A 57671-nucleotide genomic window follows, 5' to 3' on the forward strand; every position below is an offset into this window, starting at 1 on the left:
TCTGGCAGACCCATTGGAAAACCCCAGAACCTCATGGCCCAGACTATGATAGTGATGGAAAGGATAGACGCCATTCCTCCATCTCGCAGGCCACCCGTTCTGACCGAACAGGTGTTCATAGACATCTTCACGGCCCACGCCGCTCTCGAGCACATTCCGATAGAGAATGACGGGTAGATGCTGGTTGTTGGGCACCCATCCATTGGAGCGGAGCATGAAGGTCTCAACCCGTGCGGAAGACGCAGCGGCCTTCCGGATGCGGCCACTCCCCAGAGTCAGCCCGACCCCCGTCAGCATGGCGTTGAAATCTCGCCTGTCCATGATCACCCCCAGTGGAAATACTGAAGACAGGATAGGGAACGCATCGTTGGTGCAGGAAATCACACACGCTTGAAAAACCGGGTTTTTCTTCATGTAACGGCCTTGTGACACTTAAAGGCAACACATTGCAAAAGAGTGACACACTTTATGGTCGAACGATGCGGATGGCCCGTGCCGCATGACCATGATATGAGAGCCGCATGACCATCCGTACGCGCTTTGCACCCTCCCCTACGGGCCTGCTGCATGTTGGTAATGCCAGGGCTGCTCTGTTCAATTTCCTCTTCGCACGCCATCACGGTGGCGAATTCCTGTTGCGGATTGAGGACACTGACAAGGAACGTTCCACGCAACGTGCCGTGGACGTCATCTTTGACGGCCTTGCCTGGATGGGAATTACGGCCGATGCCGAGCCCGTTTTCCAGTCAGCCCGTCAGGACCGCCATACGGAAGTCGCTCTTGAGCTTCTGGCCAAAGGCGAAGCCTACAAGTGCTATTGCACGCCAGAAGAACTGACGGCCATGCGCGAGAAGGCCATGGCTGAGAAGCGTCCGCCCCGTTACGACGGCACCTGGCGTGACCGTGATCCGTCCGAAGCGCCGGAAGGTGCGCCTTATGTGATTCGCCTGAAGGCACCGCGTGAGGGCGAGACCGTCATCAAGGATCTGGTGCAGGGCGAAGTCCGCGTTGCGAACGTGGAAATGGATGACCTGATCATCCTGCGCTCCGACGGTACGCCGACCTACCTGCACGCCGTGGTCTGTGATGACCATGACATGGAGATCACCCATGTCATGCGCGGTGATGACCATCTGACGAACACCTTCCGTCAGGCCATGATCTACCGCGCAATGGGCTGGGATCTGCCGCACTTCGCTCACCTGCCGCTCATTCATGGCCCGGATGGCGCCAAGCTGTCCAAGCGTCACGGCGCACAGTCCGTCGTGGACTTCCGCGAGGAAGGGTATCTGCCGGAAGCCCTGTGCAACTACCTGCTCCGTCTGGGCTGGGGCCATGGTGATGCTGAGGTTCTGTCCCGTGAAGAGCAGATCAAGCTGTTCGATCTGGATGGCGTCGGTCGTTCCCCGTCCCGTATGGATTATGTGAAGCTGGCACATCTCAATGGTGTCTGGATGCGTCAGGCTGACGATGAGCGCCTGACCAACGATGTTCTGGAGCGTCTGCAAGGCCGTGAAGGCGTTGTTGCGGATGACCGCACGCGTGCCCGTGTTCTGGCCATGATGTCCGGCCTCAAGGAACGCGCCAAGACGCTGGTCGAGCTGACGGATAACGCAGCCTTCGCAGGCTTCACCCTGCCCCTGACCTTCACGCCCAAGGCTGAGAAGCTGCTGGACGAGAACGGTCGCAAAGTTCTTGAAGGCGTCGGGCATGATCTGGCAGCTCTGCCGGATTTCACAGCGGAAGCCATCGACGGTGCCCTCCGCGCCTATGCCGAAAAAAATGAGCTGAAACTCGGCTCTGTGGCCCAGCCACTACGTGCTGCCATGACGGGGTCCACGACATCTCCGGGCATTGACCTGACGCTGGCGGCTCTTGGCCGTGACGAGGTTCTGGCCCGCATTGCGAGCGTGCTCAGTGCCTGAGCGGCCATCCGTCCCCCGGCATCTGCTGGGAATCGAGGGGCTAACAGCGGGGCAAATTGCTCCGTTCCTCGATCTGGCGGAGAGCTATGCACTCCTGAGCCGTTCCCGTTCCGCACCACGTGATGCGCTGCGGGGCCGGACAGTCATCAATCTGTTCTTTGAGGACAGCACCCGTACCCGCACCAGTTTTGAGCTGGCGGGCAAACGCCTTGGCGCAGACGTCATCAACATGACGGTCGCAACCAGCTCGGTGAACAAGGGTGAAACACTGCTGGATACGGCATCCACGCTGAATGCCATGCGCTGCGATCTTCTGGTCGTGCGTCATGGTCAATCCGGTGCACCGGCCCTGCTGTCCCAGAAGGTCGAAGCCAGTGTGGTGAATGCTGGCGATGGTACACACGAGCATCCTACGCAGGCCCTGCTGGATGCTCTAACTATTCGTCGTCATTTTGGACGTCTGGAAGGTCTGACGATCGCGATCTGCGGCGACGTTGGCCATAGCCGTGTAGCACGGTCCAACATCCATCTTCTGACGGCGCTGGGGAACAGTATCCGTCTGGTCGGGCCGCCCACTCTTCTGCCGTCTGCCATGGCAGAACTTGGGAATGTCACACTGTATTCGGACATGGATGAGGCCCTGAAGGGCACGGATGTCGTGATGTCCCTGCGCCTTCAGAAAGAGCGCATGGGTGCTGGTCTTGTCCCGAGTTCCCGCGAGTATTTCCGGTTCTTTGGCTTGGACAGACGCCGTCTGGCACTGGCAAATCCCGGTGCTCTGGTCATGCATCCCGGCCCCATGAACCGTGGCGTCGAGATTGCGTCCGATGTTGCGGATTCAGACCAGAGCGTGATTGCAGAACAGGTGGAAATGGGTGTGGCGGTGCGTATGGCCGTTCTTGATCGCCTGTCACGCGCACGGATGCCCTCATGACAATTACTGTTTTTGAAAATGTCCGTCTGGTCGATCCAGCATCTGGCCGAGATGGCATCGGACGCCTGACGGTTGAAGACGGCCGCATCGCCGCTATCGACAGCCCCGAGACGCCAGAAGGCGCGCGCGTGATTGATGGTCAGGGTGCAGTTCTGTGCCCTGGGCTTGTGGATATGCGTGTTGCCTTGGGTGAACCAGGCTTCGAATATCGTGAAAGCGTCAAGTCAGGTGCACGGGCTGCCGTAGCAGGTGGGATTACCACCATGGCCGTTCTGCCCAACACGTCTCCGGCAATCGACAATCCGGCTCTGGTGCATCTTCTGAAGGTGCGCGGCGAAGAGACGGGTATGGTCTCTATTCACCCTTACGGCGCGCTGACGCGTGGCTGCGAGGGCGGAGAGATGGCGGAGCTGGGTCTGTTGCAGGACGCAGGCGCCGTGGCGTTCACCGATGGCACGCGTGCCATCACAGACGCCAAGCAGATGCGCAATCTGCTGTCCTATTCCCGCTTCCTTGACGCGCTGGTTGTGCAGCATCCAGAAGAGCCTTCGCTCGCCAAAGGCGCCTGCGCGACGGCAAGTGCGCTGGCGGTCCGTTTGGGTCTACCGCAGGTTCCGGCCGCGGCTGAGGCGATCATGATTGCCCGCGATCTTCGTTTGGCCGAGATGACTGGGGCGAGACTGCATTTCGCGCACGTCTCTACGGCCGAAGGGCTGGATCTGATCCGAACAGCCAAAACACGTGGCGTCAAAGTAACATGTGACACAGCGCCCCCTTATTTCGCCATGACTGAAGAAGACATTGGGGACTTCCGTACCTACGCGAAGTTCTCCCCACCGCTCCGTGCGGAATCAGACAGGGCAGCAGTTTGTGCGGCCCTTGCTGATGGCACGATTGATGCCGTGGCATCTGATCACGCCCCGGCAGATGCGGACGACAAACGTCTTCCATTCGCGCAGGCGCGTGCAGGTGGGACAGGTCTTGTCACGCTTCTGGGTGTGACACTGGGCGCAGGGCTGCCTCTGATGGATGCCCTGCGTCTTGTCACCTGTGCTCCTGCCGCTCTTCTGGGCATTTCGGCGGGAACGCTGGCAATTGGTCAGGATGCCGATCTCTGCCTGTTCGACCCTGATGCTGTTTGGGAAGTGACGGCTGGCGAACTGCCGGGCCGGGCCCAAAATACGCCATTTGATGGTCAGAAGCTGACAGGACGGGTCCTGCGGACCTTCCGACGAGGCCGCGAGGTCTTCACGGCTGAGGGCTTGGCATGACGCTGTCTCACCCCAACCTGCTGCTTGTCGCCACAGTCGCGTATGTTATCGGGAGCATCCCGTTCGGGCTGATTTTAACGGCTCTAGGCGGCGGCGGAGACATTCGCCAGATTGGTTCCGGGAATATCGGCGCCACCAATGTCCTGCGGACTGGTCGCAAGGGCTTGGCCGCGGCCACCCTTCTTTTAGATGCTCTCAAAGGGGCGCTGGCAGTCTTTCTGGCGCTTCGGTTCGGTGGTGGCCCGCCGTCACTCGCCATGGCCGTAGCGGCAGTCTCGGTGGTGGTCGGGCACTGTTTCCCCGTCTGGCTGGGATTCAGGGGCGGTAAGGGCGTTGCCACGGGACTCGGGACAATCTGGGTTTTGTGCTGGCCTGTTGGTGTGGCGTGCTGCGTGGTCTGGCTCGCCGTAGCGCGGATAAGCCGGATCTCGTCGGCTGGAGCGCTTTCAGCATTTCTTGTTGCGCCGATTTTGATGGTTGTCGTGCTGAGCCGGGGTGCCAGTTCTCCCATTCCTGTCGCGACTTTTCTCATCGCCCTCCTGATTTGGGTACGACACTATAGCAATATAGTCCGTCTGCTGACGGGCAACGAACCTCGGGTGAACGCCAAGACAAAATCATCCTGATTTTAAGCAACCGTTAATGAAATTCGGATAGGAGCGAGAACATGACGACGTTTTCTGCTCCACCGTTCCGGTTGTCTGATCAAGAGCGACTCGACGCGATGCGTCTTGCTCGCACGCCGGGCGTGGGTCCGATCAATTTTTCCAGACTACTCTGCCAATATGGCGGCCCCACTGCGGCTCTTTCCGCACTTCCTGGACGGATGCGTCAGGCTGGCCGTCTGGATCTTCCGGTTATTCCATCGGCTAATCAGATGGCCGATGAAGTTGAAACCCTCCGGAAAATGGGCGGAAATGTTTTGATCCGGGGGGACGCCAATTATCCCCTGATGCTGTCCTTCATCAAAGACGCTCCACCTGTGCTTTTTGTTCAGGGAGATCCAGCTAAACTCTCTCTGCGCTCTGTCGGCATTGTGGGAGCACGCAATGCTTCTGCTGCGGGCATTCGCATGGCCGAAAGCCTCTCTGCCGAGCTGGCAGACTCGAAAATCTGTGTTGTTTCAGGTCTGGCTCGTGGGATCGATTCGGCGGCTCATGAGGCAGCCCTTTATCCCGGCCTGACGGCGGCGGCTGTCGCTGGAGGACTGGATCATGTGTACCCACCAGAAAATGCAAAGTTGCAGGCCAGTATTGCCGAACGCGGGTGCCTGGTGACAGAGGCGCCATTGAGTACCGTTCCCCAAGCGCGACACTTTCCTCGCCGCAATCGGCTGATTGCCGGGATCTCTCTCGGATGCGTTGTTGTGGAAGCCGCACTGCATTCCGGAACGCTGATTACGGCCAGTCTGGCGATCTCATAGGACAGAGAAGTCTATGCCGTTCCCGGCTCGCCACTCGATCCCCGGTCTCGCGGCGGCAATGAGCTTTTAAGGCGCGGAGCGACGCTCACGGAAAATGTGCAGGATATTCTTTCTTGCCTCCCTTCCGAGCTCCCGGCTCCCCTTTCACCTCCATGGGTAAAGCAGCCGCACCAACCTGGTATTTTGCAAGGCTTTTCAGAACCTTACACAGCATGGAATGTGAGTACGGAGGATCACTGGGAAGACCCCGATCTTGTACTGTCTGAGGTGCTTCCGCTTCTCTCCATGACACCGGTAACAGTTGACGAGGTGATGCGCCGCTGCCAGTTCTCCGTTTCGGCAGTACTGTCGACACTGACCGAGCTTGAGCTTGGGGGTGTCGTGGAGTTCGTGCCCGGCGGGCGCGTGGCGTTACAGCCGAACAGGAAGTGACGCGGAAGACCGGAGTGGCAATGACAGACGTTGTGGTAGTCGAGAGCCCATCAAAGGCCAAGACGATCAACAAGTATCTGGGAAGCGGGTTTACCGTTCTTGCTTCCTTCGGCCATGTGCGGGATCTACCGCCCAAGGACGGGAGCGTACGCCCGGACGAGAACTTTGCCATGAGCTGGCAGACGGACGACCGGGGCGCCAAACAGATTGCGGCCATTGCCAAGGCTCTCAAGGGAGCAAAGAACCTCTATCTGGCCACTGACCCGGATCGCGAAGGTGAAGCAATCTCGTGGCATGTGCGCAGTGTCCTTGAAGAAAAGAATCTCCTGAAGGGAATCGACGTTCATCGCGTCACCTTCAACGAAATTACGAAATCTGCCGTCACTGCCGCGATGGCTGGCCCACGTGAGCTGGATCAGCCCCTGATTGACGCTTATCTGGCCCGTCGTGCGCTGGACTATCTGGTGGGCTTTACGCTGTCGCCAGTGCTTTGGCGCAAGCTACCGGGCAGCAAGAGTGCCGGTCGCGTGCAGTCCGTAGCGCTCCGCCTCATTTGTGAGCGTGAAGCCGAGATCGAGGTTTTCAAGCCGAAGGAATACTGGACCGTTACTGGCGGGTTCAATACTCCGGCGAAAGCAGCTTTTCAGGCGCGCCTTACCCATCTGCGTGGTGACAAACTCGACCAGTTCGATCTCAATAACGAACAGCTGGCCTTTGAGGCTCGTGACATCGTACAGGCCGGTCAGTTCACCGTTCGCTCTGTCGAGCGCAAACGGACGAAACGTAACCCACCGCCGCCATTCACGACCTCTACGCTTCAGCAGGAAGCCTCCCGCAAGCTTGGCATGAGCGCGCAGACAACGATGCGCACGGCCCAGCAGCTTTATGAGGGCGTGGATCTCGGTGGTGAGACGATCGGTCTGATCACCTACATGCGAACCGATGGCGTCACGATGGCCAAAGAGGCAATCGGCGCGATTCGCGGGCATATCGGCAAGGCGTTTGGGGACGAGTACGTGCCGGATTATCCGCGTGCCTATTCGACCAAAGCCAAGAATGCGCAGGAAGCGCATGAAGCCGTGCGCCCCACGGATGTGTTCCGCACACCTCAACAGGTCGCTCATGCGCTGTCTCCTGAACAGCGGCGGCTGTATGAACTGGTCTGGAAGCGCGCGGTTGCGTCACAGATGCAGTCTGCCGAGCTTGATCAGGTTGCAGTCACCCTGGCGGATGCCAGCGGACAAACACTGCTTCGGGCAACGGGTTCGACGATTGCGTTCGACGGCTTCCTGAAGCTTTACATCGAAGGCAAGGACGATTCGAAGGCGGAAGACGACGACGGCAAGCTGCTTCCTGCCATGAAGGAAGGGGACCGCGTCGCGACGACGGCTGTTGATGCTGAACAGCACTTCACCCAGCCGCCGCCGCGCTATTCCGAAGCGTCTCTGGTCAAGAAAATGGAAGAGATCGGCATTGGTCGTCCTTCCACCTATGCCTCTGTTCTGGGCGTTCTGCGGGACCGTAACTACGTTCGACTGGAAGCCAAGCGCTTCCTGCCGGAAGACCGCGGACGCCTTGTCACAGCGTTCCTGACGTCCTTTTTCGAGCGTTATGTCGATACCGGCTTCACAGCGTCTCTTGAAGAACAGTTGGATGACATTTCCGGTGGCCGGGCTGACTGGCACGATGTCATGGCAGCCTTCTGGCATGACTTCTCGGCAGCCGTAGATCAGACAAAAGATCTGAAAATCTCGGACGTTATTGACGCTCTGGATGAAGATCTGGGCGACCACTTCTTCCCGCCCAAGGAAGACGGTACTGATCCACGGGTCTGCACATCCTGCGGAACAGGCCGTCTGGGGCTGCGTCTTGGCAAGTTTGGCGCCTTCATCGGCTGCTCCAACTATCCAACCTGCCAGTTCACGCGACGTCTGGTCGCTGATGACGGTGCGGATGAGGGGCTCAAGGACGGTATCAAGGTTCTGGGCCAGCATCCGGACACCAGTGAGGATATCACCATTCGTCGTGGGCCCTATGGACTGTATGTCCAGCAGGGGGAACCCAACCCGGAAGACAAGAAGGCCAAGCCCAAACGTACAACCATCCCCAAGGGGCTGGACGGCAACACCATGACCATGGAGCAGGCTCTGGGACTTCTGTCCCTGCCCCGACTGGTTGGCATGCATCCGGAAACAGGGGAAAAGATCGAAGCCGGCCTTGGACGGTTTGGGCCCTATGTGAAGATGGGTGCGATCTACGGCACGCTGGACAAGGACGATGACGTCCTGACGGTTGGGCTGAACCGGGCAGTCGACAGCCTGGCGAAGAAGCTCGCCTCCATCCGTAACCTGGGAGCGCATCCCAAGGACGGTGAGCCGGTCATGATCCGCAAGGGTCGTTTTGGTCCGTATGCGCAGCATGGCCAGTTGATTGCCAATCTGCCCAAAGATCAGGACATGAATGACATCACGCTCGACGCTGCGGTGGCGCTTTTGGCTGAGAAGGGCAAACCTCTGAAGGGTGCAGCCAAGAAGACCACTGCGAAGAAGGCTCCAGCCAAAACGGCAAAAAGCAAAAAAACTTCGGATGTGGATGCAACTTCTGGCGAAGAAGCTCCAAAGAAAAAGACGACCCGCGCCACAACAAAAACTTCGACGGCGCGGAAAACAGCCGGATCCGCAACGAAAAAGCGGAAAACGGCAGCAGACTCTTCCTCGGAAGCCTGAAGCGTTACTCTGGAGGGGGTGTGACCTGGTTGCACTCCTTCCAACAATGTCATTGGTGTGTCTTTACCGGGGCCGAAGTTTGTGGCGTGGTCAAAAGATGGATGGGGTAACCACTTCCTTCTTTCCGCCTCTCCTCAAGGACCCCTCTTTGCGCCATGCCGCACGTCCCATGATCCTGTTTCTGTCGCATATTCGCGAGACGGCGTGCCGCCCGGTTCTTATCCTCAGCCTTCTCACACTGGCGCTGGGAGGAAGTGTCCAGCCTGCTTTGGCCCAGACGCAGGCCACGCCATCAAGCAGCACGCCTACAGCACCTGAAGCCGCTCCGGCCTTTGCTGGTGGAATGACCAGGGACGTTCTTGTCGCCGCCCTTGGGTTTCTGGCGCCGCGCACCCTTGATGCCCATTCCGCAAGGGAATTCTGTATCTGGGGACTGGACGGGCTAACGGCGATCGATCCCACAATTATCGTGACAACGAACCCTGCTGAGGATCGTGACGGTCAGCATATTCCTGAAACCGTGACAATCACGCGGGGGCAGAAGGCTTTCTTCAAGCATCCCCTCCCCGCTGATACCAGCCGAACCGGATGGGCCGATCTTGTAACTGCCGCCATGGACGCTGCCTGGTCCCACTCATCCACGATCCGGGATGCGGGTGATGATGCCCTGCTTCAAGGGTTCTTTGATGAACTGTTCAACCACATGGACCCGTATTCACGGTATCTGGGACCGACCCCGGCGGTTGCAGACCGAACACGACGTACCGGCCAAAGCGGCACTGTAGGCCTGACGCTAGGACAAAAAGGTCATTCGATCGTTGTGACGGCTGTCAATGCCAATGGACCGGCTTGGGAGGCTGGGGTGGACATGGGACAGCGTCTTGTCTCGGTGAATGGAAAATCTACGCACGGACAGTCTCCTGATACCGTCCAGAGCTGGCTGGACGGAGATGAGCGCACAGCCGTATCTCTGGCCCTGGCCTCTAAGGGCAAACGTCCGGCGACCTTGAAGCTGATGAGAGCGCAGGTCCCGCCCGAGACTGTTTTTGCATCTACGGTGGATGCCTACACGCTTCTGAGGATCTCTTCCTTTTCGACTCAGACGGCTGAGGAAATCAGCCAGTATCTCGATCAGGTGGTGGAAGATGACACACCTGATGACTCTGGTGCCACGCAGGCGGCAGGCAAAGCAAAGCGCCCTGCCGGGATCATCATCGATCTGCGCGGGGACCGTGGCGGCGTTCTTCAACAGGCTGTTACGGCTGCCGCCCTGTTCCTCGATCATGGCGTAGCAGTCACGACGCATGGCCGCGATCCTCAGGCCAACCACATCTGGGCCGTTCAAGGCGGCGACATGACAAGTGGAGCGCCGATTGTCATTCTCGTGGATGGTCGCACAGCAAGTGCAGCGGAAATTCTTGCCGCAGCCTTGGCCGATCATCGCCGCGCCGTCGTCATTGGCAGCGAGACCTTGGGCAAGGGTCTGGTGCAGGTGATTGGCCAGATGCCCAATGGCGGCGAACTGTTCGTGACATGGAGCCGAAATCAGGCCCCGCTGGGCTGGCCCATTCAAGGTCTGGGCGTCATGCCTCAGGTTTGCACCTCCCGGGGGAGCGACGACCTGCATGCCCAGCTTGACGCTCTGAAAAACGGAAACGCCCCGCAGGCAGGCGCCGTTCAAATGGCTCGGGCAGCGCGCTACCCCGTTCCTGTTGCCCGAATTCTGGACATCCGACGTCATTGCCCGGCAGCAATTGGGACAGACGCAGACATGGACACGGCAAGATTCATGCTGTCTTCTGCTTCGGCCTACAAGGCAGCGCTTGAAGCTGTCCCTGACGAAAATACCGCACCTCTGCACTAACTTTTCAGGATATGGACGGAACTTTCATGGGTGCACGTTTAAAAACAGGTCTCTGGGTGCGTGCCGTGATGCGACGGATTTCTTCCGACGGCACGTCCGCCATGGTCCTGAAAAAGGGGGATGAGGATGCTGGAGCCGTCCTGATCGTTCTCAGGGACCGCGACGACAATGTCGCCCTCCTCCGTGAAAATGGTTCGGACTGGATTCGGGCGGACGTTGAAGGTGCTGCCGGACTGGAAGACTATCTGGAACGCCAGCGTCGTTATGATCCGGACCTCTGGGTCATTGAACTGGAAGTCCGGAATGTGGCCACGCCGCTGGAACGAACACTCGGTTCGCGTCGCGCAGATCTGGACGTGATGCACTGAACTGTGGGAGGGAGGACACACTGGGCGACGAACATGCCCATTGTGAAACTTTCGCATCACCCATTAAAGGGTTCGGCGCGTTGCCATCGCCTGTAGTTTCGGCAAGAAGACTTTCAAATTGGGTTGGTTGGAGAGAAATGACATGATGCAGCGATCCGTTTTCAGGACCTGGCTTGCCCGGGCCGGGCTCACTGCAGGCGTTTCGATGCTGGTCATGGGGGCCGCAGAGGCGCAGCCGGTCAGGGGACTGTACGTTTCCGGGTCTGGCGGCGCGAGCTTCAACCAGGATCAGACAGTCCGTCTTTCTCCTGTCTTCCCGAGCGGCCGTGACCATTATCAGGCAGGCGTCACGGGACTCGGCAGCGTTGGCTGGGGCCTCGGAAACGGGTTCCGGGTCGAGGTTGAGGGAAATTACCGCAACAATCGTCTCCAGCAGTTCAAGAGCAGCCTGTTCCCGTCTTCTGTTGGTGGTCGCCAGCAGAGCTACGGCGTGATGGCAAATGCCCTGTTCGACATGGATATCGGGCAGTCCTGGGTTTATCCGTATTTCGGCGCAGGCGTAGGCTACGGCTGGCAGTCCATGAACACCTATGTTCATGCGCCCAGCGGTGCATTCGACCAGCACGTCACGGGTACGGCAGGAAACTTCGCCTATCAGGGCATCTTCGGGCTGTCGTTCCCTGTTCCCTGGGTGGTTGGTCTCTCTGCCACGACAGAATACCGTTTCTATTCCCTGCTTGGGCCTAACGGTCATCACGCTACGGCGACAGGCGTTTACGGCGGCTGGGATCAGAAGCAGGCTTATGGCTCTTCCACGGGCAATCGCGACACACGCACGAACTTCAATCACTCGCTGCTCCTAGGCCTGCGTTACGAGTTCAACCCGGCTCCGCCGCCTGCACCACCGGCTCCAGCAGTGATTGCTGCGCCCGCACCAGCCCCGACACGCACGTATCTGGTTTTCTTTGACTGGGATTCGGCTGCTCTGAGCGAACGTGCGAAGTCTGTGGTGGCTGAAGCTGCCAAGAACTCCACTTCGACCCAGGTCACGCATATTGAAGTCAGCGGATATACGGACACGTCCGCTGCCCAGCCAGGGGCACGCGGTCAGGCTTACAATCTCGGCCTCTCCAACCGTCGCGCCGAAAGTGTGAAGGCTGAGCTGATCCGTGACGGTGTGGCAGCTGGCCTCATTTCCACGCAGGGCTTTGGCGAGGCTCACCCCCTCGTCCCGACAGGCCCGAATGCTCGCGAGCCTCAGAACCGCCGCGTTGAAATCGATTTCAAGTAAGGTTTAGCCTTACGTTTTAAACGGCCTTGAAAGCCGGCGCCCTTGACTGGGTGCTGGCTTTTTTCATGTCTGATCCGGTAAAAGCGATACAAAAAAAGCGGGGATAAACCCCGCCTTTTTCATCACGAAGCTGAAGAGCTTCAGTGCTTGCGACGTGTCGTCTGACGCGTAGCTGTCTTCTTTTTCGTGGTGGTTGTAGCAGCCTTCGGCGTCGGTGCCGTAACAGCAGGCTTGGCAACAACAACGCCGGTCGCGTCCACAGTGATGTGTACAACAAGGTGTTCGCGCTTCTTGCCACCACCTGGGATCAGCTCCGCCGTGAACGTGTCTGCGCCAGCATAGGCCGTTGCAGGGGTATAGTTCACGTAGGTGTGGCCATCGTAATTGTAGAGGAAAGCCTTGCCGTGTGACGGCGCAGGATTCACACCGAAGGAGGAATAGCTGCTGCCGAAGGATTTCTGCACGGAGATCGCGCAGAGGCCATCGTCACTGCGAACGGTCATGTCCACGTTCATCGTGCCATCAGCGGCGGTTGTGACCGGTGAGACGTGGCAGACTGCAGAAACCTTCTGGTAGCCGAAGGGGTTCGGCGTCACAGAGCGTTGAACGATCGCCTGCTGTGCGCAGCCGGAAAGAAGCAGGGAAAAGGCAAAGGCCGATCCCAGGGTAATGACGGAACCTCGCAGGCGCACGGTCAACTCCAACGCTCGTGACAGACTTAATGCCGCGCTTCCCGCGACAAGATAGACGTTCGCATGTAGAACAGGACGAGGCGGGGTGAAAGCCTGTCCGTCTCCCTTAAGCGTACTTTCAGGGCTTTTTCTGCGGTCGGCGCGATAAATTACAATTGAGAACGCGAACGCCCATTTTCCGCCACGAAATTATGTTGCAGGTAAAGAGCTTGCCGCACGTTTCTCACATGCGGATTCATCTTTCCGCGGGCCGCAAGCCCGGATTATGCTGTCTGTCTGTTTCCGGCCATCAGTCCCGGCCTTGTGGAGTTTGTCGATGCCTTCGTTTTTCCGTCGTTCCTTCGTCCGTCTGGCTGGTGCTGGCCTGGCGTGCACAACACTGTTCGCCGCTCATGCCACGCCAGCTTTCGCAGCTGAGTGCGGCAACTCCCCGGCTCATGAAGCTTTTGACGTTGCGGGCCTGAAGTCCGAACTGATGGTAACGGCTCTCTCCTGCAAGTCGCAGGATCGCTACAACGCGTTCGTTGCCAAGTTCCGCCCGTCCCTTCTGGACGCGGAAAAGCGCCTTGATGGCTATTTCCGCACCACATACGGCCGCCGCGCTCAGGCGGCTCACGATGATTACATCACGCAGCTGGCTGATGTGCAGTCTCTTGGCGGCCTGAAGTCCGGCACGGTCTTCTGTGAACAGCGCACAGCCATGTTCGATGAGATTGATGCACTTGAAACAGGTTCCGACCTGGCTCACTACGCCGAAGCCAAAGATGTAGCCCAGCCTGCGTCCTATGAGAGCTGTGCAGCTCCTGCCACGGTTGACCGTCGCCCGCGCCATGGCACAACCAAAAGCACCACAACGCGTCGCACGCACCGCGCCTGATCTGCTGCCAAAAGTCAGTCGTTCTGTTCCATCCGGAAGCGTTCTCTTGACGTTCCGGACTGGGGCGGCGACAACGCAGACATGAGCGATCTGTTCGAGTCAGGCAAAGCAGGAAATACCAAGGCGACTGGCGGCCGCAAAGGCGCCGTCAACACGGATTATGGCGCACAGGATATCGAGGTCCTTGAAGGACTGGAGCCTGTTCGTCGTCGCCCTGGAATGTATATCGGTGGCACGGATGATAACGCCTATCATCACCTTGCCTCCGAAATTCTCGATAACGCCATGGATGAAGCCGTAGCCGGCCATGCCAGTAGCATCGAAATGCGACTGGAAGGCCCACGGACACTTATGGTGCGCGATAACGGTCGTGGCATCCCAACGGACCCTCACCCCAAATTCCCGGATAAATCCGCGCTGGAAGTAATCTTTACGACGCTTCATGCGGGCGGAAAATTTTCTGGCAAGGCGTATGATACGTCTGGCGGCCTGCATGGTGTCGGCAGTTCGGTTGTCAACGCGCTCTCCGACAAGCTCGAAGTGGAAGTCGCCCGCGACCGGGTACTTTATCGGCAGGATTTCTCCCGTGGTGTGCCGCTTGGCCCGTTGGCCGAAGTCGGCAAGGCTCCTAATCGCCGAGGCACCACGGTCCGATTTTCGCCTGATCCGGAAATCTTCGGGAATCTCCATTTCTCCGCATCCCGCCTCTACCGGCTCTGCTGCTCCAAGGCCGCCCTGTTCCGTGGCGTCATCATTCAGTGGAAATGTGATCCGGAGCTGATCAAGGCTGGCGACGAAACACCAGTCGAAGCCACGATCCAGTTTCCGAACGGTCTGGAAGATGCCCTGACGGCAGAACTCGGTGCCAACCCCGATCTGTTGACGCCACTTTGGGCCGGAGAAGCTGAGCTTCCTCTGGCTGCTGATGGCCGGACAGGTGGCAAGGTAGAGTGGGCTGTCGCGTTTCTGGAAGCTGGTACATCCACACTCACCTCCTACTGCAACACGATTCCCACGCCGCAGGGCGGCACGCATGAAGCGGGCTTCCGGGCCGCTCTGGTCAAGGGTTTCCGTTCCTGGGGGGACCAACGGAAGGTCAAACGCGCAGCAGCGATTACGGCTGAAGATGTTCTTGGCGCCGTTGCGGCCAAGCTTTCTGTCTTTATTCGTGACCCGCAGTTTCAGGGCCAGACCAAGGACAAGCTGACCAATCAGGAAGCTTCGCGTCTTGTAGAAGGCGCCCTGCGTGACCGAATCGACCATTGGCTGGGCGGGAACCCGCAGCAGGCCGATAATCTTCTGGCATTCATGGTGGAGCGCGCTGAAGAGCGTTTGCGCCGTCGTGAAGTTAAGGAAACGGCGCGAAAAAGTGCGACCCGCAAACTGCGCCTTCCCGGCAAGCTGACAGACTGCACCCGCGAGAACGCCTCCGAGACCGAACTGTTTCTGGTTGAGGGCGAATCGGCAGGTGGCTCTGCACGCCAGGCACGTGACCGGGAAACGCAGGCTGTTCTGCCACTACGAGGCAAGATTCTGAACGTCGCCTCAGCCACCGCCGACAAACTACGCGGGAATCAGGAACTCCGTGACCTGACGGAAGCCCTTGGCTGCGGTCTGGGGTCGTCTTTCGACATCAGCCGCCTTCGCTACGGCCGCGTCATCATCATGACAGACGCTGACGTCGACGGTGCGCATATCGCCTCCCTTCTGATGACGTTCTTCTATCGTGAGATGCCGGAACTGATCCGTCATGGGCATCTGCATCTGGCGCAGCCGCCGTTGTATCGCCTGACGCATGGGGCAAAGACGGTCTATGCGATGAACGATCAGGACCGTGACAAGCGCATCAAGGCGGACTTCAAGTCCAATGCGAAGGTTGAGGTGTCCCGATTCAAGGGTCTGGGCGAGATGCCTGTGAAGGATCTCAAGCAGACGACGATGGACCCTGCACGCCGGACGCTTCTGCGAGTGGTCGCTCTTCCTGAAGATCGCGCGCTGACAAGCGAACGCGTGGAAAGCCTCATGGGACGCAAGCCGGAACTCCGATTCCGCTTCATTCAGGAGCACGCCCGTTCCGTCGAAGATCTTGACGTCTGAACGTGACCACTGATGTGCAGCCTGTTGAAAAATACGGACAACTTAAGGCGGTAGGGCTACTGATCGGGGGGATATCCTCCTTCCAGATCGGCGCCACTCTGGCGAAGGGGCTTTTTCCGCTCTTTGGTCCAACCGGGATGGTGGGGCTGCGTGTCTGTATGGCCGCACTCATTCTGCTGGCCATCTGGCGCCCGACTCGCATGACCCTGACACCAGCGGCCCTGAAGCTGCTGCTGCCTTATGGCGCGTCTGTTGCGGTCATGAACTTCTGCTTCTATGTGGCGCTGGTTCGCCTGCCACTGGGGATCGTAGTTGCACTTGAATTCACGGGCCCGCTGACGCTCGCACTTGCTGGATCACGTCGCTGGCTCGACCTGTGCTGGGTACTCTTTGTGATTTCCGGACTGTATCTGCTGCTACGCCCAGAGACGGCATCCGTTGCCGGATCTGCCCATGCTCTGGATATATTCGGAGTCTGTGCAGCACTCCTGAGTGGCTGCGGGTGGATCGTGTACATCCTCACAGGCACCCGCATGGGGAAAATCCTGGATGCGGGGCAAGCGACGACGCTGGGGATGGCAACGGCGGGAATTTTTCTTCTCCCCTGCCTGATCCCCACAATTCCCACCGTCATCACCCATCCGTGGCAAGGTGGAGCGGCCCTCAGCGTGGCCGTTCTTTCCTCGGCCGTGCCTTATATCCTCGACATGATGGCCATGCGTCGACTTCGGCCGAAAGACCTTGGAATTCTGCTGAGCATGGAGCCCATGCTCGGCGCCGTTTCAGGCTGGATCTTTCTGGGCGAAGCGCTGTCGATCACGCGATGGGCAGGCGTTCTGTGCATCGTTGTTGCGTCTCTCGGCAACGTTCTCACAGCCCGGAAAGCCACTCTGCACTGACCGTCCGGGCAAAGGATAATCAGACGCTTTCAGCGACCCAGTTCCGGCGTTTGGTGGCTTTGCCAATACCCGGGTTAAAGCAGTTGCATGGGTCCAGACTGCGATAGTGTTCGATCATCTCTTCCGGCGCATCGTAAAGATGACCGACGTTATGCTCGGCAGGATAACGGGCGCCCCGGGCCTCCAAACCTGGCAGCATGGAGTGCTCCACGGCCATGGCGTTGTAGCCCTTTTTCACCACGTAATCCTGATGCATCACGTGGCAGAAGAAGTGGCCGTAGTAGAGTTTGACGATAATCTTGTCTTCAATCTCTTGCGGCAGGGTTTCAAACCACTCCCGGTCATTGCGGCGCAGCGCCACATCAAGAGCAACAATGTCTTCTGCCGTCTTTGAATGAACGGCACGGTAACGGATGGCCGCTCCGGCTGCGGCAAAGCGATGGAGAAAGGCCAGCTTGCCTTCTTCCGGGGTGCAGGCAAAGAAATCGCCAGACGTTTTTGAGTGCCAGTCTTCAAGATACGCTTTGACGGGCGCTGCAAGCTCCGCCGATACCTTAAGCATGAGATGATGCTCGAAACGATCCCGGAAATCACACATGCGTGCCGGAAGCTGCTTGGGAATGATCTTGCTGAACGCCTGAAGCAACAGGTCACTCAGGTGGCCTGAAATGCCGGGGATGCGCTGTACGGCAATATCGAACCGGGATTTCAGACCGAAGAACGTGGGCAGGAACCGTGTGCCCATGTAGCGAATGATGGCTGTCGTGTCCTTGCCATACACCTCGGCAATATTGAACGCGTCGCGGTGGATATATTCCCCGGCGATTGGCAGCTCGTCGAAGCTTGTGAGGATATGGCGGCGTAGGTCTTCGAGATCCTGCGTGCTGTTGGTCCCGATGTAGAATACTGCTGGATTCTTATTGGCCTTGAAGGTGTCGAGGCGAACTGCGAACACAACCAGCTTCCCCGCGCATCCAGCCGCTTCATGCCAGCGGTTGGGGTCCGCATTAAAGCGTGCAGGCGTTTCAGCATCCACGTCCCGCACATGCTGGGCATAACCCGCGTCATGGCCGCGCCCTGCGTTCCAGTCGATAGCGCTATCCGGAAGCTGCCCAGCCTGGACGGCAGAGAGAATCTGTTCCGGATCACCTGCAAGGCGGATCCCCAGATGGTTGACGAGATGCAGTTTCCCATCTGCCCCCATCTGACCGAACAGAGCCATTTCCGTGAAAGCAGGACCGCGCTGGACCAGTGCGCCGCCGGAATTGTTACTCACACCGCCCAGAACGGAGGCACCGATACAGGATGAGCCAATAACCGAGTGAGGCTCGCGGCCAATCTTGGCGAGCTTTTCTTCCAGATCATGCAGGGTCGAGCCAGGAAGACAAACAACCTGACGCCCCTCACCGATCAGGTGGATGCCATCCAGCCGGTTCGTGCTGATGATGACGATCTCGCGGTCGTAGTCGTTGCCGTCCGGTGTAGAGCCACCGGTCAGACCGGTATTGGCGGCCTGCATGATGATGATCTTGCCGCTTTCAGCACAGAGCTTGGCAGCTTTCCACAGTTCAACAAGGTTTCCTGGCTGTAGAACGGCCAGCACATCGCCGAGCCCAAACCGGTATCCTTTACGGAAGCGATAAGTCGCGTTGGGCTTGCTCAGAACATGACGACGGCCAACGACCGAACGAAGGGCATCAAGGAAAACCGTGTTCCCGCTGGAGCTGGCCGGCATGTCTGTATTCTTCCTTCAACGTTTCTGGCGTTGCTACCTTCAAAGCGCAGCCAGCGGACTCCATAGTTCCAAAATTTACGCCTGTTCAGCGACAGGCTTACAGACACACCCGCAAGAGCGCGCCGTCCATGCCTCAGATCAAGCAATGGGATCACAATTGGGCGACTATTTAATACGCCCGAAAAGACGCTCGATCTCATTACGCGTCAGTTTTAACCAGGTTGGACGGCCGTGCGAACAGGTATTGGCGCGCGGAGTACGCTCCATTTCCCGCAAAAGAGCATCCATTTCTTCCGGTTTCAGGCGTCGGCCCGCGCGAATGCTTCCATGACAGGCCATCCGGGCCAGAATGGCATCCAGACGATTGGAAAAACTATCCGTATTGCCAGCATCCAGATCCGGATCATTGGCGAGTTCGTCCGCCACATCCCGCAGAAGGCCCTGAACGTCCTTTGTGCCGAGAAGGGCGGGGACTGATCGGAGCAGCACACTCCCTGCACCAAAGGATTCGAGGTCTATCCCCAGCCTGGACAGATCTTCAGACCGTGCCAGCAGAGCCTCAGCGTCCCGTCGGGGAAGATCCACGACTTCAGGCAGCAGGAGCGCCTGAGATCGTAAAGTCCCGCTGGCATATTGCTCTCTCAGGCGCTCATGGGTCAGACGCTCATGAGCCGCATGCTGATCCACGAGAACCAGATCCCCATCAGGGGCAACGGCAATAATGTATGTGTCAAAGACCTGAGCCACCGAAGCGCCGAGCGGAAAAGAGGCGTCAAGATGCTCTGGAACAGGTTGGGGCGCACGCGCAGCCGGCGCAAAACCCGCCTCCTGCTCAGCAAAACCCGATCGATCGGGAGCGAATGGCGCTGCCTTTGGCACACTTAAGGGCAACGATGCTGCTGGCTCTGTGCGGAACTCCTTGAAAGAAGGCAGTTCAACAGGAACGTCTGGCCGCGACGGGTAGGAAATTGAAGGACGCGCTGGACGTGACCCGAAGCTGGCGTGGATTCCGCCTCCGCCACTGGACCCATGCCCGAGTGCCCGACCCAAACCGCCAATAACGAGTGCCCGGACTTCAGCTTCATCCGCAAAGCGCAGTTCTGTCTTGGCAGGATGTACGTTCACATCCAGTCGCTCCAGAGGCACCTTGAGATGAAGAGCCATCACCGGAAAACGCCCCCGTTCAATGACGGGACGATACGCCACACGGATGGCCGTCCGCAGCATGGGATCTGTAACCGGGCGGTGATTAACCATGATGAACTGGCCCGAACCGGTAGCCTTTGTTTTGGCAGGGCCACATGCAAAGCCGGACAGGCGTATATGGCCGCGCTGTTCATCAAGCGGGATCAGCGTGTCGGGTGTTGTCTCCAGAACCGTTGCCGTCCGGGCGATGGGGCTCTGTTCGGGCAGGTCAAACAGGACCTTATCGTCCAGTGTGACGCGCATGGCGCAATGCGGCGCGCTCAGAGCCAGCCGCCGCATGACCGATTCGGCATGACTATTTTCCACACGCGGGCTTTTAAGAAATTTGCGTCGCGCAGGGGTAGCGAAGAACAGATCCGTAACCACAATCCGCGTGCCCACCGGACCGGACGATGGGTGTGGCGGCGTGATGACGCCTCCGTCGACACGAATGCACCAGGCCGTGTCAGATTCGGCTGTTCGGGATGTAATGGAAAGGCGTGCGCTTGCCCCAATGGATGGCAGGGCTTCCCCACGGAAACCAAGCGTGCGGATCTGAACGAGACGTTCGTCCTGCAATTTGGATGTGCAATGGCGCTGGACAGCCATGTCCAGCTCTTCCGGCGTCATGCCGCAACCATTGTCCGTGACATCAATACGATCTGTGCCGCCAGCGCGAAGGGCGACCACAAGACGTGTGGCGCCAGCATCAATCGCGTTCTCGACAAGCTCTTTCAGAGCCGCAGCCGGGCGTTCAATCACCTCACCCGCCGCAATCAGATCAACAACATGACCTGACAGCCGACGGATAACCGGGCGTACGAGGGAAGTTTTTTCAGACAGGACGGTGACTCACAATCCTGAAGGTCGGGAGAGTGCCGTTTACAGCACGCCCAGAAAGTGGCCGCTCTTTTTCTTGACGGTCGGGGTGGCACCTGTTGCCGGGTTACGACCCAGAGCCGAGTTCTCACGAATACGGCGGTTTTCAGCGTCCCCGTCGACCACGGAGCCAGCCTGGCCGCCCTTCCAGAACATCAGGTTGTCAACAAAGCCTGCATCGGCAGCACCGAGCTCGGCATTGTTGGGAGCACCAGAGGCCTTGTCCACCTGACCAACCAGCGCGGACTGGCCGCTGCTGTTTTCGCCGCCAAAGGGGTGCAGCGCTGCATCCGGAGACAGCGTTTCAAGAGCCTGCATCCGCGGGCTCTCGTCCGGCCGGTGCGCATCGGCAGCGCCGGGAAGCTGCATCTTCTCTGAAGGCGGCATGGACAGCGGGGCACGCGTCGTGACGGTATATTCGTCCGGCATGTAGCGTTCCATGCCGAAGGCCCGCTCCAGATCGCTGCCTGAGCAACCAGACAGCATCAGGCCGAATGAAGCAATTGCACCCATCTGTACGCTGAGACGGGCAACTGGAAGACGGTTACGGCGCATTGAGGGACCCTGGGACGCAATCATGATGGGTATAGTCCTACAGTCCGCACAGCGTGGGGGCAAGCTCCCCTTGCTCACTGCGGCTGGCTGTTACGTTCAGCAAGAAGGGAGTCAATCAGCCAGACCGCCACCCCGCACACAATACCGGCATCGGCAATGTTGAAGACATACCATGACCAGCCGAAAGCGTGGGCATGGAGAAAGTCCACAACGGCACCATACCGCAGGCGGTCAATGACGTTACCGATGGCACCACCCGCGATGGCCCCGCAGGCCCCCGCGACCAGTGTCCGGCGCGTTTTTATCATGGTCCAAACCAGCAGGCCCACGGCCAGTAAAGAGACCGTGCAGAAGACCAGAGGCCCTTTACTGCCCAGACCACCAAACATTCCAAACGTCACAGCATGGTTCCAGACCATGGTGAAGTTCAGGAATGGGAGGATCTGGACAGACCCTTTCTCCGGCAGATTATAGCCGTAGAGAATCCAGTCCTTGCTGGCCTGATCCAGAACGAGGACCAGAACCAGCAGGGCAAGCCCAAGAACCAGCCGCCCCATACGGCTCATACCTTCCTGCCAAAGGGACATCAGGCACTCACCACACTGACGCAGCGACGGCACAGAGCCGGATGCTCGGCATTTTCACCCACATCCGGAAGCACCTTCCAGCAACGGGCACATTTATGACCCGGCGCACGCTCGACTTCTGGGCCACCGTGAACTGTTTCGCCCGGAAGAAGCTCGATCTCCGCGTGGGATGTGATGAGCAGCTCTGCCCAGTCAATTCCTGTAAGAGACGCTGCCTCTTCCTGTGAGATCGGAAGCGTTACACTGGCTTCCAGAGAGGCGCCGATGACGCCATCACGGCGGGCTGTTTCCAGCTCGGTCGTAACAAGGCGGCGGTAAGCGCGGATCTCGTCCCAGTTGGCGCCCAGTTCCGGGCTGTTCCACTCGGCATCAGGCTCAAAGAACTGCTCCAGATGGATGCTGCTCTCTTCACCGAAACGGGCGCTCCAGGCTTCTTCTGCGGTGAAGACCAGAACAGGTGCCAGCCAGGTGCAGAGCGCACGGTGCAGAGCATCCAGAACCGTGCGGGAGGCACGGCGCGTCAGATCAGAAGGAGCGTCGCAGTAGATAGCGTCCTTACGGATATCGAAATAGAACGCAGACAGATCCGTCGTGCAGAAACCATGCAGGGCCGGATAAACACCCACCCACTGATGCGTTTCGACGGCCGTGCTGATCAGGCCGCGCAGTTCCGAGAGGCGGTGCAGGATATACTGCTCCAGCGGCGGCATTTCAGCGTAGGGGACAGCCTCTTCTTCCGTGAAGCCGTCCAGCGCGCCCAGCAGCCAGCGCAGGGTGTTGCGCAGGCGACGGTACAGTTCGCCCTGCTGCTTCAGGATCTCGTTGCCGATGCGCAGATCTTCATTCGTGTCGGAGTTCAGCACCCACAGGCGCAGAATGTCGGCACCCAGTGAGTCCGTGACGTCTGCCGGGGCAATGACGTTCCCGAGCGACTTGGACATCTTGCGGCCCTGTTCGTCCAGTACGAAGCCGTTCGTCACAAGGGCTTTGTAGGGGGCGACACCACGTGTGCCGACGCTTTCCAGCAGGGACGACTGGAACCAGCCGCGATGCTGATCAGAGCCTTCCAGATAGACGTCTGCCGGGAAGTTCAGGCCTTCCTGCCCCAGAACGAACTGATGCGTGGAGCCGGATTCAAACCACACGTCCACAATATCGAAGACCTGTTCGTAATCCGCTGGGTCACGGTTTGGACCAAGGAAAACAGCCGGGTCTGTGTCGTACCAGACGTCCGCACCCTTTTCGTGGAAAGCCTTGACAATCCGGTCCATGACGTCTGCATCACGCAGAACTTCACCGCTTCGCTTCTCCACGAATACGGCAATCGGCACGCCCCAGGCGCGCTGACGGGAGATGCACCAGTCCGGACGCTGCTCGACCATGGAGGTCAGGCGGCGACGGGCAGCCTCAGGCACGAAGGTGACAGGATCAAGCGCCTTGAGAGCCTTCTCACGCAGCTTCGTTTCCCCATCCATCGCGATGAACCATTGAGGTGTGGCGCGGAAGATGATCGGGGCTTTGGAACGCCAGGAATGCGGATAGGAATGACGGATCTTGCTGCGGGCCATAAGGCCGGTCGCAGGTGCGTCGTCATGTTCACCGGACTGACGGGCTTCCGTCAGCAGATCGCAGACCGGGTCAGCCGCTTTGAAAACATGGATGCCTTCGAGATGCGGAACCCATGACGCATATCGACCATCATCCTGCACCAGTTCCGGCACTTCAATGCCGAACTGGCGGCAGACGATAAAGTCATCCTGACCATGAGACGGCGCCATGTGAACAAGGCCCGTACCAGCATCTGTCGTGACGAAATCACCCGGAAGCATCGGCACGTCATATTCGTAACCACGACCACGTAGCGGATGAGCGGCAATAGCACCTTCCAGCGCGCTGCCGGGCAGCGTGTAAAGAATGTGATGCGCACTGATACCGGTTTCAGCGCAGAAGGCCTCAACACGGTCTTCCGCGATCAGCAGGCGCGCGCCCTGCGGCACAACGCTGGCTTCTGTGATCTCGTCGGCACGCAGAACCACGTAGGTGATGTCCGGACCGTAAGCGAGCGCGCGGTTGGCTGGAATTGTCCACGGCGTTGTGGTCCAGATAACGGCTGAGACGCCATCAAGGGCGTCACCCGGCGTCGGGTCCTTGATGATCGGGAAGGCGACGAAGATCGTAGTGGAGTCAACGTCGTGATACTCGATCTCGGCTTCGGCCAGAGCGGTCTTCTCGACGGGGCTCCACATAACAGGGCGGAGGCCCCGATACAGACCGCCATTCAGCAGGAACTTGCCGATTTCTCCAACGATTTTGGCTTCAGAGCTATAGTCCATCGTGACGTAACGATTGGCCCACTCGGCCTGAACACCGATGCGTTTGAAGTCTTCCGCCTGCTTGCTCACCCACTCCGCGGCGTACTGGCGACACTCTGCGCGGAACTGGAGCAGGGGAACCTGATCCTTGTCCTTGCCCGCCTTGCGATACTGTTCCTCGATCCGCCATTCAATCGGCAGACCATGACAGTCCCATCCCGGCTGATAGCGGACTTCGAAACCGGACATGCGATGCGCACGGTTGATGACGTCTTTCATCACCTTGTTCAGCGCATGACCAATATGAATGTGCCCGTTGGCATACGGAGGACCGTCGTGCAGCGTGAAGACCGGGCGTCCCTTCCCTTCCTCACGGATTTTCCCATCCAGATCCATTGCTGCCCAGCGGGCAAGCGTCTCGGGCTCACGCTTCGGCAGGCCACCCCGCATGGGGAAGCCGGTGCGCGGCAGGAACACAGTATCGCGGTAGCGATCCTGCTGTTCTTTGAAGGTCGTATCGGACTTGTCGGACATGGGACGGGCCAACTTTGGTCATTCACACAAAATAAGGGGGACCATATGGAGATTGGGCGGGGATGTGGTCAAGTCTTCTAAGGGTAAACCGCGTCATGTTCTGCCAAAAACGCTGTTATTCGGGCCTTCAAGACAATTGAATGACAGGTCTGGTCATGGATTGTTTCAGTGGCAGAAGCATGATCTGTTTTGGCAGAAGATCTGTACGGGGGCATTTTCATGAAGACATTCTGGCTGGCTGCGATCCTGGCGATTGCTCCTTCTCTCGCGGTAGCACAGGCCCCTCGTTGTCCGGCACCGGCAGCTGTTCCATCCAAATCTGATCTTCCTCATCTTCTGATGACATCCCAGGACCGCGGGTTTCTGTGGAAAGCCACGAAAGATGGTCATACGTCGTGGCTGTACGGCACTGTTCATGCCTCTCGCGAAGAATGGTTGATGCCTGGGCCGCTAATACGGTCCGCCATCCTGCAAAGCCAGGCTGTTGCGCTTGAACTGAATCTGCAGGATCCCCAGACACTGGCAGCCCTTCGCAAACCCGAAGAACCGACCAACCGCGAAAGGCTGATTGCTTCCGGGCGGAAGAAAAAACTCGATGCCCTGGCAGATGAACTCTGTATTCCCACGGCAGGCTTTGCCACTACGGCAATCGGCCTTGAAGCGGCCGGGCTTACCGCATCAGCTGCGCGCGCGGATGGATATTATCCCGATTATGCCGTCGATCTTGTCCTTCAAGGAATGGCTGGCAGCCTGAAAAAAGAAGTTATCGCTCTCGAAGATGTTCAGACACAGCGTAACCTCCTGATCTCCCCCAAGCTGTCCGAAGAAAACGCCTTCATTGATGAAACCATCAAGCAGATTTCGTCGGGGGAAGCGCGGAAAGACGAAGATCAGCTTATTGCGATGTGGGGACACAGCGATCTGACGCGACTGAACCAGTACAAACAATGGTGCAAATGTGAGCGGACACCACAGGAGAAACACCAGACGTTCCACATGATTGATGAGCGAAATGCAGCGATGGCCCAGAAAATCCTGACCCTTCATGATTCTGGAAAGTCCCTGTTCGTAGCGGTTGGGTCTTTACACATGGCGGGCCCACAAGGACTTCCTGCGCTCCTGAAAAAGGACGGTTTTGACGTTCAGCAGATTGTGCCTGCGCCTTCAGCAAACACATCGCTTTAAACAGCGGGTGCTTTGCCTGAACGACCTGGGGGCGGTACAGTCTGGCGGCAGTACTTTCTGCATTCGGACAGGGCGGATGGTGACCCCGACATGAAGCGCGTTTTCAGGAAAATCTTTTCCCGCCCACCCGAACGTGAGGCAGCCCCCCCGCTGCCTTCTCATATCGAAATCATCCGTGAGAAAGCCCTGAAAGGGCACCATCTGGAAATCGTCCAGTGGGGGCAGGTCCTGCTGGAGAGCATTTATGTTCCCAAGGACCCTGTCGGCGCACTGGAATGGTTTACCATTGCCGCAAAGGCCGGGTTCGGGCCGGGACATAATATGCGGGGCCGGTGTTTTCAATTCGGCTGGGGATGCGAGGAAGACCTTCAGGAAGCGGCCCGGTGTTATGCAGCAGCGGCTAAAGCTGGAGACGAATGGGGCCGTTATAATCTGGGCATTCTGACCATGCGGGGCATCGGGCAGCCCCAGGATCTGCCAAAGGCGCTTCATCTGTTTCAAACAGCGGCGCACAACGGCCATGCCAAATCCATGAACCTGTATGCACGTTTTCTGGAAGAAGGCTGGGTTGTGCCACAGGACCGTGCGGCAGCCTTGGACTGGTATCGGAAGTCAGCAGAAGGCGGAGATTACCGGGGGCAGCACAACTATGCGACGGCACTGGTGGATGCTGGCGAGATTGACGAAGCGCTGGGCTGGTGGCGCAAGGCTGTTATGGATGCCACGTCTGACATTCTTCTGGCGATGAGCAAGAAGCTGGTCCTTTTGGGGAACAAAAGAGATCAGAATCTGGAAGAGCGCGTTCAGGAACGCCTGAAGGAAATCGGCATCCGCTCTCAAGGAGAATAATATACTCTCCAGCGCTGTATTCCCATGTATCCTGAGCTTGGCGCACTCTGCAGCTCAGAGCTCAAAAAGACGTCCTAGCGCCCGAGAAGACGACGCGCCTGTTCGGCATCCTGAACAATCTGGGCCTTGAGTTCCTCAAGCCCAGAGAAGCGCTTTTCATCCCGCAGAAGCGCAATCAGAGCAACGCTCAGGGTTTTGCCGTAAAGGTCTTCCGAGAAATCAAAAAGATGAACTTCAAGGCGGCTTTCCTGTCCATCGTTTATGGTCGGACGCCGGCCGATATTCGCTACTCCGGGAATGATCCGTCCATCTGGCAGCGTCACCTGAACGGCATAAACTCCGCGTGCGGGTTCGAGATGCTGACGAAGGGGGATGTTCGCTGTGGGAAAACCGAGAAGACGTCCCCGCTGATCCCCGTGGATGACCGGCCCGACGATCGACCATGGTCGGCCCAGTTCCAGCGCAGCCCGTTCAGGATACCCTTCCTGAAGAAGGCGGCGAATGCGGCTGGATGAGATAGGGCCGCCCTCATCCACTAACTGCGGTACAATCGTCAGCCCGACACCCTTTGGCGTCAGAAGCGCTTCCAGATCGTCAGTGTTGCCGGTTCTGCGATGACCGAAGGCAAAATCTGCGCCACAGGCGACGTGACGGACACCAAGAGCCCCCAAGAGCACATCATGAACAAAGGATTCTGCGCTTAACCACGAAAAATCCTTGTCGAAGGGAATCTGAAAAACATGGGCCACGCCCTGCTCTTCCAGCGCCTTGGCGCGGACATCCGGAAGCATGAGGCGACACGGCAGATTCTGAGGGCGAAACAACTCTCTCGGATGCGGATCAAACGTCACAACGGAGAGCGGATGGTCAGGACGCGCTGCACGAAGGCTATGCAGCAGGTGCACATGTCCACGATGAACACCGTCGAAATTCCCTAGAGCGGCAACCGTGCCGCGGGCGTCCTTCGGAATATCTCGCCAATCAGTGTGCAGGGTCATGCGGGGAGACTGAACTTCTGGGTAACGTCATTCAAATCTGCCGCGTGAAGAACACCCGTGTGCGGAACTGTGTGATCCTGTGGGCGCACGAGCTGACAGACCTGAAGCCCAGCTTCCATCGCAGCGTCCAGCTCGGCTCCAATATCGGAAAGGAAAAGGATATCTTCCGGCTTTAGACCGCAAACTTCTGCAATTTTTGTATAGGATGCCGCGTCTTTCTTCCCACCTGTGGAGAGATCGAAGAAGCCGTCGAACAGGGACGTCAGGTCACCTTGTTCCGTATAGCCATACAGAAGCTTCTGCGATGGAATGGAGCCCGAAGAGTACACTGCGAGACGCAGGCCGCCCTCAGACCAAGCCTTCAGGGCCGGGGGAACATCCTTGTAGAGATCTGCACGGAGCGTGCCATCTTCAAAACCCTGCCGCCAAGTGATGCCCTGAAGTGTTTTGAGGGGCGCCGCTTTCTCGTCCCTGACCATCCAGTCCTGACAGACCTTCAACGGATCCTCTCCAGGATGGGAGATGGCAATATCTGCTCGTGCGGCCACAACCTGAGGGTTTGTGTGGTCTTCGATCAAAGCCGGAAGAGCCTTGGCCGCATAAGGGAACATGACGTCCCGAACGAAAGAGATCGGCAGGGTCGTGCCTTCGATATCAAGCAGGACGAGACGGATCATGTCAGACTTTCAGGAGGAAGTGGAGACGTCTGCGGGGAAACGCTCGGCGATATCATCGCCTGTATATTGCGCGATCCACCCGGTTGTGTCGGTGAAAACGCGCAGAGCGACCACATCCGGGGACGGGCCAGCATCAAACCAGTGCGGAATGCCTTCCGGCACAGAAATCAGGTCTCCGGCCGTGCAGAGAACCGAATAGATCCGGCCGTGAATGTGGAGGACGAAAGCGCCCTGACCATGCACAAAGAACCGGACTTCATCTTCGCTGTGCGTGTGCTCCGAGAGGAACTTCTTGCGCAACTCTGGCAGATTAGGCGTGGACGCATTGATGCGCACCACGTCTGCACTTCCCGCGCCCGTTTCACCCATCAGGGTGTCGAGATAGGGGCGATATGCATCCAGAATCTCATCTGTGGTCGCGTCTTTTGCAGGCGTGACAGGCGGCGTCCAGCGTTCAAAACGGATATTATGCGGACGCAAGGTCTCGGCGATTTCCCCGGGGGTGGTGACGTCGAGAAGGATCGTTTCGGGGCTATCGTCCCGATAAACAGTCAGTCTGCTCATGGTTCAGCGTGCCTTCTGGAGACGGGCGAGATGGCAGGCGAGCAGGAATTCAAGCCCTTCAAGCCGCGCCAATGCTGTGAACATGTCTTTACCCCAGACATAAACGCCATGACCGCGAATCAGGTAACCCAGACGCATGTCCGACAGTCTCGGAGCAACAACTGTCGAGAGACGGGCGATATCCTGATCGTTGTGAAACAGGGGCAAGTCCAGGATGGTGTCGTGCGTTGATTGGCCTTCGAAAACCTTCAGCACTTCATAGCCCGCGAGGGTGATCGCGTCTGTTGGTTCATCCATGGACAGGATGGTGGCCGCAACAGAGTGACCGTGCAGTACAGCCCCGATCGACGGGTCATGCGCATAGAGCTGGGTATGCAACAGGGTTTCCGCACTGGCACGCTTCGTTGGGTCCAGCGGTACGCCTTCAGGGGTGATCTGGATCACGTCCTGCTCTGTCAGGAAGCCTTTGTGGCCTCCAGAGCGCGTGATGGCGATGCGGCCATCTGCCAGACGTACGGACAGGTTGCCAGCTGTAGCTGGAACCCAGCCGCGCTGATCCATCCGCTGGCCTGCCCGGACGATTTGTCCGGCGGCCTCGGTCCATGCCGTATCAGACGTCGTATTCAACATCAGACCTGCGTGCGGTGCGTGTCGCTGTTGGTAGTCGTCTGGCTGTAGCCGGGCGACTGATTGGGGGCCGAGATATGACCCGGCGCCTGATTGGCTTCAGGTGGCGTCATGTTCTCGTCTTCGCCCATGTTCTTCTTGAAGGACTTGATGCCCTTCGCAAAGTCTCCCATCAGGCCGCTGATCTTTCCACCGCCGCCAAACACGACGAGCAGGACGACCGCCAGGATCAGCCAGTGAACGGGGCTCATGCTGCCCATAATGTAATACTCCGAAAAGCCAAGGCTACACCTTCATGTGGCAAGGCTTGGGCGTTTGTGCAAGCGTTCGCTCAGGACGCATCATCCCGACCAGAGGCCGAAACGAAGCCATAGGTCGGATAGGCCCGGCGCCCCAGGCCGTGAATGGGTGCCCACCAGACCCGGACCAGAGTCCAGTCATGGCTGGGTGAAACATCCGTGATGGGGACATTGCGATCGATGCGTCCTGGTTCCCAGTTAGCATGATCTACAAGGATCGTGTTTGAAGAAATCTGTCTGCGCACGATCGAAACATGCCCACTCGGCACCCGGGACGTTGCCCGGAAGACAAGAACTGAACCCGGAATGGGGGCATGGCTCCGGGCATAATGCCCTGCTGACTGACGCCACCAGGATGCCGCACTGCCCCGCAACTGAAGACCTGTCCGGGACCGGGCATAGGGTGCGCACTGGAGCGGCCCGTTGAAACTGGCACGACTGTATTCGCGACTACCGCCACAGGCTGTGAGTGACAGCAGCAGGCAGAGTGCCAGTTTTTTCATGGGCGGCTCCGGAAAGCGATGATGCGGTCTTCTGCTTCTTCAGTGTCCATTTCCAAGGCTGTCTGCACGACATCCCGGGAGAAACCATTACGCGCAAAGATTCCCATAACGCGAACCGGGTCTTCTTGTGGGCGGTCCGGGCGGCAGAAGGGACCGACGCGACGTTTGCGCGCCAGAACGAGCGCAGCCGCCAGTTCAGCCTCACGCGCCGTTTCGTCTGATCTTTCACCCAGCGATTCGTTGAGTGCTTCCTGTGTGGTTGTCTGATCAACGCCCTTCGTGGCCAGATGTGCGGCAACAGCCCGGCGAGACCGTCCGGTCCGGGTCAGGTTCAAAGCGCGGGAACGGGCGAATCCGGCATCATTGACGGCTCCGAGTTCTGTCATGGCGACAATGACGTCTTCCACGGCGGGTCGAAGAGTTCTGATTGTGGCTTCGGCATCTTCTTCCGGCAGCCCGGCATGCACGGCACGCGTGCCCCAGCGCCGAAGACGCCGTTCCAGCGTCTGGCGCAGACTATGCTCGGTTGTGGCAAAGCGAGCCACGTGCGCCAGTGCCATTTCGCGTAGTGCCTTGAAATCGGGAGCTGTTGGTATGTCCTCCATAGCAGAAGAGTATGCTGCGAAGAGGGCATTTACGGCAAGATCGGATAGGGTCATCATTCAAGCCATGAGCGACTCTCTTTCAGCCCGTCTTGAGGCGGCTGTCTCCGCCCTTCCTGTCCGCTATCCCGGCCCCGGCGGGGCTGTGGCTGTTGTGAAAGATGGCGAGATTCTTGTCCGTCACACATGGGGCTACGCCAATGCGGAGCGGCGCCTGCCGTTCACCCCGTCTTCCCTGTTCCGCATGTGCTCCATCACGAAGCAGTTCACCTGCGGCGTATTGCTGGATCTTTTCCAGGACCCGGCGGAACTTGACGGAGATGTGGACGACCGGTTGCCACAACTGGATGAGCCAGCGCCAGGGGCGCTTCATCTTGCGCACAACCAATCCGGCCTGCGTGACTACTGGGCCGTGGCAATGCTGCATGGCGCACCAGTCGAGGGGTTTTTCGGAGATCGGGAAGGACGTCGCGTTATTGACGGCACGCGCACGCTCCAGTTTCAGCCCGGTACGTCTTACTCCTATGTGAACCAGAACTTCCGCCTGCTGTCTGACATTCTGGAAGACAGAACAGGGCGGAATTTCGCTGAACTGCTTCAGACGTCCATTTTCAATCCCGTGGGTATGGAACGGGCCATTCTGGCAGCCGAAACACGCGCCATGCCGGACGGGACTGTTGGGTATGAAGGAACCGTGGAGAGCGGCTTCCGCCCGGCTGTCAATAACATCTGGTGGACCGGGGATGCAGGTCTGGGCGCTTCGCTGGATGACATGATTGCCTGGGAGCGTTTCATTGATGCGACGCGCGATGATCCTGACGGGCTTTACAACCGTCTGACAACGCCGGTGACCTTCCGCGATGGTGAAGCAGCGCCTTACGGATTTGGGCTGCAACGCACATCACTTTTCGGACGTGATGTGACGATGCATGGTGGCGCGCTAAGGGGCTGGCGGTCCCACAGGCTGCACGTCGCGTCTGAGCGCCTGTCTGTCGTTGTGATGTTCAACCATATGTCACCTGCACAGGTTGCAGCGGGCCAGATGCTGGCAGCAGCACTGGGTGTTCCCTATGAGCCGGATCGGGCGACACAGCCGCCTCATGAATTGTACGGCACCTTCATTGAGCGAGAGACCGGGCTATCCGCGCGAATCGAGCCTGCTCCCGGCGGAGCCAAGCTTCGATATCTGATGGTGCCGGAAATGCTGGAGGGGGTTTCCGCCTCACGAGCTGAAACACCAAACGTCCAGATCGTTCGTCAGGGAGACGAAATCCGGATGGAGCGGCCGGGTGAAAATCGCGTGGGCATTCTCACCGCCTGTGAGGAAACTGCCGGTGAAGACATAGAAGCACTTGAAGGCGTTTATCGCTGTGAAGAGCTGGATGAGGCAGAAGTCACCATCGAACTGGCAGGTGGCGTGGTCTATGGCGGTTTCTCAGGCTTTCTGGGCAATGGCCGGATGGAACCGCTTCAGAGACTGGCACGGGACGTCTGGGTTTTGCCATGCCCTCGGGCGCTCGATCATACGGCGCCGGGCGACTGGACGCTGCTGTTCGAGCGGGATTCTTCAGGCGTCAACACCGTGAAGGTCGGATGCTGGCTGGCGCGGGATCTGGTTTACAGGCGCGCCTGACAACCGTTCTTTGCCCGCAAGGGGTTTGACGGATCGTATTTCTGCCGCACAGTATGTGTCTGCGGAATCTTTGGCCCTGCCCCGGGCGACCGGGGCAGGGTTTTCCGATTCTGCAGCTTTCATTCACCCTGATCCAGGATCGACGATCATCATGATCTCCTCCCTCATGCCCAATTACAAACGTGCCGACCTTGCTTTCGAGCAGGGCGAAGGCGTCTGGCTGACGGCATCGGACGGGCGACGATATCTGGATTTCGGGGCTGGCATTGCCGTCTCTTCGCTGGGCCACGGCCACCCGAAGCTGGTGAAGACCATTGCGGATCAGGCCGCGAAGGTCATGCACGTCTCGAACCTTTACCGTATTCCGCAGGCTGAAAAGCTGGCGGATCTTCTGGTGAAGAACTCATTCGCGGACTCTGTGCTGTTCTGCAACTCGGGCGCTGAAGCAAACGAGGGCATGGTGAAGATGATCCGTCGGGCGCAGTTCGAGAACGGCCATCCCGAGCGTACGCGCATTCTTTGCTTTGACGGCGCCTTTCACGGTCGGACATTGGCCATGATTTCTGCGACCGGAAATCCTGCCTACCAAAAGGGGTTTGGGCCTGTTGTTGAAGGGTTCGATCATGCGCCGTTCAACAATACCAATACCCTGCGCGCGGCTATTACGCCGGAAACTGCCGGTATTATCGTGGAGCCCATCCAGGGTGAAAGCGGCATCAAGCCAGCGTCCGAAGTCTTCATGAAGGCCTTACGCGCAGTCTGTGACGAGCACGGCATCTATCTTGGCTTCGACGAAGTCCAGACCGGTGTTGGTCGGACAGGAAAGCTGTTTGCGCATGAGTGGTATGGCATCAAGCCGGACGTCATTTCCATTGCCAAGGGCATTGGTGGCGGCTTCCCGCTCGGGGCTGTTCTGGCAACCGAAGAGCTGGCCAAACATCTGACACCTGGCTCGCACGGGACGACATTTGGCGGCAATCCCTTGGCTTGTGCGGCAGGAACGACAGTTCTGGAAGAAGTTCTCAGCCCCGGCTTTCTGGAGCATATCTGCACGGTTGGAGAGGCCTTCGAAGGCATGTTGCGAGATGTCGTAAAGCGTTCACCGGGCGTTTTTGACGATGTCCGCGGCATGGGTCTGATGCGTGGTCTGCACTGCGTGCCACCTGTTGGAGACGTGATGCCGCTCGTCACGGCCGCCGGGCTTCTGACCGTTGGTGCGGGCGATAATGTGCTGCGTCTGGTGCCTCCGTTGATTGTGACGGAAGAAGACTGTCAGGTCGCCTGCAAGAAATTGATCGAAGCGGCCGAAGCCTACTCAGCCGCCCATAAGAAAGAACAGGAGAAAGTGTCGTGAGTTTGGCAATTGCCCCCCGGACAGCAGGAACGGAACAGCAGATGCCACGGCATTTTCTTGATATTCGCGATTTCAGCGGCGAAGTCATCCGACAGATCATTGATCTGTCGGCCCGGATCAAAGCGCTGCAGAACAATCGCGAGACCCCACTGCATCCGCAGCGTCCTCTTGAAGGACGCACTCTGGGACTAATGCTGGCACAGCCCTCCACCCGCACACGTGTTTCATTCGAAGTGGGTATGGGGCAGTTGGGCGGCCAGGTGTCCGTCCTTTCACCGGGAGACATGCAGCTTGGCCGTGGGGAAACTATTGCGGATACGGCCCGCGTTCTGTCGCGCTTTCTGGATGTGATTGTTCTGCGAACCGGTAAGGACGAGAACCTGCGTGAGCTGGCAAAATGGAGTACGGTTCCGGTCATCAACGGTCTGACGCCGGTCTCTCATCCCATCCAGATTCTGGCAGACGTACTGACGTTTGAAGAGCATCGTGGCCCGATTGCGGGAAAAACGCTTGCGTGGATTGGGGACGGCAACAACGTAGCCACTTCCCTGATGGAAGCGGCAGCTCTGCTCAAATTCAATGTTCGTCTGGCAACGCCAGAGGGGTTCGCGCCCAGTGAGCGTGCTGTTGCCTGGGCACGCCAGAATGGTGCCTCCATCGAGGTCTTCCAGAACCCTGCCGAGGCTGTCGTGGGCGCAGATGCTGTTCTGACAGACACGTGGGTCAGCATGGGGGACAAGGATCGCGATCAGCGCCTTGCTGCCTTCCGTCCTTATCAGGTGGATGCGGCCCTTATGGCAAAAGCTGCACCAGATGCCCTGTTCCTTCACTGCCTGCCTGCCCATATCGGGGAGGAAGTGACTGCCGAGGTGTTCGAAAGCCCGGCGTCTGTTGTTTTTGACGAGGCGGAAAACCGCCTTCATACGCAAAAGGGCCTGCTTCTCTGGGCTCTTGGAAGAGAGAACGGGTGATCGATACACCGCCATTCCTTGACAGGGGACGCCCCAACGTCCCGAACATGGTCGTTTCAGGAGGGATTGTGCCATTTCATCTGGCACAGTCGCCCGTCCGGGGACGACTGGTTCGGCTAGGAGCGCTGGCAGACGCCATCCTGTCGCGGCATGACCTTCCGGATCCTGTCCTGATAATGGGTGGTCAGGCCCTAGCTCTGGTTGCAGGCATGGCGTCTGCGCTAAAATTCAAAGGGTCTTTCTCCCTTCAGATCAAGGGAGACGGTCCGGTATCCTTGCTGCTGGCAGATGCCACGGACACAGGCGACCTGCGTTTTACAGCCCGGCTTGCGGAAGAGGCTGATCCAGCAGCGCTGCCAGTGTCCCCCAAAGAGTTGCTTGGTAACGGCTACCTCGCTTTCACGATCGACCAGGGGGCGGATATGGACCGCCATCAGGGCATCGTGGAGCTAACGGGAGAAACCCTCTCTGAGATGGCCGTCCACTATTTCCAGACCAGCGAGCAGCATGACTGCTGGATCCGTCTGTTCTGCCTCAAGACGGTTGACGGCTGGCGGGCCAGTGCCCTTGTGCTGGAACGGATTGCCGATGAAGGCGGCATCGAGAATGCCGCTCAGGCTGAGGACGCCTGGGAAACGGCCTGCACGTTTGCCGAAACATTGCAGGACCGGGAGATGTTTGACGAAACACTCGAAAGTGGCGATTTGATCCATCGCCTTTTCGGGACGTTAGACGTTCAGATCGCTACACCACGCGCTCTGGCTTACGGCTGCCGCTGCTCCCGGGCACGATTGGCCTCAGTGCTGGAGCGTTTTGGCGAGGACGACCTGGATCACATGGTGGAAAACGGCGCTATCACGATGAACTGTGAGTTCTGTAACGTCGGCTTCCGTTTCACCCGTGATGAGCTTGGAGAAAAACCTGCATGACGCTTCCACTGCTCGACGGAATCAGGATCGACGACCTTCCCGTCGAACAGCTTTATCCAGGCTGGGTAGCCTTGGAGCGCCATCCTGTTATTGGCCAGTTCGAGGTCATTCTCTTTCAGGATGAAGACAGCGGACGACAGGCCTGCTGGTGGATTGAGGATGGAGCGTACAAGGGCAGTCATGTCATGGCGCTTCACCCGGATGTGCAAGACCGCCTTCTGACTGGCATGGACCCGGTATTCTGGCCACTGGCAGAAGGGGTGCTTGGCGGTGACATCCGGGACGATGCTGTCTCTTTCAGGACTGACCTTCCTTCGACAGCTTTTCGGGAGCTGTCGGGTCTCTGGCTGGGACGACATGCCCCCCATGCCATTTTCATTGCTGCAGGCCATGCCGATAGCGGAGAAGCCCTGACCTGTCCCGATGGGAAGCCTGTGGCAGAAGGGCGTATGAAAGCGCTACTCTCGGCCCGAAGAGGCACAGACGTTCTGGTTGTCTCCTCTCCTTTCTCTGCAATGCCTGTCCGGGCGCAGATTGAGATGAAGCTGGGAGGCGCGACAGCCTATCGCTTCCACGACGCACTGGAAAACTCGGTTTTCTATCTTGTGTGGGACGAAGCGGCACCTGAAAATCGTCCGTCGTTCTACTATCCCAGCGGCCCACTCCTGATTAGCGATAATCCGTCAGGGCCACTGATTCCGGGCTGGATTTTGGAGTGGTTTGCACGACATTCCGAACACGCCGATCTCATCAGAGCTGCGCGTCCTTTCCTTCCGGAAGATTTTGGTGTCGGTCAGGCGTCTTCGCTACGGACGCCCCGCGTTCCTCAGGCGGCTCCGGCTGCGGCGGTTGTGAAACCGACTGATCCTGAGCCAGAAAAGCCTCCTGATAACAGTCCGGAAGTGACGGAAATTCGGGAATCAGAGCCTGTTCAACGTCGGTCTTTTTTGCCGGAGCTTCCGTTGGAGCCGCCTCCGGTATTACAGTCACCGCACAAGAAGGGGCTGTTCGGGCGTTTCAAGAGCCTATTGGGCCGCGACGACCAATAAGATCATGGGGAATAGCGTGATGGGTGTACGGTACTGGTTCGGAGCTGTTGCTCTGGGATTATCACTCGGTCTTGCGGGTTGTGCAGATGATGAGCCAGCGCAGACATTCCCTCCCGCAGACTACAGCTATTTGTCGCAGTTGCACCTGAATGTGGCGACAATCAACATTCAGGATGAAGCTGTTCCATCCCCAGGTTCCCTGAGTTCGAAAGCCCCTACGCCCCCCGATCAGGCCCTGAAACAAATGGCTAACCAACGACTGGTGGCCAGTGGACAGCAGGGTCAGGCAGCATTCATCATTAAACAGGCCTACATTTCTTCAGAGGGCGAGAATGCGATCTCAGGCGCCCTGGATGTGCAGCTGAATATTGCCGATGCGGGAAATCTGCATACGGGATATATCCATGCACGGATCAGCCGAAAGCTCGACACCGGCACCAAAAGCGCTACATCCCGCGCCTCTCTTTATGCCCTGACTAATCAGATGATGCAGGACATGAATGTTGAACTCGAGTTTCAGGTCCGCAAAAAGCTCATGAGCTGGATGACGGATGCGGTGGGCAACCCTCTGGTTGATGGCGGCGTGAAGCAACAGGCTCTTGATGGATCAGGCAGCCCCACACCGGCGACGCCTGCAAAGCCTGTCCCACAGGACGTTCCGGCCGTAGTCACAAGCACGCCAAGCGTTGCCGCCCCCGTTCAGGCCAGCGTTCCAGATGCCATTTTCCCCACGGGCGCGGGTGACGATAGCGCGGCTCCGGCGATTACGGCACCAAAGCAGAAGTCTCCTCCTGCAGGTGTTCTGCAACTTCCATCCAACGGAAAAGCCAGCGATTCAGGCGGATAAATAGCGCTCATCGCTAAATGATGATCGAAAGTTCTCTGGCATTGCGACCTCTACCCGTCCTATGGGGGTCTGATATCTTTTATTCCGGATATGTTTGTTTTCCGAATATGACCCTACCCTTATGCTGGAGAACAGTGTGCCTTCGACGGAACCGACCGTGACCCGCCCTCTTCGCCGCAGTTTTGTCAAAGGCCTGCTTGGATCCACATCATTCTGGATGGTTGGCGGCCACGCCCACTGGGCCGAGGCTCTGGCCGAAGAATCGAAACAGTCCTACCACCCTTCCTTCTTCACACCTGACGAGTACCGCCTTCTGGAATCCGCTACCGAGCGGCTTTTCCCGCAGGATCAGCATGGGCCAGGTGCGCGCGCATTGGGCGTTGCAGAGTTTATAGATCGTCAGATGGAAACACCCTACGCACAGGGAGACAACTGGTACATGTCAGCCCCTTTCGTGCAGGGACCAGCTAATCTCGGCTATCAGCTCCCGTTTGTACCGCGCGATTTGTATCGCAAAGGCCTTCAGGGACTGGAAGCCTATACCCGCCAGCAACATGGAAAATCCTTCCCGGATCTTCCAGTCGCAGAGCAGGAGGCCATCCTGACGGCACTGGAAGGCGGCTCTTTGTCATTGGGCGATGTTCCAGGCCGGGTTTTCTTCGAGCAACTTCGGACCAATACTCTTGAGGGTGTTTTCTCTGATCCCCTTTATGGGGGTAACAAAGGGCTAGGCGGGTGGCTGATGCTGGGCTTCCCGGGGGCCCGGGCCGATTTCATGGACTGGGTCAATCAGGATGGCGCCGCCTATCCGTTTGGCCCTGTTTCCATCTCAGGCGAAACGGCCTGAGGGGCTTAAATCATGACAAAAAAACACGTAGACGCAATCGTGGTCGGAGCTGGCTGGGCTGGTGCGATCATGGCGAAAGAACTGACCGAGGCCGGACTGTCCGTCATCATGCTAGAACGCGGCTCTGAGCGTACGACGCCCGTAGAAGGCGCTTACCCGGAGTCCATCGATGAACTTCGCGGGGCAATTCGCAAACGCCTCTTCCAGAACCTTTCCCAGACAACAGTCACGGTCCGCAATACTATTGATCAAACTGCACTGCCCTATCGTCAGTTAGCAGCATTCCTGCCGGGCGAAGGTGTTGGGGGAGCGGGGCTTCACTGGTCAGGCGTCCATTTTCGCGCTTCGCCAGAAGATCTCAGGCTTCGTAGTTCCGTAGTAGAGCGTTACGGCGAGAAGTTCATTCCTGAGGACATGAACCTTCAGGATTACGGCGTGACCTACGCAGAGCTGGAACCTTTTTTCGACAAGGCCGAAAAGGTTTTCGGAACATCTGGCGAAGCCTACCGGGTCAACGGCAAAATTGTCGGAAACGGTAATATCTTTGATGGAGACCGGTCGGATAATTTCCCGCTCCCGGCCATGAAAGACACCTTCACAGCCTCTACCTTTCGGGACGCGGCTTCCCAGGTAGGCTATCATCCCTATTCCCTACCCGCAGCCAATGCATCCCGCCAGTATACGAACCCGTATGGCTGCCAGATGGGGCCCTGCAATTTTTGCGGGTATTGCAGCGGGTATGATTGCTACCTCTACTCAAAAGCATCCCCGAACGTAAACGTTCTGCCTGCTCTCCGGCAGGACCCTCGGTTCACTCTTATTTCTGATGCGCACGTTCTTCGTGTCGACTTGGACAGCACCAAGAGCAAGGCAACCGGTGTCACGTATCTGGAGACGAAAACGCAGAAAGAAGTGTCGCTCTCCGCTGATCTCGTCATTCTGAGTGCGTTTCAGTTTCATAACGTCCATCTGATGCTACTGTCGGGCATCGGAAAGCCGTATGATCCTGTTCAGAACACAGGCACGGTTGGGCGCAACTTCGTTTACCAGACAATTACATCGTCTCGCATCTGGCTACCGCCATCCAAATATGCCAACCAGTTCATTGGTGCAGGCGGCGTTGGTGTCGCATTTGATGACTTCAACAGCATGAATTTTGATCATGGCCCGCTTGGCTTCATCGGGGGGTCTCCGGTGTGGGTCAATCAGGCCGGAACGAAGCCCATTGCTGCAGCCATCGGGACAGGCGGCGGGGGCACACCACGATGGGGCTCAGCGTATAAAGGCGCTCTCATCGACAGTTATAAGCACTCCATCGGGGTCGATGCACATGGCAGCAACATGGCCTACCGGGATGTTTATCTAGACCTGGACCCGACCTGGAAAGATGCTTACGGCTTGCCACTGCTTCGCATGACCTTCACGTGGAAAGATAACGATATCCGCATGAACCAGTACGTTGTCAGCAAGATTGAACCGCTGGCAAAAGCCATAGGCGCCACGAAGACCAATCTCGTTCATCTCAACGCTGGCCAACCCTTTGACACGCGCCACTATCAGACTACTCATCTCGGCGGCGGCGCAGTTATGGGAACAGATCCCAAGACAAGCGCGCTCAACCGCTACCTTCAAAGCTGGGATGTTTCAAACGTGTTTGTCATCGGCTCCAATGCTTTTCCTCAAGGGATGGGATATAACCCCACAGGCACCGTTGCAGCATTGGCATATTGGGCGGCCTACCACATCCGTACAACCTATCTGAAATCTCCTGGTCCATTGGTGAAGGCATGAAATTTTTTCCTTTTCTGGCCTTTACCAGCAGCGTCCTGTTCTTCAGTTACGATGCCGCAGCTAATGATGAAAAATCTGCCCTGATCGAAGAAGGCCGTTATCTTGCCGCCGCTTCTGATTGCGCAGCCTGCCACTCAATTCATGGTAAACCGGAATATTCTGGAGGAGTATCGTTTTCTCTTCCGATCGGTACAGTTCATTCCACGAACATTACCCCCGACATGGAGCACGGGATCGGCAAATATTCAGAGGCCGAATTTGGAAAAGCCCTGCGAGAAGGTATCCGCCGAGATGGTGCAACGCTTTATCCCGCAATGCCCTATCCATCCTATGCCCGCCTGACAGATCATGACGTTCATGCGCTCTACACTTATTTCCATGAAGGTGTTGAGGCATCATCCGTCGCAACACCGGAAAATGGTATTCGCTGGCCATTTTCCATGCGGTGGCCTCTGACATTCTGGCGCTGGATGTTCTCCCCTGCCCCGGTCAAGGCTCAAGCCAAGACGCTTCAGACATTTACAGACCCACAGATAGCCCGCGGAGCTTATCTGGTGGAAGGTCCAGCACATTGTGGAGCCTGTCACTCACCACGTGGTCTTGCAATGCAGGAAAAAGCTCTTACAGCGGCTGATAGCGAAGCCTTTCTGTCAGGCGGAGTAGCCGTCGATGGGTGGGTCCCAACCTCTCTTCGTCAGGAAAACCGGACTGGCTTAGGTCGATGGAGCGAAGAGGACATCGTCGCGTTTCTCAAAACCGGACGAAACATGCAGGGAGAAAGTTTTGGTGCCATGACGTCTGCCATTGTCCATGGCACGCAACACCTTTCTTCCGCAGACCTTCTTGCCATGGCCAAATATCTGCGCACTCTTCAGCCTTACGACAAGACGCAGAAAAACTGGGTCTATGACCCCGCATCCACCAATGCTCTGCGGAAAGCCGATGTTTCCGCGCGAGGTGCCAAAGTCTATATCGATAATTGTGCAGCCTGCCATAGAACAGACGGCAAAGGATATCCTGCTGTCTTTCCGCCGCTTGCGGGTAACCCTGTTGTCATGGGAGAAAATCCGGCGTCACTCGTTCACATCATTCAGAGTGGGGCAACATTACCCAAGACTGCGACAGCCCCTTCTGCCTTTACGATGCCGGATTTCATGCATCGCCTAAGCGATCAACAGATCGCAGATGTCACAACATTTATCCGTCATGCATGGGGAAACAACGCTCCTGCTGTCAGCCCAGAAGACGTTGTAAATCTGAAAAAAGACATGCCGCCGCGCAATATGGTGGACGGCGAAATTTCATTGAACTGAGGCTACGTGACGAGGGGATCATCCAATTCATGTCCCCTCGTCTGCCTTAAGGCAGGAAACGATACATAACGCATCCGGAATAACCAGAGCCACCCGGTGATTTCGTTCCATCTGCAGATGTAGAGTAGGAGCCACCGCCGCCAGCGCCAAAATGGGTAGCGCTACGGCCGCCCTGGTTTCCACACCGACCACCGCCGCCCCAAGGACCGTTACCGCCGTAGCCTGCAAAAGTGCTTGAATTCGTTTGACCGTCCCCCCCCGAGGTTCCGATCTGATTCCAGACAGTTCCTCCTGACGCTACGCCTCCTTCGCCACCAGCAGAGCCCATCGTACTGTAAAAATAACCGCCCTGACCGCCGCCAGCCTGTAGCAGGGTTTGACCATTATAACTGACAAGAGAGGTACCACCCGTCTGCTCCGGTCCACCACCTGCACCCACTGTCACGTTCAGCGTGCTACCAGTTGTCAGATTAACGCCATAAATACCCGAAGCATCTCCGCCACTGCCGCCGCCACCGCCAGAAAATGATCCGTTTAGTGTCATTGAATTAGACGATGCGCCGCCACCGCCGCCGCCCACAACACGCAGTTCCACACGAGACGCCCACACTGGAATAGAAAGCGACGTATTGGTTGTGACAAGCTCCATGGGCTGCATAGCAGCGCGAAGCAACGTCTGTGTTGCCAATTCAGGAATAGTTGGCCAGAAAACCTTCCCTGCCTGAGGCTGCACACCTGCAAGAGACGTAACCCCCTGAGGCACATTCAGAGTATACAGCGCAACGACTGCCCCACCTTTAGGAGCCGTTGGGGTATCCGTCGAAACGACAAAAGAGAGGCCTGCCCGTCTCCGTGTTGGTAAAGCATTTCCATCATTATTTACGCCTGCCTGCGTCTGCGCGGGATTTGAGGCATTGAAAAACGGCAGGACGGTCTCGTCGACATCCTGTTCAGCGCAAAGAGCGAAAACAGTATAAGTCGCGCCTGTTCCTGGAACAGGCACCCTCACATCCTCATCAGTTGAATACTGGCATGTTGTAGGCGTTGCATCCGCCTCATAGCCCCCACCAGCGCCGCCCAAAAATGCAGCATCCATGGCACCGGATGTCGTGATGGAGCCTGCCCCGATTGTTACAGACAGATCTGAAAGAGAGGGTTTGCAGATCAAACCCGAAGCAGCTGTCACGTCGCGCCCGTAGAGCATGTCAGACAGGTGACCGAGCGCGGCCTTTCCATACCTTCCTACGCGCAGCAGATCCGTATCCATTGGAATTGATCCTGCGTATACAATTGCCCGATCCATTATTTGCTCACCTTGACCCAGCCTGTCACGCCGCTGGCTGCTGTTTTTTCGATTGCCTGATAAATTACGTGGGCATCAGCCGCATGCCCCAGCGCCGTTTCCACGAAGAACTGTCCGCCCTGTCGGCTACCGTATCGCAACCCTGCGCCCCCATATCCATATCCCCCACCTTCCGCCGGCATCGCGGATGATGCCAATGCATGGCAATCCGCTGCATTCAGGGGTTCAAAAATGGTGGGAGCGACACCTGTAACCGACAATAGAGCGTTGAAAACAGCCTCGCGGGTGTTTTTTTGTGCCACCAGTGATAACACAATGCGGGCGCGATAATCTCTGTCCTGCTCTGATGTGCGGCGCGCTAAACCGTCTGGTCCAAAATAATCAGCAGCCAGCATATCCAGAAAAGGGCCACTCATCGTCATCAGGCGCGTCTGCTGCTGACACTCCTCCAGCAATGTCCATATCCCAGCCAAAACGGCTGAAAATCCTCTCAGAACAGCGACAAGAACTGGGGCAGTTTCGTCCTCCAGATCCTGAGGAACAGCCGGGAACCAGCCAACAGGCAGGAGACTTCTCAATCTTGATGCAAAATCATCGATGGATCCGGGAATAACCCCCGTATCCAAAAGAATTTTTCCATCCGTCGCTCGAAGGACCGCTTTCTGGCTGTCGTACAATCTAGCCATACTTCAACCTCCAGTCTGTTCTGGAGTCATCAGCGGGATACGATAATCCGTTCCATTGACGCTGATATGCAAAAAGCCTCCCCCCACTGTGGCGGGAAGTGTGCCTGCCGCATTCGTTACCGGGGAAGAGATTTGCAACTGCCCTCCCTCTTCCGGAAACAAACCAAGGTTTGACGATCCGTTTTCGCCACTTTGCACATACAGACCAGCCGCCTGAGTGCCTGCCCCAGGTTGGACCTGCAAAGTGTTGTTGGGTGCCACAGCACTTGCGACTGAAAAGAGTGTCTGTCCTTCGATATTGCTGAACAGAATTCCATTATCGACAAAGTCCTGTCGTACGCCCTTCGAACGCTCTGTCACGGTAGAGCGGACAAATGCTCCAACATTCCCTCCCGAAACCCCACTAACGACTTCTGGTGTGTGCCACTCCAGAGCATGATTACGCGCAAGAGACAGGGCGGAGGCATATCCATTATCTGTCCCGTTGGTGCCGCTTAAAGCAGTTGCGCCGAAAACAATACCAACCTGCCAGGCGTTAGGGTTTGAAACAAAAACGACCCCTGCTGCTGCATCGGAAGTATCCGTGGTTTGACCGCCACCAGCACCGAGCTGAATGCCATAAACGCCGCCGCCGACATTGGGGGCATACGGCGTAGACTGACCAATAGCCAACCCACCAAAATTGACCGCTTCAAGTTCCATGACGAACGTCGGTTGATAATTCACACCAGCCAGACGCCACGCCTCTCCATAATAAGCATAGGCTGTGGTCGTCGTGGGTGCAGATGTGTCATCAGCGACACCCCAGGACGCAACACCAATTGTACTCGGTTGAAACCCCAAAGTGTCTGGTGCCGTTTTTGCATCAGATGTCCGGGACGCTGCGACAAAGGCACTGTTCCCAAATTGGGCCACCGAAGCGCATTGCGCATCCTGCAACGCCCACGGACCAATCGAGGTGGCGCCCATTGTCTGGGACAGCCACTCGTTTTTAGATGCTGCCTCCCGATCGCTCAGTCCCGGATTAGCTGCAGCATCCCCAATCAGAACGCGATCAGCAAAACGACTGATCCTTGCCCCTTTGTCCTGATAGAATGCCCCACTTGGCTGGGAAACTGCTGGAGCCCCTGCAAGCTGGGAAGCCGTTGCGGTAACGGTTTGATGGCCACTGGAATCTGCCAGCACCAGAACTTCATCGCCCGTCAACGTTTCAAGCCGCGGGTATGTATTGAAAACAGGCATAGCCTTCCTTCTGCCCCGATACCGTTGGCAGGGGGCCTGTCTGGTCAGTTCTGAAGAACGTTGATCTGAATTGTGCCGACTGTCAGAGCCTGCTCGCCATTCGCAGCAATATCGGCTTGTCCACCATTCAGGCGGACATCCAGAACGGAGGTAACCGTCACGCCTGCCCCGACATATGCCAGATACGAAAGGCGGCTATAGGCATAACCTGAACCGACACCCGTGCCTGCGATATCTTCGCTCAGAGCCTTCTCAATCGCACTTGCGGCTTGCTGAACCATCACCGACATTGGCACGACGACTGTCATGGTCACGTTAACCGCGAGCGTCTGGGGCGGTCTGACCGCAAAACCCACACCCAAGGCCCGAACAGCATCCACAGCCTCATAAACCTGGGTCAGAAGCACATCCGAAGGCGAGCCACTTCCGTCATTCACAACAACCGTAAAATACCCGGTCTGCACAGTTCCATCAGCAGCAACGCCATCTCGCAGCGAACTCGATAATCCTGTCTGAACACCAGCAACCGCATTCCCGACGGCTGCTCTAGACGCCGAAGCTTTTGCTGCCAGCCATAGAGGAAAGCGCGCACGAAGCTGCGCGTCTGTTTCCTGATCCGCACCGTTGAGAAAGGCGGCTGGGTTGGTAACGGTATCAATGCCGGAAATAGCTGTGCCCATCAGACAGAGCGCACCAACAGACACATTGCCACTTGACCCCGCAACCTGACATTGCACCGGAACCGATATGCTCTGCATATCCGTCTGCCGAACATACCCACCAGCAACTTCGGACCAGACAGGCAGATTACTTTCTTTAATCACTGAAAATGAGAGGCCAGAAACAGTGCGAACAATCGCTCCTGGTACAATGACTGCCGATTGCTGGGATGGCGAAAATGACATCATCGTCACCATCCCAGTAGATGCAGTTCCCGGCAAACGCGTCATTCCGAAATCTTCGACAAAACTATCGCAATCCTCAGCGGAGGAAGTTGCCAGACGTGTGCGAAGCAAGGTCTGTAAAACAAGATACTGCAGCCATAACCCTATGCCACCGACGCCTTCCATCAGTGCCCGGACGGGCGACCCAACGGAGACATCCAGAAGCTGCGCACAGGAAGACTGCGCCGTCGCCACGGCGGTAGAAACCGTCGTAGCAAACGAGCGAAGAGAAAGAGACATTACGTCCTCCGGAAGCGCAGAATATAGCTCCACGCTTCTTGTTTAGGCAGAAAAATCCAGTGTTTGCTGTTGTCTTGTGGCAGCATCGACATAGGAAATATGGCACAGACAAAGACCGTCAGCGCCAGCGCTCACAGTCACATCAACGGAATGACCGGGATCAACTCCCGGATCCTTTAAAACTTGCACCCGAATGGCAGCCTGCATGACGGACGGGATAATAACCTCCCCAACCATACTTTGCAGGCCCACCCCATATTCCGGCTGCCAGATATAATCACCAGGATTGGTCAACAAACGCCTTAAGAGCCGCTGACGTGTTTCTTCAGCTCCGGAAATGACGTGTAAGCCGCCTTTACCCAGAAGCAGATCTCCCCCACACAAATGACTGATGGAACTCATCCAACAGGTCTCCCTGTCATCTGGCTGCCCATCAAATGTATGTGCTGCGCCAACGAGTGCTGATCCGTTTGAATATCGCCACCGGAAACCATCAGGCCAGTTGCCGAAAATACAGCCGTTAAGCCGCCTACACTCAGCGAAATACCATTCTCTGCGATATGTAGCCGCGAGTTTCCTGCCCCTAAAATGACCCCGTCAGCACCAATCTGACACCAGCCTGCCTGAGAATTTACGTCACCAGTTTGGCTGGTCATTTCTTTTGGCGGAGCACCACATCCTGCCCTGATCAACATGGTTCCAGGTTGAATAGCCTGACCATCCAGGGGAGAAACGGGCGCGGTCACGACCGTATCAAACACAGCCCCAATAGCAATCAGATGCTCACCATCACCTTCAAGTGGTAACAGAGCAACGTGGGTCCCGGGTTCCGATGGACAGGATACACGCAGATTTCCGGCCTGCACGCCCGCCACATCCGGTATCCACCCCGTTTCCACATTATCGGGCTGAATACGAACCTTGATGGCATGGTTCACAGGGTCAACTGCTGACACAATTCCAAGAACAGCATGCGCACTTCTGTTTGCAAAAGCAGCAGCTACCATTCGCGTATCACTCATGCCCCACTTCCCCGGTTACGCAAAACCACATGCTGAATAAATCCATCATTCACGGAAAAACGGGAGACAACCTGATCCACACCCAGCGTCTGCTCCGTTGGTCCCAATGAAATCTTTATAAATTGCCGTGGTCGCAGCCCAATAATACCCGGCATTGAAATCCGGGCAGACATTGCGTGGGCAGAAATACGTTCATACTTCCCACGAGCCAGCCGTCGCAGATCTTCCAGACGACGGCCCGGCACACGAAAGCTATGAAGTGCCATCACCCCCGGTGGTGCATCCTGAAAGAATGTTTTGCCATCATAATAAACATGCGCGCTGCTCCGCTGTCGAGAATCCCAAGACGCCATATGCACCACAATGCCCGATAGCAATTGAAGATCTCGTGCAATATCTGTCTCAAATACGGCATTTCGAACATCAATAATTTCAGCCGTTTCTGCATTCACCCTAAACGGCTGGCAGACGAGCGTTTTTCCATCAGCATAAAGGTCGCACAATGCGTCCCTCGCAACTGTAAAGGCCAGATCTGCGGCCGTCTGAAAGCGATGGTGGGATAGTAGAGCCCCTCTTTTATGCTCTATTTGCCAGAACTGACCCATCATATGGTCAGAGCCATCATCAGGAAGAGCAATCCGGGTCTCAAGTGCCGCGCTTTTGGCAATATCCTGCAACAGATCAGAGCCCGTATGGTTCAACCAGGAATCCTGCACCCGAAGGTCTATAAGGGCAGCAAGAGCGTCCCGACACTCCATTTCGACCAGAGAATGCTCGTCAATACTCCGAACATGATCAACACGCCCTTGGAACAAAACAGTCCAGGGTCCTGAAGAAATTTTAAGGTCCCTGATTTCAACAGAAATCCATGGGCTTGAAAGTTCACCCTGTTCAAACCAGAACAATGCCTGTCTGATCGACTGTCTTTTTTTTGCGAACGTCAAAACTGCCGTATCGCAAGACTCATATCTGTTGGAGTCCAGTTCAAAACTTTTGAGCGCAAGATCCGGATTTTCTATCCCATCCCATAAAATTCGAACTTCAATCTGCCGTGCCGTCATCCTCCGGCCTCATCAGGAAGCCCAGATGAAAAAGTGAGGTCTTCCACCGGAATTTTCAGAGGCTGAACTGTTTCAATTCTGCTTAAATCTGGATCTGAAAGCCCATTACTCTGAGCAATTCTCCACCACTGGCAAGCATCACCCAGTTCACGCGCCGCAACATGAAAAAGCGAAATATCAGCAGCCGTTACAACAATATTTTTCATAATTCCTCACGCCTGCACCACCGGCAACTGCGTAGAAGCGCCTTGAGAGTCACTGATATAAGCCAGAGAACGATTCACCAGACCGCCAGTATCCGATGCCGCACTGTGCAAACCCGCGTTCCCGGCAACCACTCCCAGGGAAGACGTGTCCGCGATCGCTATATTTTCCAGATTTCTTCCCGTGCTATCCATGATGGACATCAATCCACTCCCTGCGGCCGTAAGCTGCTGGGATATGGCCGCCACGCTGGACGGAGTAGCCGCAAGATTAACACCATTCTGGCTCAAAACATTTGCCGTACCCAGTGCATCAGTAACTCTGGCCGCGCTTCCACCCGTTCCCACTAAAGTGGCCAATGGCATAAGCTGCCCAACGATGGAATTAACTTGCCCAGTCCCTGTAAAAATACCTTCCGAAATCTGCGAAACCATATCTGAAATAGTGTTTATTCCCCTCCCGGTATCATTTCCGAGAATGCCTGAGAGTGACGTTTGATCTGTCGCTGAACCCTTGGCTTCTGCAGGCCTTTCCAACGTAAGTTCATATGAACAGACGGCCCCCTTCGCTTCATATGAATAAACAAAGCGAGCAATCCAAACATCACTTGCTATGCCTGCCGCGGAGAATGCTACAGGCTGGCCTGCAATGCGCATCCGCTCCACAGCCTGTGCCCGAGCCTGTGCATTCGGCCCTAAAAATCGTCCCCGTAATTCCAGTCGGCCAGGATCGTTTCCAAGCGTATCAACAACACGCCCACCTCCCGGCAGCCTGTGCACGACCATCATCTGATGGCCGCCAACCTCAAGTCGATCAGGAACTTCAATGCCGCTCAGAACAAGTGAACCAAGCGTAACTGGAGCAGATGCGCCTAAACGACCAATGGAACCAATGGCGTTTTCAATTGCAGAGAGCGTTACACCCATTGCAGCCCTCCTCTAAAATCATCCAATTCCAATGCTGCGTCCAGGATATTGGGGAAATTGAATTTCATCGACGCCTCCCATTGCGCGGCGCGCGGCAAGACGCGCCATTTTTCCAGAATCGCAGGCTTCTCTGCGCTTTCCCTTATCGAACGGCGGCATTTCTAGCCTGGAAAAATGAGACGGCTGGGTTGGGTCATTTTCTTCAAATTCAGGCTGCCGTACCCGACCCATTTTCTCGAGCGATATTGGCCGGAATTGGGATGGGACTGCTGAACAATTTTCCAGCCCTGGCATGCTTATCTTTACGGCTGGAGCAGACCTGGTATCAATTGCTCGGTGCCGTATTTCAGGACGAAATATACGTCCAGAAACTGACATATCTCGAGGAAAAACATGAAGTGTAGAGTTACTATGCGATACGCGCATGTTTTCGGAAAAAGAACCTGCCGCCACCGAATTTTCGCGCGCTTTTCTAAGCTTAACGGAAGGTTTTTTGACGCCAACTGCCTGCATATTTTTACGGTTTTTCTGCAAGACAGACCCGCCAGACTTCTGCGATTTAGTCTGCAAAAAATGTATGAAATTTTCTCGCCGTGCCCGTATTTCAAAAAACTGGTTTTGATTTCGTCCAAATCTGAAAGCACTTTCCGATTTGTTCTCGAAATGCGTTCCGGGACTGCCTTCCGGAAAGATATGGCTCTTAACTGACGCCCGTCGTGGCATCGAATAAGGCCCCAAATTTTGTTTAAAAGCGATACTTCTTTTTTGGTAGTTCTTCACAAACCTGATCGCGGGAATAACAGATTTTCCTGCCCCTCCGGAAGACTGACGCAAGACATTCCGAGGCAACAACCTTCCAGATGAAAGAATATCTCTCCACAATTTATCCGTATGCATGCTTATTCCCGGTACTGTCTCTGGTCCCAGTCAAAGACATGACCTTCCCGCTCTGCCGTCACAACACACGCAGCCATCCGCCTCGCACGAGACCACGACTTCAATAAATCCCAGGGCACCCCATGATCCAGCAGATACAACATCTCCTGAAACGCAGAGTGCCCACTTAGTTTTTTGCTGTAGAGACCACCATGTCTTCATCATTTTCCTGATGAAAGCATGGATAAAGCGCTGCAATACCAATCTTCCCGATACGTCGCGCCAGATCACGAATTTCTTCTTTAGTGCCTGGCATCTGCACCGGAACACTGTCGATAGCCGTGACTGAACAGATCATTTCCGCATATCCCAGCCATGCAGCAGCCGAAGCACCAGTCACAGCAGAGCCTGCCGCCTCAATCAGATCCAGCATATCCGCAGGATCGATCTCTTTCAGAGAAAGACATCGTCCATCAGCAAGACGAACTTCTTTCGGAAGCATACTCATGAAATCTTTGCCCTCGTTGATGCAAAGAACTGCACCGTTTGATGAACCATCTGATCCGACTGCCAAGCATCATTTTTCAACTTGATGGACACGTTCGTGTACTCCCACGTACTTGTCGTGCCATCAGGCTCTGTCACGTACTGGTAAATTGTACCGCTCCCAACCGTTCCAGCATTCCAGTAAGCAGCTTCAATAGCAGCAACCAGATTGTCCAGCGCCGCACTCGCACGTGCGATCTGAAACGAACCACGCCAGCCATTCGGAACATTGAACTCAACCGGCATGCCATTAAGCGGACTCGCTCGCAGAGCATGCGTCTCCTGTGATGCCCCGAAAGACGTGACATCACGCAGATCAACCCGCTGGCCGTTCCAGAGAACTGTAATCCGGCAGTCACGACCAATACTGTAAGGATTTGCCATACTCAGACGCTCCCGCCCGCAGTCGTCACCGTCACGGAAGTGCCGCCCTGCAAATTCACCACAAATTTTTCATTGATGCCCTGGTACCGCACAGCCACGTCAGCCTGCACATATCCCAACGCAGTCCGCGACTGAGGATTATTCGAACTATCGCAAACAACGCGGTAAGGCAGTTCAGCGTTCTGAACGCCTAGAATGCCCTGAGACAACAGAGACGACAGGAAACCCAGCAAGGTCGAGCGAATGTCGGAAAAGAGCGTGTCATTTACGACCTGTCCGACATACGCTCCCATGCCACCAGCAAGCGATGACGCAATATAATTGGTCAGACGGGTATAATTATCTCCATTTACCGTCGCTTTACTTGACGTATTGTGCCCACACCGTACTGCCCAGTAAGTCCCGCCCGGCGCCGGATTGCAGATAACATCGATCCCAGCCGTAAACAGTGTAGACAGTTCGGCAGTGGAATAGGTTGCGCTGCTCCCCCCTAAGCCTGCCTTTTGGCTTCCAACAATACCCGAAAGTGCTTTATTCAGGCTCGACTGTTCAGGTGAAAGTGCAGAAAGAATGCCTGCAGCAAATGCCTGAGGACTAACAAGCATCATGCCATTAACGTCATCGTTCCACCAGATCCAGTCACCGAACATCAACTTTACGGCTGAAGAATCCAGACCGCTGGCGGCTTTGACGGACACTGCATTGCTTACACTGTCATATGCGGGGCTTGTCGCCACCATATAGACCCCTTCACCGAGGCCAAATGCCGCCTGCAACGAATAGGACGCGCTATCTGTCACGCCATGAAGGGTGGCAACGGCACATCCCTGCCCCCTCAGAGCATACATACCCGTCCGAATGATATCGTCTTTTCCTAGAAAAGCCGACGTATCAGGCGCCCCACCATCTAGTCCTCCAGACAGCGTCACGCTTCCAGGAACAGGATCAGGAACTGCATCCGGCAAATGGATCGTCACCAGAGCTGACAGATCCTGCGCGACAGCGGCTTCCAGGATGTTCCATGTCGCACCTGAATAACTTGCCGCTCCAAGAACCGGATGCGAAACTGCCAGCCCATAACCCGCCCCTGTTGCGGTCAGGGTCACAACGATAGCATTACCACCAGTTCCGGTATGAACAGCACTGAGTGTAACGCCTCCCAAAGAGGCCGTTGCGTTTGCATCCGTTCCATCTGTTACACGCACGACAACAAACGATGACGCCCCTTGCAGAGCCGCAATATTCACAGCCAGCCCTGCATCCGTCGCTTTGTTCTGCTTACTCCCAAACGCAGAGAGATAATCACTCATGCCACCCACTGGCACCGGAAGCCCTACCGGGCCCCATCCTGCCGTTCCAACGATACCCAGTTTCGAGGAAGAGGCACCCGTCAGTCCCAGCGACTGTGGCTGCGCAATCTGTACATACAGGTTAGGAACCGTAAGCGCAGTCGTATTCAGCGTACCCGCCTGATAAACTAGAGACATCCGGCGATATTTCCTTCCAGAGAAAAGTATATTATTCCGAATAAGGAACGAATTACCTTTTTCTATTGAATTGATTTTATTTTAATTGGGCTGACAGACGACAGTGCCAAACTGGTTGACCATCATCCCTGGATATGAATTTTGAGCAGCCCGTAAAGCTCCCGCAGTGTGCATGGCCTCAAGAGCATGCAGAACCACACCATTATCAAAAGCAGGCTCGATTACGCCGAAACTGCTAGTTTGATCACCAGCAGAAACAGTCCCGGCCCCAAACATCATGTCAGACGACCACTGAACCTGAAGGGTGTCAAAAACCAGATCGTACAAATAATCCCGTCGATACAATGCCTGATTTTGCATCGTATCGATGTCCTCAACACTTACGAACCTAAGCTGCGCCTGCCGACCATCCAACGTGAAAATCCAGCTCTTCTCAGCCAGTTCCGTATCCAGAAACTGTCCAAGCGTATCCCGAACACCAGAATCAGCCGTCCAGAGCGAAACCCTATATCGCTGATTCTGTCGGCGATTCACCCTTACGGACTGGCCATAACCAACAACGTTTCCGGTTAAGTTATACCCCGGAACCTGAACAGAATTTCCGTCTGCAAGACCTTTTGGGAGTTGCCCGGCTAAAGCCAAAGCCACAGTTTCAGGAGTGTCCTGCTCAGTCACGGCATAGGCAGCAGAAATCTGAGTTTTCCCTGCCTCGTACCAAACACCGACAACACCTGAAGGCACCCCCTCAGACGGAAAGACAATGCAAACAGCTTGCGCACTCTGCTTCACTGACACCGTGGGCAGAACGCGCGCCTGAACCTGCCAGGGGCGCCCCAAAGGCTCTGGCACAACAATACCTTTCTGAGGTGCCAGTGTGACCGTCAGGAAATCCGTATTATTCCGAATATTTTGAGCTGCAAATATATCACTCGGCAAAAGCCACCCGCGACGAACGATCGTCTGCCGCCCCGTTACAGACGGCTTTTCGAGGCCTTCTGGATATAAAATTCCCGCACACACATAAGCCAGAGCCAATCCGACCTGAGAAGCATCCGCCATTTTTCTCTCCTCAGACCTGTTGCAGAGACATGGTGCAACGCAAACCCCAGTCCGACATCTCGGCAGCGTTAATCGTGTACGTCGTATCCAGGTCCGTCGTGACCGTCATATAGGGTTGCAACACGGTGCCGGGCAGCCGCGGCAAATACATGACGAATTGCCCGGGCTTGGCTGAACCCGGAATGCCACTCCCAGACCCCTCTCCTTTGGAGCGCAAAATAATCGCAGCAGGACATTCCTCAACGACATTCCCTTGCGTCCCAGAAACGCCACTGATCTCTACAGTCCGATTACATGCCACACATAGCGGAGGTCGAAGGTCATCCACGGCCGCAACAAAAAACGTATTTCCCCCGCAAGTCAGAATATCTCCGACCACAGTATCTTCACGGCAATCCGTAAGCACATATTCCATAACCCCACCCCAATTGGGGGATCTTGAGAATGTAAAGTCAGCACTCGAATCAAAAGCGAGCATCGGGTGTGCATAAATATTTTGCATGGGAGACAACGGATTATCCGGCCGGTATTGCTCTCCGGAGTGACCTAAAATCCCTGCTGCTTTTGCATACCCTCGACAAAGTCTGGACGCGATCTGTTCCGCCCGCATCATGCCCCCTTCAGATGATGACCAATCGATCATCCTGCAATTCCAAACCGCCTGTCACCCCAAGAAACGCGCATAAACGCCGACGCCATAACGTCAGAAGCATCACGCGATCACGCACTTCATGACCGTTGTGGTACCAACTCGCAGCCTGTGCCGTGTCCAGATTTTCAGACGCCCCCAAAAGAGCCGTTTCCAACGGGTAAAGCTGTGAAAGGTACAAGCGCACCTGCTGCAGTTCTGCGCCGGACAAGCTGTTAATCCGCCATTCCAACGCTCCCTCAACCTGAAAGAAGCGCCAGGATTCCTGCCCTGTCTCCCGCGATCCAATTGCCGGATACCCGCAAAATCGCCGAACATCGACCTTTTCCCCGTCCGTCAATGGGCCCGAGGAAAGGCTTGCAGTCCCAGACATATAATCCTCCTCCACCAGAAGAACCCCCATGGAATTATGGGGGTTCGAAATCAGCTTAGAAGGTCATGCCAAGTGCATCCGTGCCCAGGCTCTCAATGATAACGCCACGCTTGAGATAGCTGTTCGTCGCCGTGGGAATAACGTTTGTATCTGCCGTCACATCCGTCGGTAGCGCGAAACCCCCAATCCAGTACCAGGACTGAGCGATAATCTGACGCAGTCGATCCAGTGGCTCACGCGTCACCATTGCAACCCCATCCACCATCTCAATCAGTGCCCGATCAGCGTCTGGGATGTCCGAATGGCCGGTCAGCGCACAGTCACCCTCGATCAGAGCCCCCTGACCCAACAGCAGAGCACGATGAATAGGACCGGCACCAAGAGAAAGCTGCTGAGGGGCCTCTGTCGTCGGAATAAACCGAACACCCAGCAGATCAATTACTTGTCCGGAACGATACTCTTCCGAACCGTATGCCCCCCGATAAAGATGCTTGAAATCATCGTCACGGAACAGCGATAGAAGCTGAATATCATCCAGATAACAATGATATGCCCCATTGATCATAGGAACGTTGTTGCGGCGAAGCGTCGCAACACCAGCCAGAACCTGCTGAATACCCAGCGTATCCGCGAGACCGTTTGCACTCGCCGTCTGTAGAGCTGCCGTCGTCAGACGGCCATTCGGACGGATCACCTTCGGTGCCGTGGCCGCAACCACCGGCTGACCAACGGCCCCATCCGCGACAGACACGCTGCTGGAGAACGTCATCTGCCCGGAAATTCCGCCCGGCGCGGTAGAAACATTGGTCGCATCCGCTACCACGCGAACAAGCGTGTACACATCCGAACCAACAGTCACAGTCATGCCATTGCTGGATCCAATCAGCGTAACCTGACCATTAACGATGACGGACTGAAATCCCCGAATGTCATCAACTTGGATGGTGTCGCCTTCAGCATCAAGCGCAACACTAACGCGCGTATTGCCACCCAGATAACCACCTACTCCATTCTGAGCTCCACCAAACAGCGTATTGCGTGCAAGCCGGTCCAGAGACTGCATAGCCTGAACACCATTCGTGTTGGCATTTGCAAGAAACTGTGAGGAAATCCCTACACCGCTCGTCACCATATTCAGATCAATCGTGTCGCCATACTGGTTGATCGAAAGAGTGTATTGCTCAACAGACCAGCCAGCAGGGCTCATTCCATTATCGAAGTTGGTATTGCCCGTTGGATTCAGCGGTGTCGTAACAGGAGCCTTCAGACTCTTACGCGTCTTGGTAAGAGTTTCACCAATAGCGTTAGGGAAAATCTCGCGGTCAGCAACCTGTCGAAATCCCAGTCGAGATTTGAGGCCGTTTTCAAACTCCCGTGCCAGAAAACCCTGCTGAATCGCAGCCTGAAGCTGAACTGGAAAATTTTCGATGCTCATGAATGTCATTCCGTAAATATTTATGAAAAATTCCGGCATATTTAGCCGGTAAAATATTTAATTCACTGTCGCGCTATCAGGCCCGGGCCAGAAACTGCCACTTGCGCGCTTCGTAATCAGCTTCAGTAGCTGCGCGCGCATCAAAAGGCTCAATACCGCCAGGCTTCGGTGCCGGGTATCCAACCGTTGTGCCACTCGAATATCCGGGCCGTACAATTTCTCCGAACAAATATGCACGCTCCTGCCGCGCCTGTTCCAAAGCCTCAATCACCCCCACAACCGCGCCATCCTCAGTGCGGGTAACACCGCCCATATCAATCAGACGAACAACATCTTCAGGATTATACGCGCCCAAACGAACAGCCTCTGACCGCAGAGCCGCAACCATAATTTCACGGTCACTTTCCTGCTTCACACGAGACACAATTTCCTCATGCGATCGCTGCAGATCTTCCTGCCGGGCAACAGCATCCGCCATTTCCCGACGAACGGATTTGACCTCATCCTGCGCTTGAGCAAGCGCCTGACGCAGAGCCTCCACACCCTCAATAGTTTCTTCAGACACGGATATTTTCCCTCCGTTCAACGTCACGCCTCATCCAGCGCAACCCACTGTTCAAGCACACGCCATTCTGCCCCGGGGTCAGAATTTCCAGACGCCGTCGCATACATTCTGACAGCCGTCTCTCGGCTTAGAATCCCGTTGGAAACAGCCGTCACCAGCCCCTGCGACAGCGACAGAAGCTCCGGATCCGTTGCCGGAAACCAGGCTGGCCATCTTAGCGCCATACGACAATAAGGGAGGTCTTTCACCAAAGCCCCCCCCAACCGCAGACCATTTTCCAGCACACAGGAAAAACGGCAGGCCATTCGGTAAACAGCCAAAAGCCCATTCTCGCCATAAGAATGCCGCAGCCGATCCACCAGCCAGATCAGAGGCTGGCACATCATTTCCATGGCCTTGCCAGACTGCACGCCTGAAATCCGATCGCCATGCGCTCGGTTGCCGTGCAGTTGCTCCAACGCAATTTGCCGCAGTTCCCGATAGTGCTCGAGCACGGCCCCTGCGGCATTGCCGTTAATTTCCAGAAGCTTGGCATCCCCTTCAGGAGGCAACGTCAGAGCCGATGACGCTCCGCCTTGGTGAGCCACACCATCCGAAAAACCTCCAGTTTTCAAAACCAGCGTCGGATCAGAGCCATATTTCAGACCCCGCCCAGCCTGAGACAGAAGGTAGTCCGCCTCAATGACCGTATCGATCGCCCGTTCAAAAGTGCACTCCCCTTCCGGGTCGCGCCCATGTAAACCACCCAGATTGCGGATCCAGATAATCGGTACAAAACCCAGCCCATGGCGCACGGACCGGCTTTCATCCCGAACCCCACCGTCCATCCCGACGAGCCAAGGTACGGAAACTGCGCAATCCATTGGTGTCCAAATCCGCTGCCACCAGAATTGCGCACCCAATAGATCTTCACCAATTGGATAACCCTGCGCAGCAAGATCCCGGCCTCGAACAAGAAACCGCTCCTCAACACGCAAAAGCTCGCCACTGGCATCATCCCAGACCGGCGTCAGATAAGCCGTATCGAGAACCGAAAGCTTCGGCA

The 57671-nt window shown here is 56.6% G+C and carries 56 protein-coding genes and 1 pseudogene (2 of these 57 cut by a window edge); 23 read left to right on the forward strand and 34 right to left on the reverse strand.

Translation table 11 applies throughout. The features are described 5' to 3' along the window. A protein-coding gene (locus KP702_RS13070; RefSeq protein ID WP_215769146.1) for a cupin crosses the window boundary here: on the reverse strand, positions 1-321 show its 5' portion. The gene continues 267 nt to the left of window position 1, outside the view; only the first 321 of its 588 coding nucleotides appear in the window; it begins with the start codon at positions 319-321; its stop codon lies off the left edge, out of view. Between the two features lie 200 nt (positions 322-521). Here KP702_RS13070 and gltX point away from each other — a divergent pair, with 200 nt between their 5' ends. From gltX to KP702_RS13115, 9 genes and pseudogenes are all read left to right on the forward strand, one after another. Further along, positions 522-1925 (forward strand): glutamate--tRNA ligase, encoded by a 1404-nt coding sequence (gltX, locus tag KP702_RS13075; RefSeq protein ID WP_064274235.1) that lies wholly within the window; start codon positions 522-524, stop codon positions 1923-1925. Beyond that, the gene (locus KP702_RS13080) at positions 1918-2859 is read left to right on the forward strand and encodes an aspartate carbamoyltransferase catalytic subunit (protein ID WP_202208082.1); all 942 of its coding nucleotides are present in this window, start codon (positions 1918-1920) and stop codon (positions 2857-2859) included. Before gltX ends, KP702_RS13080 begins: the two co-directional genes overlap by 8 nt. Continuing rightward, the gene (locus tag KP702_RS13085) at positions 2856-4130 is read left to right on the forward strand and encodes a dihydroorotase family protein (protein WP_202208081.1); all 1275 of its coding nucleotides are present in this window, start codon (positions 2856-2858) and stop codon (positions 4128-4130) included. Before KP702_RS13080 ends, KP702_RS13085 begins: the two co-directional genes overlap by 4 nt. After that, the gene (gene plsY / locus KP702_RS13090; protein ID WP_202208080.1) at positions 4127-4756 is read left to right on the forward strand and encodes a glycerol-3-phosphate 1-O-acyltransferase PlsY; all 630 of its coding nucleotides are present in this window, start codon (positions 4127-4129) and stop codon (positions 4754-4756) included. Before KP702_RS13085 ends, plsY begins: the two co-directional genes overlap by 4 nt. Positions 4757-4797: 41 nt before the next feature. Further along, positions 4798-5985: pseudogene (gene dprA, locus KP702_RS13095) on the forward strand (DNA-processing protein DprA). A 20-nt stretch (positions 5986-6005) separates the two neighbouring features. Then, entirely contained in the window at positions 6006-8711 is a 2706-nt protein-coding gene (gene topA / locus KP702_RS13100) for a type I DNA topoisomerase (protein ID WP_202208078.1), read from the forward strand. Between the two features lie 169 nt (positions 8712-8880). Beyond that, complete coding sequence (locus tag KP702_RS13105; protein ID WP_373687855.1) at positions 8881-10575, forward strand: S41 family peptidase; 1695 nt, start codon at positions 8881-8883, stop codon at positions 10573-10575. 26 nt (positions 10576-10601) lie between these two features. Further along, the gene (locus KP702_RS13110; protein WP_046900928.1) at positions 10602-10943 is read left to right on the forward strand and encodes a DUF1491 family protein; all 342 of its coding nucleotides are present in this window, start codon (positions 10602-10604) and stop codon (positions 10941-10943) included. Between the two features lie 142 nt (positions 10944-11085). Continuing rightward, positions 11086-12234, forward strand: a complete 1149-nt coding sequence (locus tag KP702_RS13115) for an OmpA family protein (protein ID WP_099213312.1) — start codon at positions 11086-11088, stop codon at positions 12232-12234. A gap of 140 nt (positions 12235-12374) precedes the next feature. Here KP702_RS13115 and KP702_RS13120 read toward each other — a convergent pair whose 3' ends face one another. After that, complete coding sequence (locus KP702_RS13120; protein WP_046900929.1) at positions 12375-12926, reverse strand: hypothetical protein; 552 nt, start codon at positions 12924-12926, stop codon at positions 12375-12377. Positions 12927-13242: 316 nt separating this feature from the next. On the opposite strand from KP702_RS13120, the gene KP702_RS13125 reads away from it, so the two are divergent. The 3 genes from KP702_RS13125 (at position 13243) to KP702_RS13135 (ending at position 16799) form a co-directional block, all read left to right on the forward strand. Continuing rightward, the gene (locus KP702_RS13125) at positions 13243-13803 is read left to right on the forward strand and encodes a hypothetical protein (protein ID WP_249203008.1); all 561 of its coding nucleotides are present in this window, start codon (positions 13243-13245) and stop codon (positions 13801-13803) included. A gap of 81 nt (positions 13804-13884) precedes the next feature. Further along, positions 13885-15900, forward strand: a complete 2016-nt coding sequence (gene parE / locus KP702_RS13130) for a DNA topoisomerase IV subunit B (RefSeq protein WP_046900259.1) — start codon at positions 13885-13887, stop codon at positions 15898-15900. Between the two features lie 2 nt (positions 15901-15902). Further along, positions 15903-16799, forward strand: coding sequence for a DMT family transporter (locus tag KP702_RS13135; protein ID WP_373687854.1), 897 nt, complete (start codon positions 15903-15905; stop codon positions 16797-16799). Positions 16800-16818: 19 nt separating this feature from the next. On the opposite strand, the gene dld is transcribed toward KP702_RS13135, so the two are convergent. From dld to ileS, 5 genes are all read right to left on the reverse strand, one after another. Further along, positions 16819-18534, reverse strand: a complete 1716-nt coding sequence (dld, locus tag KP702_RS13140; protein ID WP_215769147.1) for a D-lactate dehydrogenase — start codon at positions 18532-18534, stop codon at positions 16819-16821. 165 nt (positions 18535-18699) lie between these two features. Beyond that, positions 18700-20562 (reverse strand): DNA mismatch repair endonuclease MutL, encoded by a 1863-nt coding sequence (gene mutL, locus KP702_RS13145; protein ID WP_202208124.1) that lies wholly within the window; start codon positions 20560-20562, stop codon positions 18700-18702. A 39-nt stretch (positions 20563-20601) separates the two neighbouring features. After that, on the reverse strand, positions 20602-21177 hold the full coding sequence (locus KP702_RS13150; protein WP_202208075.1) for a DUF3035 domain-containing protein: 576 nt from the start codon (positions 21175-21177) through the stop codon (positions 20602-20604). A 50-nt stretch (positions 21178-21227) separates the two neighbouring features. Beyond that, positions 21228-21740, reverse strand: a complete 513-nt coding sequence (gene lspA, locus KP702_RS13155; protein WP_202208074.1) for a signal peptidase II — start codon at positions 21738-21740, stop codon at positions 21228-21230. Continuing rightward, complete coding sequence (ileS, locus tag KP702_RS13160) at positions 21740-24586, reverse strand: isoleucine--tRNA ligase (RefSeq protein WP_202208073.1); 2847 nt, start codon at positions 24584-24586, stop codon at positions 21740-21742. The genes lspA and ileS overlap by 1 nt, the downstream gene beginning before the upstream one ends. 219 nt (positions 24587-24805) lie before the next feature. Here ileS and KP702_RS13165 point away from each other — a divergent pair, with 219 nt between their 5' ends. Together KP702_RS13165 and KP702_RS13170 are read left to right on the forward strand one after the other, a co-directional pair. Continuing rightward, positions 24806-25771: a TraB/GumN family protein gene (locus KP702_RS13165; RefSeq protein WP_215769148.1), complete on the forward strand. Its 966-nt coding sequence runs from the start codon at positions 24806-24808 to the stop codon at positions 25769-25771. Between the two features lie 90 nt (positions 25772-25861). Next, positions 25862-26620 carry a tetratricopeptide repeat protein gene (locus tag KP702_RS13170; protein WP_215769149.1) on the forward strand — a complete coding sequence of 253 codons (759 nt, stop codon included), beginning with the start codon at positions 25862-25864 and terminating at the stop codon, positions 26618-26620. Positions 26621-26694: 74 nt separating this feature from the next. Here KP702_RS13170 and KP702_RS13175 read toward each other — a convergent pair whose 3' ends face one another. From KP702_RS13175 to KP702_RS13205, 7 genes are all read right to left on the reverse strand, one after another. Next, positions 26695-27618 carry a bifunctional riboflavin kinase/FAD synthetase gene (locus KP702_RS13175; protein ID WP_215769150.1) on the reverse strand — a complete coding sequence of 308 codons (924 nt, stop codon included), beginning with the start codon at positions 27616-27618 and terminating at the stop codon, positions 26695-26697. Continuing rightward, complete coding sequence (gene mtnC / locus KP702_RS13180; RefSeq protein ID WP_215769151.1) at positions 27615-28295, reverse strand: acireductone synthase; 681 nt, start codon at positions 28293-28295, stop codon at positions 27615-27617. The genes KP702_RS13175 and mtnC overlap by 4 nt, the downstream gene beginning before the upstream one ends. A gap of 9 nt (positions 28296-28304) precedes the next feature. Next, positions 28305-28859 (reverse strand): acireductone dioxygenase, encoded by a 555-nt coding sequence (locus KP702_RS13185; protein WP_215751074.1) that lies wholly within the window; start codon positions 28857-28859, stop codon positions 28305-28307. A 3-nt stretch (positions 28860-28862) separates the two neighbouring features. After that, the gene (locus KP702_RS13190; RefSeq protein ID WP_215769152.1) at positions 28863-29489 is read right to left on the reverse strand and encodes a methylthioribulose 1-phosphate dehydratase; all 627 of its coding nucleotides are present in this window, start codon (positions 29487-29489) and stop codon (positions 28863-28865) included. Continuing rightward, positions 29489-29746: a twin-arginine translocase TatA/TatE family subunit gene (locus KP702_RS13195; RefSeq protein WP_046900273.1), complete on the reverse strand. Its 258-nt coding sequence runs from the start codon at positions 29744-29746 to the stop codon at positions 29489-29491. Before KP702_RS13195 ends, KP702_RS13190 begins: the two co-directional genes overlap by 1 nt. A 71-nt stretch (positions 29747-29817) precedes the next feature. Continuing rightward, the gene (locus tag KP702_RS13200) at positions 29818-30288 is read right to left on the reverse strand and encodes a CHAP domain-containing protein (protein WP_215751076.1); all 471 of its coding nucleotides are present in this window, start codon (positions 30286-30288) and stop codon (positions 29818-29820) included. Further along, on the reverse strand, positions 30285-30893 hold the full coding sequence (locus tag KP702_RS13205) for a regulatory protein RecX (protein WP_046900930.1): 609 nt from the start codon (positions 30891-30893) through the stop codon (positions 30285-30287). The genes KP702_RS13200 and KP702_RS13205 overlap by 4 nt, the downstream gene beginning before the upstream one ends. A 64-nt stretch (positions 30894-30957) precedes the next feature. Between KP702_RS13205 and KP702_RS13210 the strand changes: the two genes are divergently transcribed. The 9 genes from KP702_RS13210 to KP702_RS13250 all read left to right on the forward strand — a co-directional run bounded on the left by KP702_RS13210 (position 30958) and on the right by KP702_RS13250 (position 41624). Next, positions 30958-32523 carry a D-aminopeptidase gene (locus tag KP702_RS13210; protein WP_215769153.1) on the forward strand — a complete coding sequence of 522 codons (1566 nt, stop codon included), beginning with the start codon at positions 30958-30960 and terminating at the stop codon, positions 32521-32523. A 151-nt stretch (positions 32524-32674) separates the two neighbouring features. Next, the gene (locus KP702_RS13215; RefSeq protein ID WP_202208065.1) at positions 32675-33877 is read left to right on the forward strand and encodes an aspartate aminotransferase family protein; all 1203 of its coding nucleotides are present in this window, start codon (positions 32675-32677) and stop codon (positions 33875-33877) included. Between the two features lie 41 nt (positions 33878-33918). Beyond that, entirely contained in the window at positions 33919-34848 is a 930-nt protein-coding gene (gene argF / locus KP702_RS13220) for an ornithine carbamoyltransferase (RefSeq protein WP_202208122.1), read from the forward strand. A gap of 47 nt (positions 34849-34895) precedes the next feature. Next, positions 34896-35777: an Hsp33 family molecular chaperone HslO gene (locus KP702_RS13225; RefSeq protein WP_202208121.1), complete on the forward strand. Its 882-nt coding sequence runs from the start codon at positions 34896-34898 to the stop codon at positions 35775-35777. After that, positions 35774-36826: a hypothetical protein gene (locus KP702_RS13230; protein WP_202208064.1), complete on the forward strand. Its 1053-nt coding sequence runs from the start codon at positions 35774-35776 to the stop codon at positions 36824-36826. Before KP702_RS13225 ends, KP702_RS13230 begins: the two co-directional genes overlap by 4 nt. Positions 36827-36845: 19 nt before the next feature. Beyond that, positions 36846-37673, forward strand: a complete 828-nt coding sequence (locus tag KP702_RS13235; protein ID WP_215769154.1) for a hypothetical protein — start codon at positions 36846-36848, stop codon at positions 37671-37673. A 121-nt stretch (positions 37674-37794) separates the two neighbouring features. Continuing rightward, entirely contained in the window at positions 37795-38520 is a 726-nt protein-coding gene (locus tag KP702_RS13240) for a gluconate 2-dehydrogenase subunit 3 family protein (protein ID WP_215769155.1), read from the forward strand. A 12-nt stretch (positions 38521-38532) separates the two neighbouring features. Next, positions 38533-40311 carry a GMC family oxidoreductase gene (locus KP702_RS13245; protein ID WP_202208061.1) on the forward strand — a complete coding sequence of 593 codons (1779 nt, stop codon included), beginning with the start codon at positions 38533-38535 and terminating at the stop codon, positions 40309-40311. After that, a complete protein-coding gene (locus KP702_RS13250; RefSeq protein ID WP_202208060.1) occupies positions 40308-41624 on the forward strand; it encodes a cytochrome c in 1317 nt (438 codons plus the stop codon). The genes KP702_RS13245 and KP702_RS13250 overlap by 4 nt, the downstream gene beginning before the upstream one ends. Before the next feature lie 46 nt (positions 41625-41670). Here the strand turns inward: KP702_RS13250 and KP702_RS13255 are convergent, their stop codons facing one another. From KP702_RS13255 to KP702_RS13345, 20 genes are all read right to left on the reverse strand, one after another. After that, a complete protein-coding gene (locus tag KP702_RS13255) occupies positions 41671-42891 on the reverse strand; it encodes a hypothetical protein (protein ID WP_237390026.1) in 1221 nt (406 codons plus the stop codon). 35 nt (positions 42892-42926) lie between these two features. Then, a complete protein-coding gene (locus KP702_RS13260) occupies positions 42927-43613 on the reverse strand; it encodes a hypothetical protein (protein ID WP_202208058.1) in 687 nt (228 codons plus the stop codon). A 3-nt stretch (positions 43614-43616) separates the two neighbouring features. Beyond that, entirely contained in the window at positions 43617-44855 is a 1239-nt protein-coding gene (locus KP702_RS13265; protein ID WP_202208057.1) for a hypothetical protein, read from the reverse strand. 44 nt (positions 44856-44899) lie between these two features. Further along, complete coding sequence (locus tag KP702_RS13270) at positions 44900-46039, reverse strand: baseplate J/gp47 family protein (RefSeq protein ID WP_202208056.1); 1140 nt, start codon at positions 46037-46039, stop codon at positions 44900-44902. Positions 46040-46081: 42 nt separating this feature from the next. Next, positions 46082-46408 carry a phage tail protein gene (locus tag KP702_RS16275; protein WP_371822782.1) on the reverse strand — a complete coding sequence of 109 codons (327 nt, stop codon included), beginning with the start codon at positions 46406-46408 and terminating at the stop codon, positions 46082-46084. After that, positions 46395-46445, reverse strand: a complete 51-nt coding sequence (locus KP702_RS16585; protein ID WP_371822783.1) for a VanZ family protein — start codon at positions 46443-46445, stop codon at positions 46395-46397. Before KP702_RS16585 ends, KP702_RS16275 begins: the two co-directional genes overlap by 14 nt. Beyond that, positions 46438-47061 carry a phage baseplate assembly protein V gene (locus tag KP702_RS13280; RefSeq protein ID WP_202208055.1) on the reverse strand — a complete coding sequence of 208 codons (624 nt, stop codon included), beginning with the start codon at positions 47059-47061 and terminating at the stop codon, positions 46438-46440. The genes KP702_RS16585 and KP702_RS13280 overlap by 8 nt, the downstream gene beginning before the upstream one ends. Beyond that, positions 47058-47876: a hypothetical protein gene (locus KP702_RS13285; RefSeq protein ID WP_237390024.1), complete on the reverse strand. Its 819-nt coding sequence runs from the start codon at positions 47874-47876 to the stop codon at positions 47058-47060. Before KP702_RS13285 ends, KP702_RS13280 begins: the two co-directional genes overlap by 4 nt. Before the next feature lie 242 nt (positions 47877-48118). Beyond that, on the reverse strand, positions 48119-48328 hold the full coding sequence (locus KP702_RS13290; RefSeq protein WP_202208053.1) for a hypothetical protein: 210 nt from the start codon (positions 48326-48328) through the stop codon (positions 48119-48121). A 6-nt stretch (positions 48329-48334) separates the two neighbouring features. Next, the gene (locus KP702_RS13295; protein WP_215769156.1) at positions 48335-49252 is read right to left on the reverse strand and encodes a hypothetical protein; all 918 of its coding nucleotides are present in this window, start codon (positions 49250-49252) and stop codon (positions 48335-48337) included. An 18-nt stretch (positions 49253-49270) separates the two neighbouring features. Continuing rightward, positions 49271-50149 carry a hypothetical protein gene (locus tag KP702_RS13300; protein WP_215769157.1) on the reverse strand — a complete coding sequence of 293 codons (879 nt, stop codon included), beginning with the start codon at positions 50147-50149 and terminating at the stop codon, positions 49271-49273. Between the two features lie 166 nt (positions 50150-50315). Further along, positions 50316-50636 (reverse strand): hypothetical protein, encoded by a 321-nt coding sequence (locus KP702_RS13305; protein ID WP_202208050.1) that lies wholly within the window; start codon positions 50634-50636, stop codon positions 50316-50318. Further along, positions 50633-51058 carry a hypothetical protein gene (locus tag KP702_RS13310; protein ID WP_046900291.1) on the reverse strand — a complete coding sequence of 142 codons (426 nt, stop codon included), beginning with the start codon at positions 51056-51058 and terminating at the stop codon, positions 50633-50635. Before KP702_RS13310 ends, KP702_RS13305 begins: the two co-directional genes overlap by 4 nt. Positions 51059-51060: 2 nt before the next feature. Then, positions 51061-52545: a phage tail protein gene (locus KP702_RS13315; protein ID WP_202208049.1), complete on the reverse strand. Its 1485-nt coding sequence runs from the start codon at positions 52543-52545 to the stop codon at positions 51061-51063. A gap of 81 nt (positions 52546-52626) precedes the next feature. Further along, positions 52627-53604 (reverse strand): hypothetical protein, encoded by a 978-nt coding sequence (locus KP702_RS13320; protein ID WP_202208048.1) that lies wholly within the window; start codon positions 53602-53604, stop codon positions 52627-52629. A 10-nt stretch (positions 53605-53614) separates the two neighbouring features. After that, complete coding sequence (locus KP702_RS13325; RefSeq protein WP_237390023.1) at positions 53615-54019, reverse strand: hypothetical protein; 405 nt, start codon at positions 54017-54019, stop codon at positions 53615-53617. 205 nt (positions 54020-54224) lie between these two features. Next, the gene (locus tag KP702_RS13330) at positions 54225-54626 is read right to left on the reverse strand and encodes a hypothetical protein (protein ID WP_202208047.1); all 402 of its coding nucleotides are present in this window, start codon (positions 54624-54626) and stop codon (positions 54225-54227) included. 55 nt (positions 54627-54681) lie between these two features. After that, entirely contained in the window at positions 54682-56061 is a 1380-nt protein-coding gene (locus KP702_RS13335) for a DUF4043 domain-containing protein (RefSeq protein ID WP_215769158.1), read from the reverse strand. Between the two features lie 76 nt (positions 56062-56137). Next, positions 56138-56626 (reverse strand): phage scaffolding protein, encoded by a 489-nt coding sequence (locus tag KP702_RS13340; RefSeq protein WP_233125942.1) that lies wholly within the window; start codon positions 56624-56626, stop codon positions 56138-56140. Between the two features lie 23 nt (positions 56627-56649). After that, a protein-coding gene (locus KP702_RS13345) for a phage portal protein (RefSeq protein ID WP_215769159.1) crosses the window boundary here: on the reverse strand, positions 56650-57671 show its 3' portion. 397 nt of this gene lie beyond the right edge of the window; 1022 of the gene's 1419 nt are visible here — the last part of the coding sequence; the start codon falls outside the window, past its right edge; it ends in the stop codon at positions 56650-56652.

This window comes from Gluconobacter sp. P5B12 (genome assembly GCF_018812035.1).
Classification (GTDB): Bacteria; Pseudomonadota; Alphaproteobacteria; order Acetobacterales; family Acetobacteraceae; genus Gluconobacter.

Coding starts and splice junctions, on each gene's coding strand:
- gltX (WP_064274235.1), top strand. CDS start 522: ATGACCATCCGTACGCGCTTTGCACCCTCCCCTACGGGCCTGCTGCAT.
- KP702_RS13085 (WP_202208081.1), top strand. CDS start 2,856: ATGACAATTACTGTTTTTGAAAATGTCCGTCTGGTCGATCCAGCATCT.
- plsY (WP_202208080.1), top strand. CDS start 4,127: ATGACGCTGTCTCACCCCAACCTGCTGCTTGTCGCCACAGTCGCGTAT.
- topA (WP_202208078.1), top strand. CDS start 6,006: ATGACAGACGTTGTGGTAGTCGAGAGCCCATCAAAGGCCAAGACGATC.
- KP702_RS13105 (WP_373687855.1), top strand. CDS start 8,881: ATGATCCTGTTTCTGTCGCATATTCGCGAGACGGCGTGCCGCCCGGTT.
- KP702_RS13110 (WP_046900928.1), top strand. CDS start 10,602: ATGGGTGCACGTTTAAAAACAGGTCTCTGGGTGCGTGCCGTGATGCGA.
- KP702_RS13115 (WP_099213312.1), top strand. CDS start 11,086: ATGATGCAGCGATCCGTTTTCAGGACCTGGCTTGCCCGGGCCGGGCTC.
- KP702_RS13125 (WP_249203008.1), top strand. CDS start 13,243: ATGCCTTCGTTTTTCCGTCGTTCCTTCGTCCGTCTGGCTGGTGCTGGC.
- parE (WP_046900259.1), top strand. CDS start 13,885: ATGAGCGATCTGTTCGAGTCAGGCAAAGCAGGAAATACCAAGGCGACT.
- dld (WP_215769147.1), bottom strand. CDS start 18,534: ATGCCGGCCAGCTCCAGCGGGAACACGGTTTTCCTTGATGCCCTTCGT.
- KP702_RS13150 (WP_202208075.1), bottom strand. CDS start 21,177: ATGATTGCGTCCCAGGGTCCCTCAATGCGCCGTAACCGTCTTCCAGTT.
- lspA (WP_202208074.1), bottom strand. CDS start 21,740: ATGTCCCTTTGGCAGGAAGGTATGAGCCGTATGGGGCGGCTGGTTCTT.
- ileS (WP_202208073.1), bottom strand. CDS start 24,586: ATGTCCGACAAGTCCGATACGACCTTCAAAGAACAGCAGGATCGCTAC.
- KP702_RS13165 (WP_215769148.1), top strand. CDS start 24,806: ATGAAGACATTCTGGCTGGCTGCGATCCTGGCGATTGCTCCTTCTCTC.
- KP702_RS13170 (WP_215769149.1), top strand. CDS start 25,862: ATGAAGCGCGTTTTCAGGAAAATCTTTTCCCGCCCACCCGAACGTGAG.
- KP702_RS13175 (WP_215769150.1), bottom strand. CDS start 27,618: ATGACCCTGCACACTGATTGGCGAGATATTCCGAAGGACGCCCGCGGC.
- mtnC (WP_215769151.1), bottom strand. CDS start 28,295: ATGATCCGTCTCGTCCTGCTTGATATCGAAGGCACGACCCTGCCGATC.
- KP702_RS13185 (WP_215751074.1), bottom strand. CDS start 28,859: ATGAGCAGACTGACTGTTTATCGGGACGATAGCCCCGAAACGATCCTT.
- KP702_RS13190 (WP_215769152.1), bottom strand. CDS start 29,489: ATGTTGAATACGACGTCTGATACGGCATGGACCGAGGCCGCCGGACAA.
- KP702_RS13195 (WP_046900273.1), bottom strand. CDS start 29,746: ATGGGCAGCATGAGCCCCGTTCACTGGCTGATCCTGGCGGTCGTCCTG.
- KP702_RS13200 (WP_215751076.1), bottom strand. CDS start 30,288: ATGAAAAAACTGGCACTCTGCCTGCTGCTGTCACTCACAGCCTGTGGC.
- KP702_RS13205 (WP_046900930.1), bottom strand. CDS start 30,893: ATGGAGGACATACCAACAGCTCCCGATTTCAAGGCACTACGCGAAATG.
- KP702_RS13210 (WP_215769153.1), top strand. CDS start 30,958: ATGAGCGACTCTCTTTCAGCCCGTCTTGAGGCGGCTGTCTCCGCCCTT.
- KP702_RS13215 (WP_202208065.1), top strand. CDS start 32,675: ATGATCTCCTCCCTCATGCCCAATTACAAACGTGCCGACCTTGCTTTC.
- argF (WP_202208122.1), top strand. CDS start 33,919: ATGCCACGGCATTTTCTTGATATTCGCGATTTCAGCGGCGAAGTCATC.
- KP702_RS13225 (WP_202208121.1), top strand. CDS start 34,896: ATGGTCGTTTCAGGAGGGATTGTGCCATTTCATCTGGCACAGTCGCCC.
- KP702_RS13230 (WP_202208064.1), top strand. CDS start 35,774: ATGACGCTTCCACTGCTCGACGGAATCAGGATCGACGACCTTCCCGTC.
- KP702_RS13235 (WP_215769154.1), top strand. CDS start 36,846: ATGGGTGTACGGTACTGGTTCGGAGCTGTTGCTCTGGGATTATCACTC.
- KP702_RS13240 (WP_215769155.1), top strand. CDS start 37,795: ATGCTGGAGAACAGTGTGCCTTCGACGGAACCGACCGTGACCCGCCCT.
- KP702_RS13245 (WP_202208061.1), top strand. CDS start 38,533: ATGACAAAAAAACACGTAGACGCAATCGTGGTCGGAGCTGGCTGGGCT.
- KP702_RS13250 (WP_202208060.1), top strand. CDS start 40,308: ATGAAATTTTTTCCTTTTCTGGCCTTTACCAGCAGCGTCCTGTTCTTC.
- KP702_RS13255 (WP_237390026.1), bottom strand. CDS start 42,891: ATGGATACGGATCTGCTGCGCGTAGGAAGGTATGGAAAGGCCGCGCTC.
- KP702_RS13260 (WP_202208058.1), bottom strand. CDS start 43,613: ATGGCTAGATTGTACGACAGCCAGAAAGCGGTCCTTCGAGCGACGGAT.
- KP702_RS13265 (WP_202208057.1), bottom strand. CDS start 44,855: ATGCCTGTTTTCAATACATACCCGCGGCTTGAAACGTTGACGGGCGAT.
- KP702_RS13270 (WP_202208056.1), bottom strand. CDS start 46,039: ATGTCTCTTTCTCTTCGCTCGTTTGCTACGACGGTTTCTACCGCCGTG.
- KP702_RS13280 (WP_202208055.1), bottom strand. CDS start 47,061: ATGAGTGATACGCGAATGGTAGCTGCTGCTTTTGCAAACAGAAGTGCG.
- KP702_RS13290 (WP_202208053.1), bottom strand. CDS start 48,328: ATGAAAAATATTGTTGTAACGGCTGCTGATATTTCGCTTTTTCATGTT.
- KP702_RS13295 (WP_215769156.1), bottom strand. CDS start 49,252: ATGGGTGTAACGCTCTCTGCAATTGAAAACGCCATTGGTTCCATTGGT.
- KP702_RS13300 (WP_215769157.1), bottom strand. CDS start 50,149: ATGCATACGGATAAATTGTGGAGAGATATTCTTTCATCTGGAAGGTTG.
- KP702_RS13305 (WP_202208050.1), bottom strand. CDS start 50,636: ATGAGTATGCTTCCGAAAGAAGTTCGTCTTGCTGATGGACGATGTCTT.
- KP702_RS13310 (WP_046900291.1), bottom strand. CDS start 51,058: ATGGCAAATCCTTACAGTATTGGTCGTGACTGCCGGATTACAGTTCTC.
- KP702_RS13315 (WP_202208049.1), bottom strand. CDS start 52,545: ATGTCTCTAGTTTATCAGGCGGGTACGCTGAATACGACTGCGCTTACG.
- KP702_RS13320 (WP_202208048.1), bottom strand. CDS start 53,604: ATGGCGGATGCTTCTCAGGTCGGATTGGCTCTGGCTTATGTGTGTGCG.
- KP702_RS13325 (WP_237390023.1), bottom strand. CDS start 54,019: ATGGAATATGTGCTTACGGATTGCCGTGAAGATACTGTGGTCGGAGAT.
- KP702_RS13330 (WP_202208047.1), bottom strand. CDS start 54,626: ATGTCTGGGACTGCAAGCCTTTCCTCGGGCCCATTGACGGACGGGGAA.
- KP702_RS13335 (WP_215769158.1), bottom strand. CDS start 56,061: ATGAGCATCGAAAATTTTCCAGTTCAGCTTCAGGCTGCGATTCAGCAG.